Annotated in this window: 55 protein-coding genes (1 of these 55 running past the window's edge); 31 read left to right on the top strand and 24 right to left on the bottom strand. The window is 66.2% G+C overall.

The features are described from left to right. Both dxs and AC07X4_RS10705 read left to right on the top strand, forming a co-directional pair. On the top strand, positions 1-1,378 hold the 3' portion of the coding sequence (gene dxs / locus AC07X4_RS10710) for a 1-deoxy-D-xylulose-5-phosphate synthase (RefSeq protein ID WP_494740044.1). The gene continues 518 nt to the left of window position 1, outside the view; only the last 1,378 of its 1,896 coding nucleotides appear in the window; its start codon lies beyond the left edge, outside the window; its stop codon occupies positions 1,376-1,378. Positions 1,379-1,624: 246 nt separating this feature from the next. Then, the gene (locus AC07X4_RS10705; protein WP_015015263.1) at positions 1,625-2,707 is read left to right on the top strand and encodes a TRAP transporter substrate-binding protein; all 1,083 of its coding nucleotides are present in this window, start codon (positions 1,625-1,627) and stop codon (positions 2,705-2,707) included. Positions 2,708-3,243: 536 nt separating this feature from the next. Here the strand turns inward: AC07X4_RS10705 and AC07X4_RS10700 are convergent. The 3 genes from AC07X4_RS10700 to AC07X4_RS10690 all read right to left on the bottom strand — a co-directional run bounded on the left by AC07X4_RS10700 (position 3,244) and on the right by AC07X4_RS10690 (position 6,989). Continuing rightward, complete coding sequence (locus AC07X4_RS10700) at positions 3,244-5,031, bottom strand: TRAP transporter large permease (protein ID WP_494740043.1); 1,788 nt, start codon at positions 5,029-5,031, stop codon at positions 3,244-3,246. Between the two features lie 27 nt (positions 5,032-5,058). Continuing rightward, positions 5,059-5,679, bottom strand: a complete 621-nt coding sequence (locus AC07X4_RS10695) for a TRAP transporter small permease subunit (protein WP_056748212.1) — start codon at positions 5,677-5,679, stop codon at positions 5,059-5,061. Between the two features lie 182 nt (positions 5,680-5,861). Continuing rightward, positions 5,862-6,989, bottom strand: a complete 1,128-nt coding sequence (locus tag AC07X4_RS10690) for a substrate-binding domain-containing protein (RefSeq protein WP_260668191.1) — start codon at positions 6,987-6,989, stop codon at positions 5,862-5,864. Between the two features lie 63 nt (positions 6,990-7,052). On the opposite strand from AC07X4_RS10690, the gene AC07X4_RS10685 reads away from it, so the two are divergent. Genes AC07X4_RS10685 through AC07X4_RS10670 form a run of 4 tightly spaced genes read left to right on the top strand, consistent with a single transcriptional unit; the run spans position 7,053 to position 10,191 of the window. Next, positions 7,053-7,790, top strand: coding sequence for an ABC transporter permease (locus tag AC07X4_RS10685; protein ID WP_099730913.1), 738 nt, complete (start codon positions 7,053-7,055; stop codon positions 7,788-7,790). After that, on the top strand, positions 7,787-8,515 hold the full coding sequence (locus AC07X4_RS10680) for an ABC transporter ATP-binding protein (RefSeq protein ID WP_056066886.1): 729 nt from the start codon (positions 7,787-7,789) through the stop codon (positions 8,513-8,515). Before AC07X4_RS10685 ends, AC07X4_RS10680 begins: the two co-directional genes overlap by 4 nt. Then, positions 8,512-9,348 carry an ABC transporter substrate-binding protein gene (locus AC07X4_RS10675; RefSeq protein WP_494740042.1) on the top strand — a complete coding sequence of 279 codons (837 nt, stop codon included), beginning with the start codon at positions 8,512-8,514 and terminating at the stop codon, positions 9,346-9,348. Before AC07X4_RS10680 ends, AC07X4_RS10675 begins: the two co-directional genes overlap by 4 nt. 9 nt (positions 9,349-9,357) lie before the next feature. After that, the gene (locus AC07X4_RS10670) at positions 9,358-10,191 is read left to right on the top strand and encodes a molybdate ABC transporter substrate-binding protein (RefSeq protein WP_494740041.1); all 834 of its coding nucleotides are present in this window, start codon (positions 9,358-9,360) and stop codon (positions 10,189-10,191) included. A 100-nt stretch (positions 10,192-10,291) separates the two neighbouring features. Here the strand turns inward: AC07X4_RS10670 and AC07X4_RS10665 are convergent, their stop codons facing one another. Genes AC07X4_RS10665 through AC07X4_RS10640 form a run of 6 tightly spaced genes read right to left on the bottom strand, consistent with a single transcriptional unit; the run spans position 10,292 to position 16,247 of the window. Further along, entirely contained in the window at positions 10,292-11,989 is a 1,698-nt protein-coding gene (locus tag AC07X4_RS10665; RefSeq protein WP_494740040.1) for an ABC1 kinase family protein, read from the bottom strand. 15 nt (positions 11,990-12,004) lie between these two features. After that, complete coding sequence (locus AC07X4_RS10660; protein ID WP_260668187.1) at positions 12,005-12,490, bottom strand: DUF2269 family protein; 486 nt, start codon at positions 12,488-12,490, stop codon at positions 12,005-12,007. Beyond that, positions 12,487-12,885 (bottom strand): DoxX-like family protein, encoded by a 399-nt coding sequence (locus AC07X4_RS10655; RefSeq protein ID WP_494740039.1) that lies wholly within the window; start codon positions 12,883-12,885, stop codon positions 12,487-12,489. The genes AC07X4_RS10660 and AC07X4_RS10655 overlap by 4 nt, the downstream gene beginning before the upstream one ends. Continuing rightward, positions 12,882-13,406 (bottom strand): SRPBCC family protein, encoded by a 525-nt coding sequence (locus AC07X4_RS10650; RefSeq protein ID WP_260668185.1) that lies wholly within the window; start codon positions 13,404-13,406, stop codon positions 12,882-12,884. Before AC07X4_RS10650 ends, AC07X4_RS10655 begins: the two co-directional genes overlap by 4 nt. 4 nt (positions 13,407-13,410) lie before the next feature. After that, positions 13,411-14,535 carry a saccharopine dehydrogenase NADP-binding domain-containing protein gene (locus tag AC07X4_RS10645; protein ID WP_494740038.1) on the bottom strand — a complete coding sequence of 375 codons (1,125 nt, stop codon included), beginning with the start codon at positions 14,533-14,535 and terminating at the stop codon, positions 13,411-13,413. A gap of 5 nt (positions 14,536-14,540) precedes the next feature. Continuing rightward, positions 14,541-16,247, bottom strand: a complete 1,707-nt coding sequence (locus AC07X4_RS10640; protein WP_494740037.1) for an EAL domain-containing protein — start codon at positions 16,245-16,247, stop codon at positions 14,541-14,543. 180 nt (positions 16,248-16,427) lie between these two features. Between AC07X4_RS10640 and AC07X4_RS10635 the strand changes: the two genes are divergently transcribed. From AC07X4_RS10635 to arsB, 4 genes are read left to right on the top strand one after another with little or no spacing between them, the layout of a single operon-like run. Then, the gene (locus AC07X4_RS10635; protein ID WP_494740036.1) at positions 16,428-16,754 is read left to right on the top strand and encodes an ArsR/SmtB family transcription factor; all 327 of its coding nucleotides are present in this window, start codon (positions 16,428-16,430) and stop codon (positions 16,752-16,754) included. 33 nt (positions 16,755-16,787) lie between these two features. Continuing rightward, entirely contained in the window at positions 16,788-17,291 is a 504-nt protein-coding gene (locus tag AC07X4_RS10630) for an ArsI/CadI family heavy metal resistance metalloenzyme (RefSeq protein ID WP_494740035.1), read from the top strand. Between the two features lie 9 nt (positions 17,292-17,300). Further along, positions 17,301-17,807 carry an arsenate reductase ArsC gene (locus tag AC07X4_RS10625; RefSeq protein WP_260668181.1) on the top strand — a complete coding sequence of 169 codons (507 nt, stop codon included), beginning with the start codon at positions 17,301-17,303 and terminating at the stop codon, positions 17,805-17,807. After that, positions 17,804-18,868, top strand: coding sequence for an ACR3 family arsenite efflux transporter (gene arsB / locus AC07X4_RS10620; RefSeq protein WP_494740034.1), 1,065 nt, complete (start codon positions 17,804-17,806; stop codon positions 18,866-18,868). The genes AC07X4_RS10625 and arsB overlap by 4 nt, the downstream gene beginning before the upstream one ends. Before the next feature lie 27 nt (positions 18,869-18,895). Here the strand turns inward: arsB and AC07X4_RS10615 are convergent, their stop codons facing one another. Genes AC07X4_RS10615 through AC07X4_RS10605 form a run of 3 tightly spaced genes read right to left on the bottom strand, consistent with a single transcriptional unit; the run spans position 18,896 to position 20,231 of the window. Beyond that, entirely contained in the window at positions 18,896-19,123 is a 228-nt protein-coding gene (locus AC07X4_RS10615) for a DUF2798 domain-containing protein (protein WP_015015245.1), read from the bottom strand. Next, complete coding sequence (locus tag AC07X4_RS10610; RefSeq protein WP_494740033.1) at positions 19,120-19,719, bottom strand: flavodoxin family protein; 600 nt, start codon at positions 19,717-19,719, stop codon at positions 19,120-19,122. Before AC07X4_RS10610 ends, AC07X4_RS10615 begins: the two co-directional genes overlap by 4 nt. A 47-nt stretch (positions 19,720-19,766) precedes the next feature. Beyond that, the gene (locus tag AC07X4_RS10605; protein WP_494740048.1) at positions 19,767-20,231 is read right to left on the bottom strand and encodes a DUF2938 domain-containing protein; all 465 of its coding nucleotides are present in this window, start codon (positions 20,229-20,231) and stop codon (positions 19,767-19,769) included. A gap of 116 nt (positions 20,232-20,347) precedes the next feature. Here AC07X4_RS10605 and AC07X4_RS10600 point away from each other — a divergent pair, with 116 nt between their 5' ends. Beyond that, entirely contained in the window at positions 20,348-20,794 is a 447-nt protein-coding gene (locus AC07X4_RS10600) for a helix-turn-helix domain-containing protein (protein WP_494740032.1), read from the top strand. Between the two features lie 149 nt (positions 20,795-20,943). Here the strand turns inward: AC07X4_RS10600 and AC07X4_RS10595 are convergent, their stop codons facing one another. Beyond that, positions 20,944-22,092, bottom strand: coding sequence for a helix-turn-helix domain-containing protein (locus AC07X4_RS10595; protein WP_110960363.1), 1,149 nt, complete (start codon positions 22,090-22,092; stop codon positions 20,944-20,946). Positions 22,093-22,314: 222 nt separating this feature from the next. Between AC07X4_RS10595 and AC07X4_RS10590 the strand changes: the two genes are divergently transcribed. The 7 genes from AC07X4_RS10590 (at position 22,315) to AC07X4_RS10560 (ending at position 30,113) form a co-directional block, all read left to right on the top strand. After that, the gene (locus AC07X4_RS10590) at positions 22,315-22,785 is read left to right on the top strand and encodes a (2Fe-2S)-binding protein (RefSeq protein ID WP_494740031.1); all 471 of its coding nucleotides are present in this window, start codon (positions 22,315-22,317) and stop codon (positions 22,783-22,785) included. A 46-nt stretch (positions 22,786-22,831) separates the two neighbouring features. Beyond that, on the top strand, positions 22,832-25,219 hold the full coding sequence (locus AC07X4_RS10585; protein WP_494740030.1) for a xanthine dehydrogenase family protein molybdopterin-binding subunit: 2,388 nt from the start codon (positions 22,832-22,834) through the stop codon (positions 25,217-25,219). An 11-nt stretch (positions 25,220-25,230) separates the two neighbouring features. Further along, entirely contained in the window at positions 25,231-26,022 is a 792-nt protein-coding gene (locus AC07X4_RS10580; RefSeq protein WP_494740029.1) for an FAD binding domain-containing protein, read from the top strand. A 109-nt stretch (positions 26,023-26,131) separates the two neighbouring features. Beyond that, entirely contained in the window at positions 26,132-27,058 is a 927-nt protein-coding gene (locus AC07X4_RS10575; RefSeq protein WP_192419973.1) for an AAA family ATPase, read from the top strand. Between the two features lie 10 nt (positions 27,059-27,068). After that, a complete protein-coding gene (locus tag AC07X4_RS10570; protein WP_494740047.1) occupies positions 27,069-28,283 on the top strand; it encodes a vWA domain-containing protein in 1,215 nt (404 codons plus the stop codon). Between the two features lie 94 nt (positions 28,284-28,377). Further along, positions 28,378-29,010 carry an SRPBCC family protein gene (locus AC07X4_RS10565; RefSeq protein ID WP_121942289.1) on the top strand — a complete coding sequence of 211 codons (633 nt, stop codon included), beginning with the start codon at positions 28,378-28,380 and terminating at the stop codon, positions 29,008-29,010. 29 nt (positions 29,011-29,039) lie between these two features. Beyond that, a complete protein-coding gene (locus tag AC07X4_RS10560; protein WP_494740028.1) occupies positions 29,040-30,113 on the top strand; it encodes an XdhC family protein in 1,074 nt (357 codons plus the stop codon). Positions 30,114-30,126: 13 nt separating this feature from the next. Here AC07X4_RS10560 and AC07X4_RS10555 read toward each other — a convergent pair whose 3' ends face one another. From AC07X4_RS10555 to AC07X4_RS10535, 5 genes are all read right to left on the bottom strand, one after another. Continuing rightward, on the bottom strand, positions 30,127-30,636 hold the full coding sequence (locus AC07X4_RS10555) for a low molecular weight protein-tyrosine-phosphatase (protein WP_494740027.1): 510 nt from the start codon (positions 30,634-30,636) through the stop codon (positions 30,127-30,129). A gap of 15 nt (positions 30,637-30,651) precedes the next feature. Beyond that, positions 30,652-31,341: a glutathione S-transferase family protein gene (locus AC07X4_RS10550; RefSeq protein WP_494740026.1), complete on the bottom strand. Its 690-nt coding sequence runs from the start codon at positions 31,339-31,341 to the stop codon at positions 30,652-30,654. A 71-nt stretch (positions 31,342-31,412) separates the two neighbouring features. Further along, entirely contained in the window at positions 31,413-32,180 is a 768-nt protein-coding gene (locus AC07X4_RS10545) for an MHYT domain-containing protein (RefSeq protein WP_494740025.1), read from the bottom strand. Positions 32,181-32,433: 253 nt separating this feature from the next. Beyond that, the gene (locus AC07X4_RS10540) at positions 32,434-33,168 is read right to left on the bottom strand and encodes a response regulator (protein WP_494740024.1); all 735 of its coding nucleotides are present in this window, start codon (positions 33,166-33,168) and stop codon (positions 32,434-32,436) included. After that, complete coding sequence (locus AC07X4_RS10535; protein WP_494740023.1) at positions 33,165-33,806, bottom strand: excisionase family DNA-binding protein; 642 nt, start codon at positions 33,804-33,806, stop codon at positions 33,165-33,167. The genes AC07X4_RS10540 and AC07X4_RS10535 overlap by 4 nt, the downstream gene beginning before the upstream one ends. Positions 33,807-33,981: 175 nt before the next feature. Here AC07X4_RS10535 and AC07X4_RS10530 point away from each other — a divergent pair, with 175 nt between their 5' ends. From AC07X4_RS10530 to AC07X4_RS10515, 4 genes are all read left to right on the top strand, one after another. Next, on the top strand, positions 33,982-34,353 hold the full coding sequence (locus AC07X4_RS10530; RefSeq protein ID WP_056066973.1) for a response regulator transcription factor: 372 nt from the start codon (positions 33,982-33,984) through the stop codon (positions 34,351-34,353). Between the two features lie 80 nt (positions 34,354-34,433). Then, entirely contained in the window at positions 34,434-35,129 is a 696-nt protein-coding gene (locus AC07X4_RS10525; RefSeq protein WP_260668210.1) for an HD-GYP domain-containing protein, read from the top strand. Between the two features lie 70 nt (positions 35,130-35,199). Next, the gene (locus tag AC07X4_RS10520) at positions 35,200-36,012 is read left to right on the top strand and encodes an ABC transporter substrate-binding protein (RefSeq protein ID WP_494740022.1); all 813 of its coding nucleotides are present in this window, start codon (positions 35,200-35,202) and stop codon (positions 36,010-36,012) included. Between the two features lies 1 nt (position 36,013). Next, positions 36,014-38,551 carry a PAS domain S-box protein gene (locus AC07X4_RS10515; RefSeq protein ID WP_494740021.1) on the top strand — a complete coding sequence of 846 codons (2,538 nt, stop codon included), beginning with the start codon at positions 36,014-36,016 and terminating at the stop codon, positions 38,549-38,551. A gap of 87 nt (positions 38,552-38,638) precedes the next feature. Here the strand turns inward: AC07X4_RS10515 and AC07X4_RS10510 are convergent, their stop codons facing one another. From AC07X4_RS10510 to AC07X4_RS10485, 6 genes are all read right to left on the bottom strand, one after another. Continuing rightward, a complete protein-coding gene (locus tag AC07X4_RS10510; protein WP_008902830.1) occupies positions 38,639-38,809 on the bottom strand; it encodes a hypothetical protein in 171 nt (56 codons plus the stop codon). 116 nt (positions 38,810-38,925) lie between these two features. Beyond that, on the bottom strand, positions 38,926-39,813 hold the full coding sequence (locus AC07X4_RS10505; protein WP_146869604.1) for a transglutaminase-like domain-containing protein: 888 nt from the start codon (positions 39,811-39,813) through the stop codon (positions 38,926-38,928). A 333-nt stretch (positions 39,814-40,146) separates the two neighbouring features. Next, the gene (locus tag AC07X4_RS10500; protein WP_494740020.1) at positions 40,147-40,821 is read right to left on the bottom strand and encodes a histidine phosphatase family protein; all 675 of its coding nucleotides are present in this window, start codon (positions 40,819-40,821) and stop codon (positions 40,147-40,149) included. Further along, positions 40,793-41,761, bottom strand: a complete 969-nt coding sequence (locus AC07X4_RS10495; protein ID WP_436077815.1) for an MBL fold metallo-hydrolase — start codon at positions 41,759-41,761, stop codon at positions 40,793-40,795. The genes AC07X4_RS10500 and AC07X4_RS10495 overlap by 29 nt, the downstream gene beginning before the upstream one ends. Before the next feature lie 162 nt (positions 41,762-41,923). Next, a complete protein-coding gene (locus AC07X4_RS10490) occupies positions 41,924-42,292 on the bottom strand; it encodes a hypothetical protein (protein ID WP_494740019.1) in 369 nt (122 codons plus the stop codon). A gap of 45 nt (positions 42,293-42,337) precedes the next feature. Further along, positions 42,338-43,090, bottom strand: a complete 753-nt coding sequence (locus AC07X4_RS10485; protein WP_494740018.1) for an IclR family transcriptional regulator — start codon at positions 43,088-43,090, stop codon at positions 42,338-42,340. A gap of 89 nt (positions 43,091-43,179) precedes the next feature. Between AC07X4_RS10485 and AC07X4_RS10480 the strand changes: the two genes are divergently transcribed. The 9 genes from AC07X4_RS10480 to AC07X4_RS10440 form a co-directional block, all read left to right on the top strand. After that, positions 43,180-44,010, top strand: a complete 831-nt coding sequence (locus AC07X4_RS10480; RefSeq protein WP_056066996.1) for an SDR family oxidoreductase — start codon at positions 43,180-43,182, stop codon at positions 44,008-44,010. A 33-nt stretch (positions 44,011-44,043) separates the two neighbouring features. Beyond that, the gene (locus AC07X4_RS10475; protein ID WP_056066999.1) at positions 44,044-45,393 is read left to right on the top strand and encodes a flavin-containing monooxygenase; all 1,350 of its coding nucleotides are present in this window, start codon (positions 44,044-44,046) and stop codon (positions 45,391-45,393) included. A gap of 4 nt (positions 45,394-45,397) precedes the next feature. Next, the gene (locus AC07X4_RS10470) at positions 45,398-46,333 is read left to right on the top strand and encodes a bile acid:sodium symporter family protein (RefSeq protein WP_494740017.1); all 936 of its coding nucleotides are present in this window, start codon (positions 45,398-45,400) and stop codon (positions 46,331-46,333) included. Continuing rightward, positions 46,330-47,340, top strand: a complete 1,011-nt coding sequence (locus tag AC07X4_RS10465) for an SDR family oxidoreductase (RefSeq protein ID WP_494740016.1) — start codon at positions 46,330-46,332, stop codon at positions 47,338-47,340. The genes AC07X4_RS10470 and AC07X4_RS10465 overlap by 4 nt, the downstream gene beginning before the upstream one ends. Continuing rightward, the gene (locus AC07X4_RS10460) at positions 47,337-48,254 is read left to right on the top strand and encodes an EamA family transporter (RefSeq protein ID WP_494740015.1); all 918 of its coding nucleotides are present in this window, start codon (positions 47,337-47,339) and stop codon (positions 48,252-48,254) included. Before AC07X4_RS10465 ends, AC07X4_RS10460 begins: the two co-directional genes overlap by 4 nt. Before the next feature lie 30 nt (positions 48,255-48,284). Then, positions 48,285-48,905 (top strand): ABC transporter ATP-binding protein, encoded by a 621-nt coding sequence (locus AC07X4_RS10455; RefSeq protein WP_494740014.1) that lies wholly within the window; start codon positions 48,285-48,287, stop codon positions 48,903-48,905. Positions 48,906-49,048: 143 nt separating this feature from the next. Beyond that, positions 49,049-49,690, top strand: coding sequence for a LysE family translocator (locus tag AC07X4_RS10450; protein ID WP_436077819.1), 642 nt, complete (start codon positions 49,049-49,051; stop codon positions 49,688-49,690). Positions 49,691-49,840: 150 nt separating this feature from the next. Continuing rightward, the gene (locus AC07X4_RS10445; protein WP_494740013.1) at positions 49,841-51,616 is read left to right on the top strand and encodes an efflux RND transporter periplasmic adaptor subunit; all 1,776 of its coding nucleotides are present in this window, start codon (positions 49,841-49,843) and stop codon (positions 51,614-51,616) included. Between the two features lie 54 nt (positions 51,617-51,670). Then, positions 51,671-54,629 (top strand): efflux RND transporter permease subunit (locus tag AC07X4_RS10440; protein WP_494740012.1); only part of this gene is annotated, 2,959 nt, incomplete at its 3' end.

The raw sequence follows: 54,629 nt of genomic DNA, 5'->3' as shown, positions 1-54,629 counted from the left end.
GGTGGTGCTGAACGACAACGACATGAGCATCAGCCCGCCCGTGGGCGCGCTCAACCGCTATCTCGCGCAACTGATGAGTGGGCAGTTCTACGCCGCCGCCAAGAACGTGGGCAAGACCGTTTTGCGCCCCGTGCCGCCCCTGCTCGAATTTGCCAAGCGCTTCGAGCAACAGGCCAAGGGCATGGTGGTGCCCGCCACGCTGTTCGAGAAATTCGGCTTCAACTACATCGGCCCCATCGACGGGCACGACCTCGATTCGCTGATCCCTACGCTGGAGAACATCAAGAGCCTCAAGGGCCCACAGTTCCTGCACGTGGTCACCAAGAAGGGCCAGGGCTACAAGCTGGCCGAGGCCGACCCCGTGGCCTACCATGGCCCCGGAAAGTTCGATCCCTCCGTGGGCCTGACCAAGCCCGCCACGCCGCCCAAGCAGACCTTCACCCAGGTGTTCGGCCAGTGGCTGTGTGACATGGCGGCGCAGGACCCCCGCCTGGTGGGCATCACGCCCGCCATGCGCGAGGGCTCGGGCATGGTCGAGTTCGAAAAGCGCTTTCCGGACCGCTACTACGACGTGGGCATTGCCGAACAGCACGCTGTCACGTTCGCTGCGGGCATGGCCTGCGAGGGGGTGAAGCCCGTGGTGGCCATCTACTCCACGTTTTTGCAGCGTGGCTACGACCAGTTGATCCACGACGTGGCCTTGCAGAACCTGCCCGTGGTGTTTGCACTGGACCGTGCGGGCCTGGTGGGCGCCGACGGTGCCACGCACGCAGGCGCCTATGACATCCCATTCGTGCGCTGCATTCCGAACATGAGCATGGCCTGCCCCGCCGACGAGCGCGAATGCCGCCAGTTGCTCAGCAGTGCGTTTGAACAGGATCACCCCGTGGCTGTGCGTTACCCGCGTGGTAGCGGCGCGGGTGTGGCGCCGCTGGCTGCGCTCGATGGCCTGCCGTTCGGCAAAGGCGAGATCCGCCGCGAGCGCAAGGGTGATGCGGACGGCAAGGCGCCCCGCATTGCCATCCTGGCGTTTGGCACCTTGCTGTATCCCGCGCTCGAAGTTGGCGAGGCGATCGATGCCACCGTGGTCAACATGCGCTGGGCCAAGCCCATCGATGAGGCCTTGCTGCGCGAAGTGGCGGAGCGCCACGATGCGCTTGTGACGGTGGAAGAGGGTGCCATCATGGGTGGTGCGGGCAGTGCAGTGACCGAAGCGCTCAACGCCATGGGCATCGTGCGCCCCGTGTTGCAGCTCGGGCTGGCCGATGTCTTCATTGAGCATGGTGACCCGGTCAAGTTGCTGGCGTTGCAGGGACTGGATGCAGCCGGCATTCGCGCATCGATTGCAGCGCGGTTTTTGCCAGGCAGCGCGGGCTAAAAAGGCGGAGGGCTGCGGTCAGCGCAGCGCGTTGGCTCTTGGTTGCTGGGAGGGTCTTTGCACCGCTGTCGCGCAGATGCTTGCAGAACCCTGAAGGTGTGTGTTGGCGCCGGACTTTCGCGGGAAAACCCGCAAAAGTCCTGGGGGGCATGTTCCTACAATGGTCCCGGCTGAAACATGTCCTTGGTCGGCCGTGCACAACGCGTGCGCACCAAGTTTTGCAATCAATATATCGGAGAGAACCTCATGGATCGTCGTTCAATCATCAAGCATGCTGGCATTGCCGGTGTGCTGGCTGCAGGCGCTGCGCCCGCCGTCCACGCCCAGGCTGCCATTCGCTGGCGTCTGGCCTCCAGCTTCCCCAAGTCGCTGGACACCATTTATGGCGGCGCTGATGTGTTCTCCAAGGCCGTCAAGGCCATGTCGGGCGGCAAGTTTGAAATCTCCGTGCACGCTGGTGGCGAGCTGATGCCTCCCTTCGGCGTGGTGGACGGCGTGCAACAAGGCACCGTGGAAATGGCACACACCGTGCCTTACTACTTCTACGGCAAGAACCCCGCCTTCGCGCTGGGCTCGGCAGTGCCTTTCGGCTTCAATGCCCGCCAGATGAACGCCTGGATGTTGCACGGCAATGGCCGCAAGCTCATGAACGAGTTCTACGGCGGCTTCAACATGATCAGCTTTGCAGGTGGCAACACCGGCACGCAGATGGGTGGCTGGTTCCGCAAGGAAATCAAGTCGCCTGCCGACTTCAAGGGCATGAAGATGCGCCTGGGCGGCGGCCTGATCGGTGAAGTGATGCAGAAGCTGGGTGCAGTGCCCCAGAGCATCCCTGGCGGCGAAATCTACCAAGCCCTCGAAAAGGGCACGCTGGACGCTGCCGAGTGGGTGGGTCCTTACGACGACCAGAAGCTGGGCTTCAACAAGGTCGCTCCGTTCTACTACTACCCCGGCTGGTGGGAAGGCGGTCCTGAAGTGGACTTCTTCGTCAACCAGAAGGCGTTTGACGGCCTGTCGGCTGAGAACAAGGCCATCATCGAAGCCGCAACCAACGTGGCCCATGTGGACATGCTGGCCAAGTACGACGCGCTGAACCCCACGGCCCTGAAGCAGCTCGTGGCAGCCAAGACCAAGGTGCTGCCTTTCTCGCAAGCTGTGATGGACGCTTCGTTCAAGGCTTCGATGGAAGTGTTCGCCGAGAACGACGCCAAGAGCCCCGAATGGAAGAAGATTTACGCCGACATGCGTGCCTTCCAGCGCGACCAGATCCTCTGGTTCCGCTTTGCAGAAGCCCGCTACGACACCTTCATGTCTGCACAGAAGATCTGATAGCCCGGCTGCGGCGCAAGCCGCAGGGCATGTCGATCAGAAAACCCGCCTGGTTCGCCTGGCGGGTTTTTTTGCGTCTGGTGGATGGTATGGGGTGGGGTTCTCGGCCCCGCCGTACTGCGGGGCAGATGATGCCGCCGGGATGCCCGGCGATGTTCGGTCGGCTGGCGCTCAAGGTGTCGCCCTTGTTGATGTGATCGGCAGGTCTGCGTGATCCCTCGGTGCAAACGTTTCTGATGGGATACCAAGGGGGGTTGAGGCCATCGCTTCCCGTGGTGTGCAAAGTCCGTTTAGCGCCACAGGCAGACGCTTGCCAGCGGGTTAAGTGGCGCGAAGAAGCCAATGTCTCAACGCGTGGCGGTCGTTTTGCTGTGGGTCCTTGGGTTTTGGGGACGGCGACGTCGAGCCGTTCGTTGACGGTCCTGTCTTTGAGCACGCTCTGCACGCCATAGGTCCATGAAAAAAGCCCCGGCAGATGACATCTGCCGGGGCTATGGTTGCTTCAGGGGCTGGTCAACAGCCCTGTGCGGTTCGGATCACTTCTTCTCGTTGGCCATCGAGTCTTGCAGGGCCTTGAGCGGGTCGTCTGCAGCGGGGGCCGCAGTATCGCCAGGGGCAGCTCCAGCGCCTTCCATGCCTGCGGTGGGGTCGGTGGCCTCGGGGGCTCCGGCCGCGTCGGGTATGGTGGCTTCCATTTCCATGCGGACCTTGTCCAGGTCGTAGACCTCTTCTTTGTCCAGGCCGCTGGAGACGATGCCAGGGAAGGCGATGATCAGGCCCACCATCATCAACTGGATGATCAGGAACGGGATGGCACCCCAGTAGATCTGCGGCGTGGTCACCGGCGCAATCATCTTCTTGGTGACCTTGTCGAGGTACTCCTTCGCCGGGGCCACGCTGCGCAGGTAGAACAGCGCGAAGCCGAACGGTGGGTGCATGAACGAGGTCTGCATGTTCACGGCCAGCAGCACCCCGAACCAGATCAGGTCGATGCCCAGCTTGTTGGCCACCGGGGCCAGCAGAGGCACCACGATGAAGGACAGCTCAAAGAAGTCCAGGAAAAACGCCAGGAAGAACACCATGATGTTCACGACGATCAGGAAGCCCAGCTGGCCACCGGGCAGGCCGGTCAGCAGGTGTTCTACCCACAGCGGGCCGTCCACGCCCTGGAAGGTCAGGCCGAACATGGTCGCGCCCACCAGGATGAACACCACAAAACACGACAGCTTGGTGGTGGTGGTTACGGCCTGCTTGAGCAGCGAGAAGCTCAGACGGCCACGGATGATGGCCATGATGCCCGCGCCCAGTGCGCCCATGGCGCCGCCTTCGGTGGGGGTAGCAACGCCCAGGAAGATGGTGCCCAGCACCAGGAAGATCAGCAGCAGCGGGGGGATCAGCACGAACGTCACGCGTTCCGCAGCCTTGGACAGCAGGCCCAGGCGGGTGATCTTGTTGATGCTGGCGACCACGAAGGCCAGGGCCACGCCAAAGCACATGGCCACCACGATGGTTTCATCCAGCGCCACGCGTTCCACCGCCTCACCCGACCACCAGGTGTGCAGGGCGGGCATGTTCTTGGCCACATACATCGAGGCTGCCACGCAGATGCCGGTCAGCACCAGCAGGGAGGTCACACCGCTCTTGCCGTTGTCGTCGCGCAGCGTACGGGCTTCGGGCGGGATCGCAGGCACCCATTGGGGCTTGAAGATTGCCAGCAGGATGACGTACAGCGCATAGAAGCCGGTGAGCATCAGGCCGGGCAGGAAGGCGCCCTTGTACATGTCGCCCACGCTGCGGCCCATCTGGTCGGCAATGATGATCAGCACCAGCGACGGCGGAATGATCTGTGCCAGGGTTCCGGACGCGGCAATCACGCCCGCAGCCAGTCGGCGGTCATAGCCATAGCGCAGCATGATGGGCAGCGAGATCAGGCCCATCGATATCACCGACGCGGCCACCACGCCCGTGGTGGCTGCCAGCAGCGCTCCCACAAAGATCACGGCCAGCGCCAAGCCACCCCGGATGGGGCCAAACAGCTGGCCAATGGTGTCCAGCAGGTCTTCCGCCATCCCGCTTCGCTCCAATATGAGCCCCATGAGCGTGAAGAACGGAATGGCCAGCAGGGTGTCGTTCTGCATGATACCGAAGATGCGCAGCGGCACGGCTTGCAGCAGCGCTTCGGGAAGTACGTTCAATTCAATGCCGATGAAGGCGAAGAAAAGTCCACAGGCGCCCAGACTGAATGCGACCGGGAAGCCCACCAGCAAGAAGCAGATGAGCCCCGCGAACATGATGGGGGCGAGGTTATGGGTCAAAAATTCCATGGTGTGTGCTCCGCTTGGTAGGGCCGCTCAGTGAGCCTCGGCCTTGTTCTTGCCGTTGCCCTTGGCGGCTTCGGCCAGGTTGCGGATGGATTCAGCCAGTTCTTCCTCGGCCGTCTTTTCGACCTTCTTGACCGTCGGATCTTCGATCAGGCCTTGCAGGAAGCCCAGGCGCTTGATGAGTTCAGAAATGCCTTGCAGCCACAGCAGCGTGAAGCCCAGGGGCATCATCAGGTACACGGGCCAGCGGATCAGGCCACCTGCGTTGTTGGACATTTCGCCCGACGCCAGTGCGCGCGTGAAGAACGGAACCCCATACCAGAGCACAGCCAGGCACATGGGGGTGAGAAAGACGATGTAGCCGAACACGTCGATCCAGATCTGCGTGCGCTTGGAAAAGCGGCTCGAGATCACATCGACCTTCACGTGCTCGCCTTGCAGCAGCGTGTAGCCAGCTGCCAACAGGAACGACGCAGCGAACAGGTACCACTGCACTTCCAGGAAGGCGTTGGAGCTGATGTTGAACGCCTTGCGCACCACGGCGTTCACGCCGCTGATGACCGTGGAGGCCAGGATCAGCCAGACCACGTACTTGCCGACCTGGGTGTTAATCCAGTCGATCCCTCTTGATAACTTCAATAGAGCCTGCATGGTGTCTCCAATAAAAAGGCTGTGTGTGCGAGATGCCCGGGCCCCGCGCGGGTAGGCGCTGCGGCAGGGCACACTTTGACGACGGCGCGATTCTACGGAGCACTGTAGGCGGAGTCTGACAGCAGCGTGACGGTGTTATCCCGCAGCAGCTGCTCATTCTTCAGCTATCAAAACTGCAGCAATTAGGGTTTCTTCCTAGGCGTGGAAGCACGCTTTTTCCGCGCAAATTGCCACCACGGCAGCACGGTGCTCATGGCCTGCACCTCGCCGCAGTGCCAGGCGGTGTAACCCGGCAGCGTGGTCATGTGTGCCAGCCATTCAGGTGTTTGCAAGAGGGTGCGCAGTGCCAGCGTGGCGGGCTGGTCCAGGCTGGCTTTCAGGCATGCCAGGTGGTAGCGCTCGTGCACCAGGGGGACAAACTCCAGCCCGCGCGCGCGGGCCGCCAGCTCGATGCCCATGCCCACATCGGCAGCCCCTGCAGCCACGGCCTGGGCGATGGCGGTGTGGGAGGGCTCGTTGAGCGCGTAGCCCACGATGCTCTCTGGGTCCATGCTGGCCTGGGCCAGCAGGTCGTCCAGCAGCACCCGCGTGCCCGAGCCCAGCGGCCGGTTGATGAAGCGGGCGCCGGTGCGGGCCACATCGGCCAGGCTGTGCAGACCCAGCGGATTGCCGGGGGCCACGATGAGCCCTTGGGTGCGCTGTGCGAAGCCAATGATCTTGTGCAGCCCGGGCTGTAGCAGTGGCTGGTAGGTGCGCGCGGTGAGCGACTGCGCGGCCGCGTCGGCCACGGTGTGAAAACCCGCCAGGGTGCACCGCCCCTCGTTCAGCGCACGGATGGCGTCCACGCTGCCAGTGAACCGGATGTCGAGGTGCAGCGCCCCCACATCGGTCTGCGTGGCAGCATGGGCGCGCAGCGCAGCCAGTGCGTCGTCGTGGCTGGCATAGAGGGTGAGCACATGGGCGTTGGGGTCGAAGGCCACGGCAAACGCGCGCTCCAGGTCGGCGTGTAGCGCGGCAATCTGGGGCGCCAGGCGGGCCTGGGCCTGGCGTTCGGCCCATAGCAGCTTGCTGCCAAACTCGCTGAGTTGCGCTGACTGGCCCTTGCCCCAGATGATCAATTCGCCGCCCAGCTGGTCTTCCCAGCGTTTGAGGGCGCCCCAGACATGGCGGTAGGACAGGTCCAGCGCGCGCGCAGCGCCCGAGATGGAGCCACGCTCGGCTACGGCCTGCAACAGCTCGGGCAATGGATTGCGGATGAGCGCAGTGCCCGCGTCGCGGCTGAGTGTGTAGTGAAGTTGGACCCTATGCACGGGAGTTCATATCGCTGGATATTGGATGGGTGCCTACGATAGCCCAAACCGATCCCCTGGCCCATGTCCACCCTCACCGAAAGCGCGAGCACAGCGCTTGAACTCACCCTCTCGTCCGACCCTGTCCTCTGGACCATCGTGGGCCGCTCCTTGTCTGTCAGCGCCACCGCCTGTCTGATGGCCTGCGGGGTGGGCCTGGTGCTGGGCGCCTGGCTAGGCGTGGCCCGCTTCACTGGCCGTGGCGCCGTACTGGCGGTGCTCAACACCTTGCTGGCCGTGCCTTCGGTGGTGGTGGGGCTGGTGGTGTACCTGGTGCTCTCGCGCAGCGGGCCGCTGGGGTCGCTGGGCTGGCTGTTCAGCTTCAAGGCCATGGTGCTGGCGCAGGCTATCTTGGTGCTGCCGGTGGTCACCGCGCTCACGCGCCAGACGGTGGAAGACGCCGAGCGCGCGCATGGCGAGCAGCTGCGCTCCATGGGCGCCGGCCCGCTGCTGCGCAGCCTGCTGCTGGCGTGGGACGAGCGGTATGCGCTGCTCACCGTGCTGCTGGCATCGTTTGGCCGCGCGATCTCCGAGGTCGGCGCCGTGATGATCGTGGGTGGCAACATCGACGGCTTCACGCGCGTGATGACCACCGCCATCGCGCTGGAGACCAGCAAGGGCGACCTGCCGCTGGCACTGGCGCTGGGCATGATCCTGCTGGCCGTGGTGCTGGCGCTCAATGTGCTGATTGCGTTGCTGAGGCGCTGGCGCGAGCGGGTGGATGGCTCGGCCTCCAGCACGCCGGTGGGAGTGGCTGCATGAGCGGGCCTTTGCCAACCCCCTGGGTGGACCTGCGGCAGGTGACTGTGCGCTACGGCCGCGTGCAGGCGCTGGACCAGGTCACGCTGCGCATCGCACCCGGCGAGCGCGTGGCGCTGGTGGGCGCCAACGGCAGTGGCAAGAGCACCTTGCTGCGCGTGCTGCATGGCCTGGCCGACACGCATGGGGGCGGCCTGCAATGCGATGCGTCGCTGCGCCAGGCCATGCTGTTCCAGCGCCCGCACATGCTGCGCACCAGTGCCCAGAACAACGTGGCCCTGGCCCTGTGGCTGCGCGGCACCCGCTGGCGCGATGCGCGCCCGCTGGCCCTGACGGCCTTGCAGCGGGTGGGCCTGCAGGGCATTGCAGCGCAGAACGCGCGCACCCTGTCGGGCGGCCAGCAGCAGCGTGTGGCGCTGGCCCGTGCATGGGCCCTGCGGCCCGATGTGCTGCTGCTCGATGAGCCCACCGCCAGCCTCGACCCCCATGCCAAGCGCGAGGTCGAGGCCCTGATGGCCGACTTTGCGGCCAGCCATGGCGCTGCTGGTCCTGCGCACCCCGTGACCATGGTGTTCAGCAGCCACAACCTGGGCCAGGTCAAGCGCCTGGCCAGCCGCGTGATCTACATGGAGCACGGCCGTCTGGTGGCGGACTTGCCGGTGCATGACTTTTTCAATGGCCCATTGCCGGAGGCCGCCCGATTGTTTGTCAAAGGAGAGCTGGTATGACGGATTTCAAGACTTTTCGCGCGGGAGCGCTAGTGTCCAAAGCGCTGGCAGCTATTGTTTTGGTAGCGTCGGGTTCAGCGTTTGCGCAGAGCATCACCATGGCATCCACCACCTCCACCGAGCAGTCGGGCCTGTTTGGCTACCTGCTGCCAGAGTTCAAGAAGGCCAGCGGCCTGGACATCAAAGTGGTGGCGCTGGGCACGGGGCAGGCGCTCGATATGGCACGCCGGGGCGACGCGGACGTGCTATTCGTGCACGACCAGGTGGCCGAAGAAAAGTTTGTGGCCGATGGTTGGGGCGTGAAGCGCTACCCCGTGATGTACAACGACTTCATCCTCATCGGCCCCAAGAACGACCCGGTGGGCACCAAAGGCAAGGACATCGTGCAAGCGCTGCAGAAGCTCTCTGCCGCCAATGGCAACTTCATCTCGCGCGGCGACAAGAGCGGCACCCACGCGGCCGAGCTGCGCTACTGGAAGCTGGCCGGTGCCGAGGCTGCAAATACCTCAAAAAGCAGCGGCTACAAGGAATGTGGCTGCGGCATGGGGCCAGCGCTCAACATCGCGGCGTCAAGCGGCGCCTATGTGCTGGCCGACCGTGGCACCTGGCTCAACTTCAAGAACCGCGCGGACCTGGCCGTTCTGGTCGAGGGCGACACCAAGCTCTTCAACCAATACGGCGTGATGGTCGTGAACCCCGCCAAGCACCCGCATGTGAAGACACAAGACGCGCAGAAGTTTGTGGACTGGGTGGTGTCTCCCGCCGGCCAGCAGGCCATTGCGGGCTACAAGATCGGTGGCGAGCAGCTGTTCTTCCCGAACGCAGCGCAGTGAGCGGTCTCCATGGCAAACCGTTCACCCGCGGCGGTAGCCGCTGCCGCCGCCGGGCTGGCCTGGGCCGTGGCCGGTTGTGTGGCCGCGCCCGCCCAGGCGCCCATGGCTGACGCTGCCCCCGTGCAGGTGTATGCCGCTGGCAGCCTGCGCGAAGCGTTCACCGAGATCGCGCGCGACCAAGAGGCCCGCACCGGCCAGAAGGTGGCGCTGACCTTTGGCGCCTCGGGCCTGCTGCGCGAGCGCATCGAGAAGGGCGAGCCCGCACAGGTCTTTGCCTCGGCCGACACCGACCACCCACAGCACCTGGCGGCCCGGGGCGGCTGGCAGGCGCCCGTGGTGTTCACGCGCAACGCGCTGTGTGCGCTGACCAGCGAACAGATCAGCGCCACCCCCGACACCTTGCTGGCCACCTTGCTGCGCAGTGACGTGCGCGTGGGCACGTCCACGCCCAAGGCCGACCCGTCGGGCGACTACGCGTGGGCGCTGTTCCGCCAGGCCGACAAGGTTCAGCCGGGTGCGTATGCCCAGCTGGACGCCAAGGCCCTGAAACTCACCGGCGGTGCGGATTCGCCCAAGCCGCCTGCGGGCCGGGGCACCTATGCCTGGGTGATGGACCAGCGCCAGGCCGATGTGTTTTTGACCTACTGCACCAACGCAGTGGCCGCCCAGGCCGAGGTGCCGCGCCTGCGCGTGGTGCAGCTGCCGACCGCACTGCAGGTGGGCGCCGCCTACGGCCTGACTGTGCGTTCAGATGCGCCCGCTGCGGCCCAGGCATTTGCCAGTGCGCTGCGCCAACCGCCTGCTCAGGCGGTATTGCAACGGTTGGGGTTTGGGCTGCCCTGAACGCGGGCGGCCGTCTGGCTGCGAGTGTGTGCACGCGCCGCGTCTGTCTGCCTGGTGGGGTAGCGCGGCGTGTGCTTTTTAAACCGGTGGTATGCAGCGTTCAGTCATCATCGCGGTGGTGGCTGCTGCGCCAGATGGCCCGCACCAGCCACAGGCCACACACCACCGCACCAAAGAAACCGAGGAAGCCAAACGCTGGCAGGCCGAACAGCGTGGGCCCGCCTTTCACGGTCATCACGATGGACGAGCCGATGATCAGCGCCGCAATCACCAGCGCCATTGCCAAACGGTTGGCTGACCGGTCGATCTGGTCGCCCACACGCTTGAGGTGCGCCAGATCGATGCCCACCTGCAGGTGCCCGCGCCGCGCGTTGCGCAGCAGCCGCCCGATGTCGTCCGGCAACTGCTCCACCGTGGCCAGCGCGCGCCGCAAGGTGCTCCAGGCCCGCCCGGCCAGCACCTTGGGCTCGTAGCGTGCGCGCACCACCTGCTTGAGCAGCGGCAGGGCTTCGGTCGCCATGTGGAAGTCCGGGTCGAGGTTGCGGCCAATGCCTTCGAGCGAGATGAAGGCCTTGATCAGCAGCGCCAGATCGGACGGCAGGCCCAGGTGGTGTTCACGCAGGATGGCCGTCACGTCGGCCAGCATCTGTCCCAGGCTCAGCTGCGCCAGGGGCACGCCGTGGTACTGGTCCACAAAGGCCTCGATCTCGGTTTCGAGCTGGCCCAGGTTCAGGCCCTGCGCGTCGCCCGTCCAGTCCAGCAGCACATCGGCCACGGCCTGGGGCTGGTGCTCCACCAGGCCCAGCAGCAGCTGCAGCAACTCGTCGCGCCGGCGCTGCGACAGGCGGCCTACCATGCCAAAGTCGATGAAGGCAATGCGGTTGCCCGGCAGGTAGAACACGTTGCCCGGGTGCGGGTCGGCGTGGAAAACGCCGTCCTTGACGATCATCTGAAGTACCGCCTGCGCGCCGCGCTGCGCCAGCACCGTGCGGTCAAAACCGGCCTCGGGCGTCAGCGCGGCCAGGGCGCCGCCGGGTGTGCCGTCGATGAAGTCCTGCACGTTGATGCGCTCGCGCGTGTAGGCCCAGTGCACGCGCGGGATCACGATGTGAGGCAGTGCGGCCATGTTGGTGGCAATGCGTTCGGCCTGGCGGCATTCGCCGGCCAGGTCCAGCTCGCGGCGCAACGAGCGCGCGAACTCGCGCACCAGTTGCTGGGGCCGGTAGGGCTTGAGCGCTGGCAGCTCTGCCTCGGCCAGCGCGGCCAGGCGCTGCAGCAGGCGCAGGTCGGCCTGGATGGTGTCGGCGATGCCGGGGCGGCGGATCTTGACGATGACTTCGCTGCCGTCCTGCAGGCGTGCGCGGTGCACTTGCGCAATCGATGCGGCGGCCAGCGGCGTGGTGTCAAACCAGGCAAAAACGGCTTCGGGTTCGGCGCCCAGGTCTTCGCGCAGTTGCGGGCGCAGCGCATCGATGGGCACAGCGGGCACCTGGCTGTGCAGTTTCTCGAATTCTGCAATCCACTCCGGGCCAAACAGGTCGGCCCGGCCCGCGAGGATCTGGCCAAACTTGACGAACGCGGGGCCCAGCTCTTCGAGCGCCAGGCGCACCTGCACGGGCGGCTCCACGCGGGCCAGGTCTGCTGCGTGGGTCCAGTTCAGTGCCTGGCCCGCGCGCTCCAGCCGGTCGGCCAGGCCCAGGCGGCGCACGGTGTCGCCAAACCCGTGGCGCACCATCACGCCCAGGATTTCCTTCAGGCGCCCCAGGTCGCGGGCAGTGTCCAGGGTCTCGATCAGCATGGGGCGATGATAGGTTCAGAAGTTCAGGGCGGGTTTGTTCACCATCAGGTAGAACACCACGGCCATGGCCACAAAGGCCGGGTAGCCCAGCGCCTCCCACCAGCGGGCGTAGCGCCAGTACAGCGGGGGCAGCACGCCATCGCCCAGGGGCGCCTGTGCCGCCTCTACCGCCATATCGCGCATGCGCAGCTGCAGCCACACCACGGGCAGCCAGCAGGCCCCGGCCACCAGGTACAGCGCAATGGATACCGCGAGCCACGGCGTGCTCCAGGGCAGGCCTGCCATCGCAGCCATGGCGAGCCCCGTGGCGGGCTGGAGGAACACCGTGGGCGTGGTGAACCACCAGTCCGCCCGCACCACCAGGCGCGTGACCACCGCCTGTGCCTGCACATTGCCGCTGCGGTTGGTAAAGAACATGTAGAACGCAGAGCCCAGCCCGGTGCCCACCAGCAGCACGCTGGAGATGATGTGCAGCCATTTGAGGGTGAGGTACAGGCTCATGGCTTTTGCAATGAAGTGGCCTCGTCTTGCAGCAGCACCCACAGGATGGCGGCAATCGGCAGGTTTTTGGTCAGAGGTCCGAAGGGGTGCAGCCACCATGCAGGGTGTATGGCCGTGGCCAGCAGTGTCATGGCCAGCATCACCATCAGGGCCGCTCCATACGCCTTGCGGCCGGGGCGGAGCGCCAGCCACAGCCCCAGCACCGCATCGGCAGCCGCCCCGGCCAGGATGATGGCGGTGGGCAGCCACGATGTGTTGCCCTCGGTCCACGCTGTGGGCAGGCCCGCCAGCAGCTCGCGGCTTTGGCCGTGCAGCTCCCACACGCTGACCACGGCGGTGGCCAGCCAGACGATCACGAGGCTGGCGCGCAGCAGTTGGGCTGACGCGCGGTTCATGGGCTGGCCTTCTGCGCGGCAGAGGGCGCAGGGCCCTGCGCCTGTTGCCAAGCTGCAATGTCGGCAGCACGGACCGCCAGGAACTGCGCCAGGCGCTGGAACCGCCGGCGCGTCTTGCGGACAAAGACCCAGTCCACCACAGGCTCCATGACCGCCCGGAAGGCTGCCGGGCCTACTTGAAAGGTATAGGTGTAGATCAGCAGGGACTGGTGGGGGCCTTGCTCCTGGTGGCGCATGGAGGCTGCCCACTGGGTGAAGGGAAACGACCGGCCGACCATGGCCGCAGCCGCGACCACAGGGCGGTCATAGCTGACGAACTGCGTGCGCATGGACAGCGCCCGCAACGCGCCGGCGCCCAGGTTCTCGGTGGTGGCGCCCACACTGGGGCAAGGCGCACCGCTTTCCACGCTGGTGCGGCGCACCAGCGAATCCCACTGGCACCGCCACTCGTGGTAGTGGAAGGCATCAAAAACAATGTCGGCACGCGCTGGCATGGGGAAGGTCAATTTCCGGTGGGCCATGGGCTCATTCCTCCACCACATCGGTCACCATGCCCCACTTCGCAAACTCGGGCGCAAAGACCTCCAGGGGCAGCAGGCTGGTGCTGGTGTGCGCCCCGGCGGGCAGCGGCTGCCCGGCTGCGAGCTGGCGGGCCAGCAGGATGGCGGCCATGCAGGGAATCTCGGGGCCATGGTCGTTATCGGCCGCAATGTGCCATGCGCGGCGCCGGGGCTGGCCTTGCGCATCCGCGCCCGCCACACGCACCACCATGCCGCCCAGCGGCGTGCCCAGAAAGTCCAGCGCGCCGCCTGCGTGGTGCATCAGCCAGGCCAGCTTTTCGGGGTGGGCCAGTACGCCCCAGCGGCGCAGCGCGGCCAGGGTCGCAAAGGCTCTTTGCGCCAAGCCGACCTCCAGGGCCGCGCGGAAGGTGACGCGATCGTGGGCCCGGTAGTGGGTGGGAAAGATCTCCAGGTCCGGGATGTCGCAGACCGCCCCCAGGCGAGGGCGCAGCCGCTGGAACTGGACGGGGCTGGGCCGCGCCCAGCCGCTGTGCGGCTGCCACCGGCCACCGTCCCACACGTCAATGGACAGGCCGCAGTAGCTCAGCACCGCCGCCAGCGTGGCCTGGCCCCGGGGCGCCCGTTGCGCAGGGGCAATGCAGATGTCGATGCTGTCAATGCGCTGCCAGCCCGCGCACAGGTGGTCGATGACGGCGGAGGACAGCGCGGGCACCGTGCTGGCACCCGCGATGGCCGTACGCCCGGCGGCAGTGAAGGTAGCCTGCATGGCGGCGGGAAAGTCGCACACAAACCGGCGGCCGTCGGCCAGGTCGATGTAGTGCGCGCCCGCCTCGGCCGCCGCCTGGGCCACGTTGTAGGCCTGTGCCTGAAAAGGGCCCGCCGTATGGATCACCAGACCCACACCCCACTCGCGCAAGGTGGCGGCCAGGCCGGGCGCCTGGTGGTCCAGCGCCACGCCCTGGGCACCGTGGCCGAGCGCGGCGGCCAGGGCCTTCGCTTGCAATGCGTCCCGGCCTGCCACCAGCAGGGCCATGTTGTGGCGTGTGGCCTCGTCGCTCACCAGCGCGCGGCAGATGCGCGCCCCAAAGTTGCCGTAGCCGCCCAGGACCAGGGTTTTGAATGCAGCCATGGCGGTCATGCGCCCGAGGCCCAATGCATGCTGGGCTGCGTGGGCACAAAGGAGGTATCGCTGCCCCCGCCACTGCCCGGCGTGTGCAGCAAGGCCTGCAGGGCGGCACGCTGCGACTGCAGTTGCGTGCGGTGCCAGGTGGGTACGTCAGGCGCTGCAATGGGGCGGCTGACCAGGTAGCCCTGGATGTGGTGTAGCCCGGCGGCGGCCAGGGCCCGCAGCTCCTCCGGCGTCTCTACCCCCTCGACCACCACCGACAGGCCCAGGTCCCGCGCCAGCGCGCAGATGTGCCGCAGCAGCTTCTGGCGTCGGCGGTCTTGCGGCAATTGGCGCACGAACAGGCGGTCGCACTTGATGCCCGCAATAGGGAGCTCCGCCAGCATGCCCAGCGACGAATAACCGGCGCCAAAGTCGTCCATCAGCACGGCCACGCCCAGGGCGCTCAGCGCGCTGATGGCCGCCACCATCTGGGGGCCCAGCGCAATGACGGCATGCTCGGTCATTTCGAGCTTCAGGGTGCGCGGGGGCAGGCCGCGCTGCGCCAGCTGCAGGCCCAGCCAGGGCGCAAAGCTCTCGTGCATCAGCGTGACCGGTGCCACATTGACGCTGATCGACACTGCGTCCATCCCCTGCGCTCGCCAGTGGCACAGATGGTCGAGCGCATTGCACACAATCATGCGGTCCACCTCCGCCGTCTTGCCCTGCAGCTCGCACACCAGCAAGAAGGTTTCAGGGTTGATGCGGCCCAGGGTGGTGTCGGTCAGGCGCAGCAGTGCCTCCAGCTGCACCCCGCTGCGCTGGGTGTGGATGATGGGCTGGAAATGCAGGGCCAGGTTGTCGGGATGCAGCAGGCGGTCCAGGTGGTCGGCAATCAGCGACTGTTGGATATCGCTGTGGGCGTTGTGGGCCAATGCCGAGGTGCGCATCATCGACAACCCGCGCCGCAGCAGCTGCTGTCGCCCCGCGTCCGAGCGCAGGTTGCTCAGATGCTCCATGGCCACCGCCATCGCAAACACCAGCATCACAACGAGCAAGGCAGCGCCATCGGACGCCGCATCGTGGTTGCCCTGGTGCATGGGAAAGGTGTTGACCAACAGCCAGTGCAGTACCAGGATCGCGCTGCCGCACAGCAGCTTGTCTGCCCAGTTCTGGGCCCGATAGCGGGGGGTGAGCACGCTCAGCTTGGCGGCGCGATGGCGGATGGCGCAGTAGCACGAAATGCCGGTGGCAATGCCCAGCGATAGCACAGTGGCCGGCAGGTTGATCTGCCCGAAACTCTGCACGTGGCTGCTGGTGATGGTGAAGTGCCCTGCCAGCGTGCCCATCGCCAGCCACAAGCTGGCCAGCGCAATGCGGCGTTTGCTGGCGCCGGTGCTGAGGGTGGGGATGGTGAGCCGCGCACTCACCACCATGATGACCAGGCCGCTGAGCGCGGGCACCAGCTCCAGCACATGGTGCGACAGCTCGTTGTACAGGAACAGGCCCACCACATCCAGCGCCCACACGATGGAGCCAATGCACAGGGCTGCGTGCGATGCACTGATGCGGCGGCTGGACGGGTCCACGGAATACGCGGTGTGCTCCACCAACTGCTGGCACACGTGCACGACCAGTGCCGCAAAGACCCAGAACAGCAGGCTCTGCAGCAGTGGCGGAAACCCCACCACAAACACCTGCATGGCGCCCTGCCAGATTGAAACCAAATCGTCCACGTGCTCCCGCCCTTTTTTGTATGCGGGTCATCATACGACCGTGGGGCGGGGCCGACGCGTAACAGCCTGTGGCGGGTGCGTGCTCCCGGGCGATCGGCTGCCATCTGGGAAGGGCGTGGGTTTCCAGTGATTTTTTGGATACCATTTCCAATAATTCAATAATCGTTGTATTATCGATCTATGCAAGAAACCGATGTTGTCCGTGCCCTCGCAGCCCTGGCCCAGGAGGTCCGCTTGCGGGTCTTTCGTGCGCTGGTGGTGGCGGGCCCTGCGGGGCTGACCCCCGGTGATCTGGCCGCCCAGCTGGAGGTGGCGCCCAACACCCTGTCCTTTCACCTCAAGGAGCTGTCGCATGCCGGGCTCATCAGTCAGGAGCGACAGGGCCGCAACCTGATCTACCGCGCCGGGTTCGACACCATGAATGCGCTGCTGGCCTACCTCACTGAAAACTGCTGCGAAGGCCAGGGCTGCGCGCCTGCCGACGCGGCCGCGTCCTGCCATTGCTGACCGTCTCTGTCCACTACCCCCAAGGAGAACCCCATGAAACGCTTCCACGCCCATGTGCATGTCGATGATCTGGCCCAAAGCATCGCCTTCTATTCCAAGCTGTTTGCTGCCGCCCCCGCGCGGGTGGAGGCGGACTATGCCAAGTGGATGCTGGAGGACCCGCGCGTCAACTTCGCCATCTCCACGCGCGGCGCCAAGCCAGGCCTGGACCACTTTGGCATGCAGACCGACGACGCTCAGGAGCTGGCCGAACTGAAGGCGCGTGCCGAGGCCGCCGACATGGCCTTGCTCGACGAGGGCAACACCACCTGCTGCTACGCCCGCAGCGAAAAGCACTGGGTGACCGACCCGCAGGGCATTGCATGGGAGCACTTTCACACCCTGGGCGACATCCCCGTCTTCAACGAGGCCACACCGTCTTCATCTGCGGGCGCCTGCTGCGCGCCAGCGGCGGTGGCAGCCCCTGCGCCTGCGGCCCTTCGGGCGGCGTGCTGCGGCCCGGCCACTGCCACAACCGCCAAAACCAGCTGCTGCTGAGAGCGCCGCATGACCGCTTTGAACGTTCTTTTTCTTTGCACCCACAACTCGGCCCGCAGCATCCTGGCCGAGGCCTTGCTCAACGACATGGCCCCAGGCCGGTTCCACGCGTACTCGGCGGGCAGCAGCCCGCGCGACAACCAGCAACCCAATCCGCTGGGCCTGGAGGTGCTGCGTGCCGCTGGCATCTCGACCGAAGGCCTGCGCAGCAAAAGCTGGGACGAGTTTGCCGCCCCGGGCGCACCCATGATGGACCTCATCATCACCGTCTGCGACAACGCGGCCGGCGAGGTCTGCCCCATCTGGCCCGGCCACCCGGCCACTGCGCACTGGGGCTACGCCGACCCGTCCGCAGGGGACGGCACGGACGATGAAAAGCGCGAGGCTTTCCGCAAGACCTTGCATGCCATCCACCAGCGGTTGGAGCTGCTCATCAACCTGCCTGCCGACAAGCTCGAAAAGACCCTGCTGCAGCACACCGCGCGCGAACTGTCGCGTGCCGCCGCCACGCCATGACGGTGCAGTGCAACCCGGCCGGAGCCGCCGTCCCGGCCCCCATGAGCGTGTTCGAGCGCTACCTCTCCGTGTGGGTGCTGTTGTGCATCGTGGTGGGCATTGCGCTCGGGCAATTCGTCCCCTCAGTGTTTCAGGCGGTGGGCCGCATGGAGATCGCCAAGGTCAACCTGCCCGTGGGTCTGCTGATCTGGGTGATGGTGATCCCCATGCTGGTGAAGGTGGACTTCGGCGCGTTGGGCGAAGTGCGCAAGCATGCCCGGGGCATCGGCGTGACGCTGGTGGTGAACTGGCTGGTCAAGCCGTTTTCGATGGCGCTGCTGGGCTGGCTGTTCATCCGCCATTGGTTTGCGCCGTACCTGCCTGCGGACCAGCTGGACAGCTACATCGCAGGCCTCATCCTGCTGGCGGCTGCGCCTTGCACGGCCATGGTGTTCGTGTGGAGCCGCCTCACGGGCGGCGACCCGCTGTTCACGCTGTCGCAGGTGGCGCTGAACGACAGCATCATGGTGGTTGCATTTGCGCCGCTGGTGGCGTTCTTGCTGGGCATCTCGGCCATCACTGTGCCGTGGGACACCTTGCTGACCTCGGTGGTGCTCTACATCGTGATCCCGGTGGTGTTGGCCCAATGGCTGCGCCGGTCGCTGCTGGCCAAGGGGCAGGCGGTGTTCGATGCCGTCATGGCGCGCATGGGGCCCTGGTCCATCGCCGCATTGCTGGCCACGCTGGTGCTGCTGTTTGCGTTCCAGGGCCAGGCCATCCTGCAGCAGCCACTGGTGATTGCGCTGCTGGCCGTGCCCATCCTGATCCAGGTGTTTTTCAACGCGGGGCTGGCCTACTGGCTCAACCGCGCGGTGGGGGAGAAGCACAGCGTGGCCTGCCCATCGGCACTGATCGGCGCCTCCAACTTTTTCGAGCTGGCGGTGGCGGCTGCCATCAGCCTGTTCGGCTTTCACTCGGGCGCCGCGCTGGCCACTGTGGTGGGCGTGCTGATCGAGGTGCCGGTGATGCTGCTGGTGGTGCACATCGTCAACCGCAGCAAGGGCTGGTACGAGCGGGCGTGAGCGGCGCGGTACACCGAGCCTGTGGGGTCAGCCCCTGGCCGTGAGCAGCGCCACCGCCTTGCGGGCCAGTGGCGCTGCCAGCATTACCGCCGGAAAGGCAAACAGCCACCCGGTCAGCCACGCGCCCGCCCAGAGGCTCACAAAGTCCTGCTGCGGCTGCAGCGCGCGAAAGGTGGAGATGCCCGACACCAGCAGCGACATCACACCCGACAAGATCAAGCTGAACAGCACCGGTCCATAGCGGGCGGGGATCATGCTGCAACCTCCTCGCCAGGCTGGCGTGCGCCCACACCGCTCAGGCGTTGCAGCGTCTCGGCAAAGTGCTGGCCAAACATGCGGGCGGTCTTGGTGTCGCCGGGTACAAAGGCATCGGCGGCCGCCCCGTGGCCTGCCTGCGCCATCAGGCCCGACCAGGAGCCGAGGCGGTTGGCCGCCTCGTCATACGGCACCCCGGCGTGTTGCTCGGGCAGGATGGGGTTGCCCACCCACACCATGCCGTGCTGCATGGCAAACACCCAAATCGACATCAGCGTGGACTGCTTGTCGCCCGCCGGCAGCGACGACACGGTAAAGCCCGCCGCCAGCTTGTTCTTGAGCTGCTGCGTCTTCCACAGGCGGCCCGTGGCATCCATGAAGGTCTTGAACGGCCCGGAAACCCCGCCCAGGTAGGTGGGCGAACCCAGGATGACGCCGTCGTAGCGCAGCAAGTGGTCGGGTGCCTGCGCCAGGTCTTCGGCGCGGACCAGTTCGGCGAGCACGCCCGGCACGGAGCGTGCGCCTTCCAGCACGTGGTGGGCAATGTGTGCGGTGTGGCCGTGGGCGCTGTGATAAACGATGGCAATGTGTTGCATGGTGTGGGTTCCTTGGGAGTGATTTCGGGGAGGAGGCGCGGGGCAGGTCAGCGTGAAATCAGTGCGATGACCAGCGCGGAGAGATACAGGCCCAGGCCAAACACGGTGTGGTTGGCCAAACTGCGCAGGCAGTTCTTGAGCGGGGTCGGCGTGCGCGATGCCGCAAAGCCAGAGCCCATGGCGGGCTGCATCACCAAAAGCGGCGCCGCCACGGTGCCCATGCCCACGGCCAGCGCGGGCCACAGGGTAGGGCTGCGGACCCAGGCAGCGCCCAGCAGGGACAGCAGCACCCCCGCAAAGGCCACGCCCACGGCGTAGTGCGTGAGCCAGCCCCAGGCCAGTTCGCCCCGGACCGGGGCTGCCTTGGCGATGGCGGCGTGGGCGATCTGGCCGCGCACCAGGTGGCCCACCCAGCGGCCGATGAAGGCGAAGTTGAGCGTGGGCACCCCCAGCCTTTTGAGCAGCAACAGCCAGGCATCCATGACAGCGGTGGCGCCGATGCCCAGGAGCATGGCGAGGGGAATGTCTTGCAGTGAGAGAGTCATCAAAACACCTCGGAAAGTTGACGGGAGAAGGTTTTGAACGGAATATAGAAGTTCAAGTCAACTTGAGGTCAAGAGGTTTTTTCATGGACATTGCCGAAGTCGCCAAACGCTCCGGGCTGCGGGCGTCCACGCTGCGGTATTACGAAGAGAAGGGGCTGATCCAGTCGGTAGGGCAACCGGGGGAGCGCCGCCGGTTTGCGCCCGGCGTGATGGACCAGCTGGCGTTGATTGCGCTGGGGCAGTCGGCCGGGTTCTCGCTGGACGACATCCGGTCAATGTTCTTGCCCAGCGGCGAGCCGAACATCGACCGGCAGCTGCTATCAGCCAAGGCCGACGAGCTTGACACCATGGTCAAGCGCCTCAAGGCCATGAGCAACGGCCTGCGGCACGCGGCCGCCTGCCCGGCCGAGAGCCACGCCCAGTGCCCGTCCTTCCAGCGGCTGCTGAAAGCCGCCGCTGACGGAGCGCTGGAGCGTCAGCAGCGGCGCAGCGCGCAGCCGATGGTGGGGCTGCGCCGGCCGCGTGCCTGAGCGGCCCAACGCGCCCTGGTTTGCGGGTGACTTGATTGCTATCTATTTGATAGCTATTCAGGCATATTGCACTAGCGCTATCGGCTCAAAAGGCTTGAAGAGAAGTCGCCGGACGCCTGCACGGCGGTGTGGGCGGCGGCGCGGGCCCGTCACCCGCCTTTGGGGGCGCCCAGCTTGCGGTACACCGTGGCGCGGCTGATGCCCAGCGCGCGCGCCGCCTCGGCCACGTTGCCGCGCGCTTCCTGCACCGCGCGGCGGATCATGGCCACTTCGGCCTCGCGCAGCGGGGCGGGCGCGGATGCAATGCCTGGCACCGCCGCTGTGTGGGTGTCGCCCACGGTGCGGGCGTGCGCAGGCAACTGCGCCAGCGCGTGCAGCCGCAGGCCCGACCACAGCGGCAAATCCAGCGGCTCCCTACGCTTTTGGCGGGCCGCGTCGAACAGCATGGTCCAGGGCATGGCCAGCAGGTCGCTGCAGTGGGTGCGGGCACCGGGCAGGCCGGGGGCGCGCAGGGGCTGCGGCACCAGCTGGCGGGCCATGCTGTTGGCACCCACCACGCAGCCGTCGGCGTCCAGCGTCAGCAGGCCGTCGCCTTCACCGCCCAGCGGGCAGCCCGGCCAGTTCACGCGCAGCAGCAGGGCATGGGGCAGTTGCAGCAGCAGTGCGTCTTCCATGGCGCGGGCCGACCGGGCCACCAGGTGGCGCAGCTCGGGCCGTTCGGGCACATCCACACCCGTCAGGTCCAGCATGCCCATGCAGCGGCCCTGGGGGTCGAACAGCGGGGCTCCGGCGCAGCTGTAGCTGGCGTTATCGTCAAAAAAATGCTCGCCCCGGTGCAACCACACAGGCTGCAGCTCTTCCAGTGCGGCGCCGATGGCGGTGGTGCCCACGGCTGCTTCCGATAAATCAATGCCCACGCGGCCAATGGCGCTGGCGCGCGGGTCGCTCCGGTCGCAATGGCCTTGCACATCGACCACGATGCCGCGTGCGTCGGTGAGCATGGCGAAGTAGCGCATGCCCGCAATGGCCCGGGTCAGCTGCTCCAGCACCGGCCGGGCCGCGCGCAGCAGGTGGTGGTTCTGCTCCTGGCTGTGGCGCAGCGCCGTGGCGCTGACGGCGTCAAACGCCACGCGCCGTGTGGGCTCCAGGCCCCGCGCCAGGCAGCGTTGCCAGGATCGCGCAATCCACGGCTCCACCTCGGCGCGCACGGGCGCTGCACCGTCGGACAGCAGGCTCTGGCGCGCCTGCGCAATCAGCGCGTGGCGGTCAGCAGCGGGGTGGGGCGCGGAGATCAGCATGGTGAACAGGCTCCTGGAGGTCCGCATGATGCGCCGGTGTGCAGTGCAGCATGTTTCATTTTGAGAATATCCAGCCAGGGGCCCCGGAAATCTAGGGTTGTCCCTAGGGATGGGGCGTGGGGCGCGGCAGAAGATGCGCGAGCGATGAGCGTGATCCCGATCCCCTCCGCGAGATCGTGGGCGCGCTCCTATCCAGCCAAAACCACTCCAGGAGACAGCCAGATGCAAGTCCAGTTCACGGTCAACGGGCGCGCTGCCAGTGTTGACGTCCCCCCCAATACCCTGCTTGTCCATGCGCTGCGAGAGCACCTGCTGCTCACTGGCACCCACGTGGGTTGCGACACCAGCCAGTGCGGGGCGTGTACGGTGCATGTGAATGGACGGGCCGTCAAATCCTGCGCGATGCTGGCAGTACAGGCGCAGGGAGCGGAGGTGACGACCATTGAGGGCATGGCGACTGCTGACGGCACCATGCACCCCATGCAGGCGGCGTTCAAGGAGTGCCATGGCCTGCAGTGCGGCTTTTGCACACCCGGCATGGTGATGAGTGCGGTGGACCTGTGCAAGAACCACCCCAACGCCAGCGAAGGCGAGATCCGCGAACTGCTCGAAGGCAACATCTGCCGCTGCACTGGCTACCAGAACATCGTGCGCGCGGTGCAGGTCGGCCAGAAGGCCATGGGCGGCGCCTGAGCGCGCCCGCCGTCCCCACGCCAGAACAATCCAAGGAGACAAGACCATGGGTGCATCCGACTTTTCCAAGCTGCCGCACATCGGCGAATCGCTCAAGCGCAAGGAAGACTACCGCTTCCTGACCGGCGCGGGCCAGTACACCGACGACGTGGTGCTGGCCGCGCAGAGCCATGCGGTGTTCGTGCGCTCACCGCACGCCCACGCCAAGATCAACAGCATCAACATTGACGCTGCCAAGGCCGCGCCCGGCGTGCTGGGCGTGTTCACCGGTGCCGACGTGGCCGCCGACAACATCAACGGCCTGCCCTGCGGCTGGCTCATCACCAGCACTGACGGCCAGCCCATGAAGGAGCCGCCACACCCCATCCTGGCGCAGGGCAAGGTGCGCTATGTGGGCGACCACGTGGCCATGGTGGTGGCGCTGACCCAGCAGCAGGCACGCGATGCGGCCGAGCTGGTGGAGGTGGACTACGACGTGCTGCCCGCCGTGGTGAATGTGGCCGACGCCGCATCAGGCGCCGTGGCAGGTGCGGCGCTGCACGACATCGCGCCTGACAACCACTGCTTCAAGTGGGCCATCGGCGACAAGGGCGCCGTGGACGCCGCGTTTGCCAACGCAGCGCATGTCACCCAGCTCGATCTGATCAACAACCGCCTGATCCCCAACGCCATGGAGCCCCGTGCGGCCATCGGCAGCTACAACCGCGCGAGCGACGAATACACGCTGTACGTCAGCAACCAGAACCCGCACGTCGAGCGCCTGCTGATGACGGCCTTTGTGATGGGCCTGCCCGAGCACAAGGTGCGCGTGATTGCGCCCGATGTGGGCGGCGGCTTTGGCTCCAAGATCTATCTGTACGCCGAAGACGTGTGCCTGACCTGGGCGTCCAAAAAGCTCAACCGCAACATCAAGTGGGTGGCCGACCGCAGTGAGGCGTTCTTGAGCGATGCCCACGGCCGCGACCACGTGAGCCACGCCGAGATGGCGTTGGACAAGGACGGCAAGTTCCTGGCGCTGCGTGTGCACACCCACGCCAACCTGGGCGCCTACCTCAGCACCTTTGCCAGCGCGGTGCCCACCATCCTGTACGCCACGCTGCTGGCGGGGCAGTACAGCACGCCGCAGGTGTATGTGGAGGTGGACTCGTGGTTCACCAACACCGCACCGGTGGACGCCTACCGGGGCGCAGGCCGCCCTGAGGCCACCTACCTGCTGGAGCGCCTGGTCACCCGCTGCGCGTGGGAGATGGGACTGCCGCAGGACGAGATCCGCCGCCGCAACTTCATCAAGGCCTTCCCGTACCAGACGCCGGTGGCGCTGCAGTACGACACCGGCGACTTCCAGGCCTGCATGGATGGGGCGAACAAGCTGGCCGACGTGACGGGCTTCGAGCAGCGCAAGGCCGCCAGCGCGGACAAGGGGCTGCTGCGGGGCATTGGGTATTCGTCGTACATCGAGGCCTGCGGCATCGCGCCGTCCAACATCGCCGGCGCCCTGGGCGCACGCGCAGGGCTGTTCGAATGCGGCGAGGTGCGTGTGCACCCCACCGGCAGCGTGACGGTGTTCACCGGCTCGCACAGCCACGGTCAGGGGCATGAGACCACTTTTGCGCAGGTGGTGGCCGCGCGCCTGGGCATCCCGGTGGAGAACGTGGACATCGTGCACGGCGATACGGGCCGCGTGCCGTTCGGCATGGGCACGTATGGCTCACGCTCCATCAGCGTGGGCGGCGCGGCCATCATGAAGGCGCTGGACAAGATCGAGGCCAAGGCCAAAAAGATTGCTGCGCACCTGATGGAAGCGAGCGATGCCGACATCGACTTTGCGAATGGCGAATTCACGGTGCGTGGCACCGACAAGAAGATCCCGTTCGGCCAGGTGTCGCTGGCAGCCTATGTGCCGCACAACTACCCGCTGGACGTGCTGGAGCCGGGCCTGAACGAAACCGCGTTCTACGACCCGACCAACTTCACCTTCCCGGCAGGCACTTACATCTGCGAGGTCGAGGTGGACCCCGCCACCGGGCACACACGGGTGGACAAGTTCACGGCGGTGGACGACTTCGGCACCATCATCAACCCCATGATCGTCGAAGGGCAGGTGCATGGCGGACTGGTGCAGGGCATTGGCCAGGCGCTGCTGGAGAACTGCGTGTACGACCGCGAAACGGGCCAGCTGCTCACCGGCAGTTTCATGGACTACGCCATGCCACGCGCCGATGACTTCCCCGAGTTCAAACTGGGCCATGTGTGCACGCCCTGCACCCACAACCCGCTGGGCACCAAGGGCTGCGGCGAGGCCGGGGCCATTGGCTCGCCACCGGCGGTGATCAACGCCGTGCTGGATGCGCTGCGACACCTGGGTGTGAAGGACTTTGACATGCCCGCGTCGCCGCACCGCGTCTGGGAAGCGATTCAACACGCCAAGGCATAAGGAGATCCACCATGTACGCATTCACGTTTGAAGCGCCTTCCTCCACCGCCGCTGCCGCGCAGCTCATCGCCCAGGGCGGCAAACTGCTCGCGGGCGGGCAAAGCCTGCTGCCGTCCATGCGGCTGCGCCTGGCCAACCCTGAAAAGATCGTGGACCTGAACAGCATTGCCGAACTGGCGGGCATCCGCCGCGAGGGCAACGCGCTGGTCATCGGTGCCATGACGCGCCATGCCGACGTGGCATCCAGTGCGGATGTGAAATCCGCCATCCCTGCGCTGGCCGACCTGGCCGCCCACATTGGCGACCGCCAGGTGCGTGCACGCGGCACGCTGGGCGGCTCGGTGGCCAACAACGACCCTGCCGCCTGCTACCCCAGTGCGGTGCTGGGCCTGGGCGCCACGGTCATCACCAACCGCCGCGAGATCAAGGCCGACGATTTCTTTGTGGGCATGTACACCACGGCGCTGGATGAGGGCGAGATCATCACCGCCATCCGCTTCCCGATCCCGAAACGCGCTGCGTACATGAAGTTCAAGCAGGCGGCATCGCGCTTCTCGCTGGTTGGGGTGTTTGTGGCGCAGACCGACAGCGGCGTGCGCGTGGCCGTGACCGGTGCGGCCAGCAGCGTGTTCCGCCATGCGGGGCTGGAGGCGGCGCTCAACCAGAGCTTCACCCCGCAGTCAGCTGCCAGCGTGAAGATCGACGCGAACGATCTGAACGCCGACATCCACGCCAGCGCTGCCTACCGCGCCAACCTCATCAGCGTGCAAACGCAGCGCGCTGTGCAGCAGATGCTGGGATGACGTGAAGGCAATCCCGCCACCGTGGTGCGGCACCCGGTGGCGGGTTTTTGAGTGAAATTGGCTACAAGCGCTAGAGGAATATGCGCTGGCAGCTATGAATTGGATAGCAATGAACTCGTTGAACGCCGCGCCGGTTCCGGCTTCCATCGACGCCCTGGTGCAGGCCCTGCAAAGCGTGGGCTATTTTGCCGACCGTCGCCTGGCCACGGCGGTGTTTCTGGCGCTCAAGCTGCAGCGGCCTTTGTTGCTGGAGGGCGAGCCTGGCGTGGGCAAGACGGCGCTGGCCAAAGCCCTCTCGGAAGTGCTGTCGCGCAGCCTCATTCGCCTGCAGTGCTACGACGGCCTGGAGCAGCGCGAGGCGTTGTATGAGTGGAACTACGCCGCCCAGCTCCTGCACATGCGGGCAGCGGAAGGGCAGGGCAGTGCCGACATGGCGCAGGTGGAGCGCGAGGTCTACCAAGACCGCTACCTCATCCGCCGCCCCTTGCTTCAGGCGTTGCAGGCACCAGCGCCGGGCGCCGTGCTGCTGATCGATGAGGTGGACCGCGCGGACGAACCGTTCGAGGCCTTCTTGCTGGAGTACCTGGGCGAGTACCAGGTGAGCATCCCCGAGATCGGCACAGTGCGCGCCACGGCCACGCCGGTCACGCTGCTCACCAGCAACCGCACGCGCGATCTGCACGACGCCGTCAAGCGCCGCTGCCTGTACCACTGGCTTGACTACCCCGAGCGCGAGCGCGAGCTGGCCATCGTGCGCGCGCAGGTGCCTGGTGCCAGCGAGGCGCTGGCCGTGCAGGTGGCAGAGTTTGTGGGGCGGCTGCGCAGCCAGCCGTTTGCCAACGCCTTCCAGCGCGCACCGGGCATTGCCGAGAGCGTGGAATGGGCCAAGGCGCTGGTGGCGCTCGACACCATCGTGGTGGACCCCGAGGTGGTGTCCGATACCGCAGGCATCCTGTTCAAGCAGCGCGAGGATGTGGCGGCGCTCACCCGCGACATGGCGGTGCAGTTGCTGCAACCCGCCGATGCCGATGCATGAGAACCGGCCGATGGCCGAGGGCGCGATGTTCTCCCAACTCGGCGATGCCCGCACCGGCAAGCTGGCCGACAACCTGAGCGGCTTTGGCCGCACGCTGCGCCGCGCTGGCGTGCGGGTGGATGCGGCCCGCATGGCGCTGGCCCAGCAGGCGGTGATGCTGGTGGGTCTGCAGCGCGAGGACTTCGGTGCTGCGCTGGAGGCCGTGCTGGTCAGCCGCGAGCAAGACCGTGTGGTGTTCCGCGAGCTGTTCGATGCCTACTTTCGCAATCCCAACGTCGCACAAAAGCTGCTGGCGCAGATGCTGCCCAGCGCAGAATCCAAGGCCGAGCCCGTCAAACGCCGCCCGCGCGTGAGCGAGGCACTGGCGCCCGTGCGTGCCGCGCGCAACGCACCGCCCGCACGCGAAGAGGACAAGATCGAATTCGATGCCGCCATGACGGCCAGTGACCTGCAGCGCCTGCGGCAGGCGGACTTCAACCAGCTCTCGGCCAGCGAATACATCCTGGTGGAGCGCCTGGCACGCGACGTGCCTTTGCCTTTGCCGCGCTTTGCGGCCCGCCGCACCCGGCCGGGTGTGCGCGGCAGCCGCCCGCACTGGCCCGGCGCCATGCACCATGCGGCGCGCAGTGGGGGCGAGGTGCTGCACATCCCCTTGCTGCAGCGCCGCCAGCAACCGCTGCCGCTGCTGGTGCTGGTGGACGTGTCGGGCTCGATGGAGCGCTACGCGCGTTTGTTGCTGGCCTTCTTGCACGCCGCCACCGCGCCGCGCCACACCGGTGCCACCGTGCGCCGGGACGTGTTTGCGTTTGGCACTGGCTTGACCGACCTCACGCCCGCCTTCCGCCTCGCCGACACCGACGCCATGCTGGAGACGGCCAGCCATGCCATCACCGACTTTGCGGGCGGCACCCGCATGGGCGACAGCCTGGGCCAGTTGCGCCTGCAGCACGCGCGGCGCCTGGTGGGGCGGCGCACGCTGGTGCTGCTGATCAGCGATGGGCTGGACACGGGCGCCCCCGAGGTGTTGGAGCGCGAGCTGGCCTGGCTGCGTCGCCACTGTGGCCGCCTGCTGTGGCTCAACCCGTTGCTGCGCTACGAGGGGTATGCCCCCACGGCGCGCGGTGCGTCGGCCCTGCACCGCCAGGCCCACGGCATGGTGGCCGTGCACAACCTGAGCCACCTGAAGGACCTGGCCGCCAGCCTGGCAAGCGTGTTGCGGCAATGAGGGCGCGGCACCGCACCGCATCGAGCCCAGCCATGCAGCGGACCGATTGAATTCCCACAACATCCACACCCATTGAAGACCGAGAGGACCCACCATGGAAATGCAAGCCAGCCGAACCCTTGCCGTCAGCCAGCAACAGGCCTGGGAGGCGCTCAATGACCCTGAGGTGCTCAAGCTGTGCATTCCCGGCTGCGACAAGGTCGAGCCCACGGCCGAGAACCAGTATTCGGTGGCCATGGCGCTCAAGATCGGGCCCGTGTCGGCCAAGTTCGCCGGCAAGATCACGCTGTCCGACATCGTGCCGCCCGAGAGCTACAACATCGCCTTCGATGGCTCCGGCGGCGTGGCGGGCTTTGGCAAGGGCAATGCCCAGGTCAAGTTGGTGCCGTTGCCTGCCGATGCGGCGGGGCAGGCCAGCTGCGAGCTGCATTACACCGTGCATGCCTCAGTGGGCGGCAAGATCGCCCAGCTGGGCCAGCGCCTCATCGACGGCGCCGCCAAGAGCATGGCCGAAGACTTCTTCAAGCGGTTTGACGACGAGATGCAGCGGCGTTTTCCGCGCGCTGAAGCACCCCCGGCAGATGCAGCAGCCAGTGCCGATGCCGTCACTCAGCCAGGCACCGTGGAAGGAGGGAGTGCCACCCAGGGCGGCGGTATCCCTGCGTGGATGTGGGGTGTTGGCGTGGCGGCCCTCGTACTGCTGGCCTGGTGGTTCAATCGGGGCTGAGTGCTATGGGTACCGGAAGGAAGTGAGTCATGGAAAATTTGGACGTCGTCGTGCTGCGCACGCTGCAGGGCTGGCGTGCCGCAGGGCGCCGTGCGCTGCTGGCCACGGTGGTGCGCACCTGGGGCTCGTCGCCCCGGCCGGTGGGTTCGATCATGGCGCTGTGCGAAGACGGCGCGGTGGTGGGTTCGGTGTCAGGCGGGTGCATTGAGGACGACCTGATCGACCGCCATACCCGCGCCTATGCCCAGGCGGGCGCTGCGGCAGACGGTGCCGAGCACCGCATCCCCAGCGGGCCGCCATCGTTTGTCAAATACGGTATCAGCGCCGACGAAGCCCACCGCTTTGGCCTGCCCTGCGGTGGCACGCTGGAGCTGCTGCTGGAATACGACCCAGATCCCGCGCTGCTGGCCGATTTGATTGCCCAGCTGGCCGCCGGGCGCCTGGTGCAGCGCACCGTGCGCCTGTCCGATGGCGCCGTGACCCTGGCGCCCACGCAGGCACCCGAGGATCTGAAGTTGGATGCACAGCAGCTCACCAACACCTTCGGGCCCGAGTACCGCATGCTGCTGATCGGGGCAGGGCAGCTCACCGAGTACCTGGCCACCATGGCCTTGTTCAACGGCTTTGCCGTGACGGTGTGCGACCCGCGCGAGGAGTATCGGGGCAGCTGGAGCGTGTCGGGTGCCACCGTGGTGAGTGACATGCCCGACGATGTGGTGCTGGCCTTCAAGCCTGACCGCCGCACCTGCGTGGTGGCCCTCACGCACGACCCCAAGCTGGACGACCTCGCGCTGCTGGAGGCTTTGAGCACCGAGGCGTTCTACGTGGGCGGCATCGGATCGCGCCGCAACAACGAGGCGCGGCGCGCCCGCATGATCGAGCACTTTGACCAGACCGAAGCCAGTCTGCAGCGCCTGCGCGGGCCCATTGGCATCTACATCGGCAGCAAGACACCGCCCGAAATTGCGGTGAGCGTGATGGCCGAGATCCTGGCCGTCAAGAACGGCGTGACCCTGCCGCGCGACATGGAAGTGGCCCAGGCCAAGAACGACCGCGAGCAGGCGCACAACGACCCCGGCGCCCTGGTATGCGGAGTGCGGTAGCCACGCAGGCAGGTCAGTGCCGGGCTTTGGGTTCCTGCTCCTGCGCCTGCAGTTGCCGCTGCACGTGCCTGAGCAGCCCTTCGCAGGCGTCTTCCACCAGGTCCAGCACCTCCTCAAACCCCTGGCTGCCGCCGTAGTACGGGTCAGGTACCACCGGGCTGTCGAACTGCAGACAGAACTCCGTCATGCGCCGCAGCTTGTGCGCGTGTGCGGGCGGGCATTGGTCTTGCGCCAGGGCCAGGTTGTCCCAGTCCATGGCCAGGATCAGGTCGTAGCGGGCAAAGTCGGCATCAATGAGTTGCCGTGCCCGCAGGTCCGAAAGGTCATAACCGCGCTGCGCTGCGTGGCGCTGGGTGCGGGTGTCGGGCGGCTCGCCGGGATGGTAGTTGTGCGTGCCGGCCGAGTCCACCACCACGCTGTGCGCCAGGCCGCTGTGGGTGATTTTGTGGCGGAACACGCCGTGGGCTGTGGGGCTGCGGCAGATGTTGCCCATGCACACGAAGAGAATCGCGTAGCGAGACATGGTGGTGGCGTGCGTTCAGGCCTCGATCACCACCGGGCCGCCCTTGGCGATGCCCCGTTGGTAGGCCGGGCGTGCGTGCATGCGTTCCAGGTAGGCCTGCAGGTGCGGGCAGCGGCTTGCGTCGTTGGCACGTGACATCAGCGCCTCCACCGCAAAGCTCATCTGAAAGTCCGCCATGGTCAGGTGCTCCCCCGCAAACCAGCGATGGGTGCCCAGGTGCTCTTCAATGAACGCCAGCGCCGTGTCCACGTTGGGGTCGATGAGCTTTTGCTGCACCGTGCCGCACAGGGCGCGCGCAATGGGCTTCACGAAGAACGGCATGGGCTGCGTGGGGATGGTCTTGAACACCAGCTTCATCACCAGCCAGTTCATCAGCGAGCCCTCGGCATAGTGCATCCAGAAGCGGCACTGGCGGTGTTCGGCGGTGCGGGGTGCTGGCTGCAGGTGGGCCAGGTCGCCACGGGCCTGTTCGCCATAGGTTTCCACCAAGTATTCGATGATGGCACCCGACTCGGCAATCACTTCGTAGCCATCGGTGATGACTGGCGACTTGCCCAGGGGGTGAATGGCCTTGAGCGCAGGCGGGGCCAGCTTGGTGGCCTTGTCGCGCGGGTAGATCTTGAGCTCGTAGGGCACGCCCAGCTCTTCCAGCAGCCAGAGAATGCGTTGCGAGCGCGAGGTTTCGAGGTGGTGCAGGGTGATCATGGTCGCCATCTTATTGAAGAGTGGGCCGAATGCACCCTGGTGCAGCCCTTGTTTTGCGGTTGCTGTCTGGTTCAGGCCGCACGGCGGCGCTGCTGGCCGATGGAGCGTTGCATCCATTGCACATACAGATCCACCGAAATCAGCACGGCCATGGCAAATGCGCAGGCGGCCACGATGGGGCCGAGGCCCAGTGAGCTGACCAGCCCGACGCCCTGCACGGTGGCAAAACGGTTGGGGGTGGTGCAGACGAACTCGGCCGCGCCCATGCCGGTGTAGTGCATGGCGCACACGGCGGCGGCCATGAGCAGGGCGGCCCCCACGCGGCTGCCCAGGCGGCGGGTGTTGAAGGCCAGCCACAGGGCGGCCGTGCCTGCTGCCACCGCAATCAGCACCGACAGCGCCACGGTGCGCAGGTCCCAGTGGATGTAGCCGCCAATCTTCATGCCGTACATGCCCAGGTAGTGCATGCCCGCCACACCCAGGCCCAGCAGCAGTCCTGCGCCCAGAATCCGTGCCAGCTCCCGGGGGGCCTTGGACACCACGATGAGTGCAGCCGAGGTGCAGGCCACGGCCGCCAGCAGAGACACCGCGCTTTCCACGATGCCGTAGCTGCTGGCCACGTCCAGCCGCAGCGCCACCATGCCCACAAAGTGCATGGACCACACCCCGATGCCGCCCAGCGCCACACCGGCCGTCAACGTGGCTGCGCGGTTGAGCGAGCCGTCCTTGTGGCGGATGCGGCGCGTGACCATCAGCGCGATCAGTGAACCAATGAATGCCAGGGCAAACGAGATGGCGACAAGGTGGGGGCGGTATTCGGAAACGACGGTGGGGTCCATGGAGAGCTGCCTGAGACGGGGGTGGAGGAGAGCTTCACACCGCATCTGAGGCGATTGAAACCAATTGTTTCTATATTAGACCAATTGGTTATTTTTTGCTCTGAATGGTTATGTTTCAGAAAGAAGGGTCCACCCCGGCTTGCTCATGGGTCTTCACGTTCGCCTTCCGGAGAAGGCGATGGGGTGGGTCAATCGCCCGCCATCGGGGCTCTCAAGGCAAGGGTGTTCAGCCAGCCAGGCTGCTGGCGTTGGATCAGAGCTGCAGCAGGAAAGCGCGCAGCATGCGCCAATGTTCCTGGCATGCCTCTGCGGCAGACTGGGCGGCTGCGTTTTCCAGCTGGCGGGCGCGCACACTCTGGGTCGGGTGGCCCAGGGTGAGCAGCACGGTGGCCAGGCTGTGTGCCAGGCGCCGCAGCGCCGGCCAGTCTTGCGCTGCGCTGGCCGCGTCACCTTGCCGCACGTCGGTAGGGAACTGCTGCAGGCAACTGGCGTGGTAGGCCTTGAACAGAAACTCGTCGCCCGCAAAGTGGGTGGCAATGGCCTTAGCCTCATCGTCGGCCGCTTCATCGGCAGGCGGGGCTGTTGTGACTGGCGCATTGGCAGGGGTATCCGCCACCAGCGCCAGCGCATCGGTTACACAGGCCTCCAGCTCTGCCACCGATGCAGGTTTGGACAGCATGCGCCACACCTTCATGGCCTGGAGTTGCTCGCGCACTGGCGGCGTCAGGCCCGCGCTGAATACCGCCACCGGAATTCGGCTTTCGTGCACAGGCTCTTGCAGCAGCCGCTGTACCAGGTCAATGCCGGACTCGCCCGGCAGCATGAGGTCCGTGATGATGAGTTCCACGCCCCCCGCATGCAGCGCCTGCATGGCGTCAGGCACGTTGGCGCAGGTCACCAGCTCGATGGGAAGTTCCTCGAGCGCCATCTGCACAAAGCGTGCGATGGAGCTGTCGTCTTCCACGAGCAGGACCTTGGGCCTGCTCATGCGGGTACCTGTGCCTGCGGAATGCACGCGGCCAGAGCGCTGGGTAACTCGGCCACCAGCCGGGGCTTGTGGATCACCTTCACACCCTGCAAGGCAAATGCATACGGCTCGCGCTGTTGCTCGTCGAGCGAGGTGACCACGATGAGGTGGCTGCGCGCAAATTGGGGGTGCGAGCGCAGCGTGGTGATCAGGGTGGCGCCGTCGATGCCTGGCAGCAGGATGTCCACGATCAGCACCTCGGGCTGAATCTGCCCATAGAGCGCAAGGCCGGTGATGCCATCGTTCGCCACCTGCAGCTGCACTCCTGGCAGGTGCTGCTGCACGATGAGGCCCACGAGGTTCTGGAAATGGATGGAGTCCTCGATCAGCAGGATTTGTGGTGCACGCCCTTTGGCTGGTCCCACCGGTGCGGCCAGGGGCGCGCGGGCGGCGACTGGAGCGCCGACGGCGGGTGCCTGGGCAGCGCCACCGGCGCCATGGGCGGTCATCCAGCGTTCCACCGATGCACGCGAGATGCGGCGGTGCCCGCCAGGGGTCTTCCAGGCCTCAAGTTCGTTGCGGTCCACCATCAGCTGGACCGACCGCACGGCCATGCCCAGCATCTTGGCGACTTCCAGCGTGGTGTAGTGGTCGGCCATGGCGTGCTCCGCGAGGGAATTGTCAGATTGCATAGATCGCACATTTTCTCCTAATTTTTACTCGACTTGCATTTGATAAAAATGATTGATATGATTCAATCAATGGCAAGAAATCACGTTAAAACGTGTTTTTTTGTATTCCAAGCCTATTCCCGGCCCCACAAAGGCTACCGCCATGAAAAAGATCCTGATCGTCGAAGACCACATCGATATCCGCAAACTGCTCAAGATGACGCTGGAGTTTGATGACTTTGAGATCCACGAAGCCGCTACGGGCGATGCGGGCTGGCTGCTGGCCAGTGAGTTGCAGCCGGACATCGTGCTGCTGGATGTGATGATGCCGGGCACCCTTAACGGCCTGGATGTTTGCCGCCGCATCAAGTCCGACCCGGACATGCGCCACACCAAGGTGATCATGCTGACGGCCCGGGTGCAGTCGGACGACAGGGCGGCAGGCTTCGCGGCGGGAGCCGACGATTACCTGATGAAGCCCTTCAGCACTCTGCAGGTTCTGGAAACCATCTACCGCATGGAGGCAGCGCTGTGACCTCCGTGCCTCGACCCGAGCACGAACTGCTGGCGCAGCCCATCGATGCACGTTGCTTTGATGAGGCTGCTGCAGCTCAGATGGAGAGTTTTGTGCGCGACTTCGGGCGCATGTATCGAGAGCGGAATGAAGCCCTGCGCGAGGTCACCCGCGCGCACCACGCCGCACTGTTGCACCTGTCGGCTGCGGCCGACCTCAAGGACGATGACACCGGCGTACACATCGTGCGCATTGGATACCTGGCCGAGGCCCTGGCCCTGGCTCTGGGGCAGACGGTGGGCTACGCACGCATGCTGCGCAAGGCCGCGCCCATGCACGATATCGGCAAGATCGGCACCCCCGACAGCGTGCTCAAGAAGCCCGGCAAGCTCACCCCAGAAGAGCGCCAGACCATGAACTGCCACGCCGCGATGGGTGCCGAGATCCTGGGGCGTTCGCACATTCCAGTGTTTCGCATGGCGGCCGAGGTGGCGCTCACGCACCACGAGCGCTATGACGGCCAAGGCTACCCGGCGGGCCTGTCGGGCGAGGCGATTCCTTTGTCGGGCCGCATCACCGCCGTGGTGGATTTTTTTGACGCGCTGACCATGGATCGGGTGTACCGCCCCGCCTTCGCGGTCCCGGTGGCGCTGGAGATGCTGGCGGCCGAGCGCGGCCGTGCTTTCGACCCGGTGATCGTGGACACGTTTTTGGCGCATGCTGAAGCCATGGATGCGCTACGTTGCAAGATCACGCAGGAATGTCCCTCTTTTGATGCACTGATCGACGCGCCCTGATCCCCTTTTTCTGACCGCTCAGCGGCAGGCCACTGCGGGCACGGTGGTGTTATTGATCCAAGGATTCTCAATGATGATGACAATGATGCAGTGGCTGAAACCGTGGGCGTTGACCGTCACCCGCGTGGCTCTGGCCGCGTGTGCGACCAGCGCGCTGGCGGGGCCTGTGGCCGAGCGGGTCCAGAGCCAGTCGGTGTTGCGTGTGTGTGTCTGGCCGGACTACTACGGCGTGACCTACAGGCACCCGCGTACACAGCAACTCGGGGGTATCGACATCGACCTGTCTGCCGAGCTGGCGCGCGACCTCAAGGCCAGGGTCGAATATGTGGACTCTTCTTTTCCGACCCTCATTGACGACCTGAACCAGGAACGTTGCGATGTGGCCATGTTTGCCATCGGCATGCTGCCCCAGCGGATGGAAAAGCTGGCTTTTACCCAGCCCTACATGCGCAGCGACATTTACGGCATCACCACTAAATCCAATACGGTCATCAAGCAGTGGGCCGACATTGACAAGCCGGGTGTGTTGGTGGGGGTGCAGGCAGGCACGTTCATGGAACCCATCATGGCCCAGCGCCTCAAGCAGGCCACGCTGGTGCGCATCCAGCTGCCCACCACCCGCGAGCGCGAACTGACTGCCGGGCGCATTGACGTGTTCATGACCGACTATCCCTACAGCCGGCGCATGATGGACAACGCCGACTGGGCCCGGCTCATCGAGTCTCCCGAACCATTTTCGGTGCTGCCCTATGGCTATGCAGTCAAGCGCGGCGATGCCGCCTGGCTGGCTACGGTGGATGCCTTTGTGGCGCGCATCAAGGCCGACGGCCGCCTGCAGCGCGCGGCCTCTCAAAATGGCCTGAACGCCATCGTGGTGCGCTGATATGGCCGACCTCCAGGCGCTCCCTTCGGTCTGGACCAGGCTGCGCACGTGGGTGTCGCAGACCAGCCATCTGGTCCTCATCACCGGAGGGCTGTCGGCATTGGCGGCACTGGTGGCCGTCGGCGCGTTGGCCGTGAACGACTTTCGCACGGTGCGTACCAGCCACCAGAACCATGCCGCCATGCTGGCTCGGGTGCTGGAGGATCAGGCCACGCGCACCATGCAGACGGCCGAACTGGCGCTGGAGTCGCTGGCCACGTCTCCAGCCCTCACGACGGTGGCCTCGGAACCCCGGCGTATGCAGGACGCCCTGGGCCAGGCGCTGGCGGCGCTTTCATTTCTTCGGGGGTTGGCCGTGGTGGACGCTGGTGGGCGAGTGGTCGCCAGCACCCAGCCCGGCGATGCCGAGAGTTTTGTGGACCTGGCCAAGCTCGGCCCTCTGGTGGCCGTGGGGCGGACGGTTCAGGGCGGCCTCACACCGGGCCGTAGCCTGCAAAGTGTGCGGCTGGGAGGCGCAGCGGCGGCGGCTCCTGCGGGTGTCGCTTTTATTCCTGTGATGCACGGCTACAAGAACGAAGCAGGGCAGGCGCTGGTGCTGGTGGCTTTGGTCAATCCCGACTCGCTGTCCAACTTTCAGCACCTGACGCTGGAGTCCGAGGTTTTTGACTCGGTGGTGACCTCGTACAGCGGCCAGGTGTTGGCCACTTCGGGGGCCGCAGCTGCTCTGGCAGGTACGCGGGTGAACAACATCCCCGTCTTCAGCCAGTTCCTGCCCCGGCAGGAGCACGCCACCTACCTGGGTGTGGGTGTGCTGGGCGAGCGGCAGATCGTCAGTTTTCGGGCCTCTGCCGCCATGCCGCTGGTGGTGGTGGTCGAGACCTCGTACCGAACAGCCGTGCAGAGCTGGCTGGCGGATGCCCGCGCGCTGATCGGTATTGGCCTGGCCCTGGTGGCCCTGGTGCTGGGCCTGACCTTTGCCGTGTGGCGTGGCCTGCGCACCCGTGAGCGGGCGCGGCTGGCCATTGACGCTGCACAGGCCCGCATTGCCCGCAACGAGCGGGATCTGTCGGTGCTGATGCGCAGCGTGCAAGAGCTGATTTTCCGCACCGATGCGCAGGGCGTGATCACCTATGTGAATGCCCATTGGACTGTGATGACGGGCACGGCGCCTGACCGTGCCATTGGCAAACGTCTGCACGACCTGGTCGAGCCACAAAGCCGCAATGATGTGGCGCGGGCCATCGACCCCCGGTCGCCGGATGGAGTGCGGGTATGCCAGGTGGTGTCCCGCTCTGCCGAGGGCAAGGAGATGATGTTCCAGGTGGCAGTGGTGCCTCTGGTGGCTGCAGGGCGTGTGATTGGTTTTGCGGGCAGCGCGGTGGACGAAACCAAGCGCTGGATGGCCCAACAACAGCTACAGGCCCAAATTGCGTTTCAGGATCTGCTGCTGGAGACCAATCCGCTGCCCATCTCTGTGACTGACGCCCAGAACCGCTTTGTGCGCGTGAACAAGGCCTGGGAGGAATACAAAGGCCGTACTCGCACCGCCGTGTTGGGCAAGGCCTTTGACGAGTGCCTGCCGCCAGACGAGGCAAACGTACATAAGTCGGCCAACAAGCAGCTGCTGCGCTGGGGGGGGCGAGCCCTGGTCGAGACCCAGGTGCGCCATGGCGACGGATCGCGCCGCGACACGCGCCTGGCCAAGGCGGCCATTGCCGATGAGCACGGCCAAGTCACCGGTGTGCTCACCATCCTGATGGATGTGAGCGAGTTCCGTGAGGCCGAGCGCGCCACCCGGGAGGCGCGTGACGCGGCCGAGGAGGCATCCCGCACCAAGTCGGAGTTTGTGGCCAACATGAGCCACGAGCTGCGCACGCCGCTGCAGTCCATTCTGGGCTTTGCCGAACTGGGCATGCTGCGTGGTCGCGCGCAGCCCAAGCTGGCGGGCATGTTTGAAGACATCCATTCCGCTGGCCAGCGCATGCTCACGCTGGTGAACGACCTGCTGGAAGTGTCCAAGCTGGAAAGCACAGTGGGAACGTTCCACATGGAGCGCATCGACCTGCGCGGCGTAGTGCGTCCGGTGATCCGCGAGCTGGAGCCTTTGCTGGAACGCAGCCACCTGATGATGGATTTTCGAATGCCTGACCTTCCGCTGGTGGCCAAGGCCGACCCGTTGCGGTTTCAGCAGGTGATCCGCAACGTGGTGGCCAACGCCATCAAGTTTTCGCCGCCTGGCAGCACGATCACCCTGGAGGGCTACGCGGACCCGCAGGGCCAGACGCATCTGGTGGTGCGGGATGAGGGCCCGGGCATCCCTCCTTCAGAGCTGCAGAGCATTTTTGAGGCCTTTGTGCAGTCCAGTAAGACCAAGGATGGATCTGGGGGCACGGGCCTGGGCCTTGCCATCTGCCGCAAGATCGTCGAGGCCATGGGCGGGCGGATCTTTGCCGAGAACGTTCCGGCCAGCGGTGCAGCGTTTCACATCATCCTGCCCGCCAGAGGCCACGTGGAAACCATGCCGGCCCCGTTGCAATAAACGGCTGTATCGCCCAAAAAAAAGCCCTCAGACGAGGGCTTTTTTTGTGGGTGCTGGCGGGGCGCCGCAGCGCCCCCGGAGGGCTGATCAGCCGCCCTTGCGCGAGCGCTTGCCAGGGTTCTTCTTGCTGCGCGTGGCGACACCACGCTCCAGGCTCACACGCTGACCACGGCCAGGGGTGTTCAGCGTCACGCCGGGCATTGGCTTGGGTTGGGGGGTGCGCTTGCGGTCTGCTTCGGTGACGATCTTGTTGCCCATGGTAGGTCTCTGAGAAAGTGGAGAAAGGGGCATATTAGGCCACAGCCGCAATCAGGGATGGCCAACAGACCTTTCTGCCGCCCCCGCCAGAGGCGCCAGACGGAAGGTCAAGCTCCCTATTGCGCGACGAAACGCGCCCCGTACGAGGTCCCCTGGTCGGTGGACAGCGCCTCGGCGCAGTGGTGCGGCAGCACCCACCCCTGGGCAGGGTCCTCCACCGCGCGGGTGTGGATGGTGGGGGGCTGTGCCCGCACTCCGCCAAAGATGGTGGCAAACGCCACGTCGGCGGCATCTCGGCCGGTGCCAAACCGCAGCAGCCCCATGGGGATGGCCGTGCCCGAAGGGTCGAACAGATACCAGCGGTCGCCCAGATACACCTCCACGTAGGCATGAAAGTCCGGCGGGCCCAGCGCTGGGTCGGCACCGTAGTCGGTGCCAGTGGTGAAGCGGGCCGGAATGTTCACGGCGCGGCACAGTGCAATCATCAGGTGGGCGAAATCCCGGCACACCCCGACCTGTTCCACCAGCGTGTCGACGGCCGAAGTGTTGGAGTTGGAGGTGTTGGACGTGAACGCCACATGCCGATTCACCCAGTCACGGATAGCCTGCACGCGGCTGTGGCCCTGCCACAAGGCGCCGAACTCGTTCAGTGCCAGCCGCAGCAGGCGGTCAGACTGGCAATATCGGCTGGGGTAGATGTAGCCCATCACATGCGGCGGCAAGTGCCGCACAGGCACCTCGGCCAGTTGGGTGGGGTCGGCACGGTGGTGGCGGATGTCCACCGTAGCGCTGTAGGTCAGCTCCAGCATGCCGGGCTCGCCATGCAGCCGGAGATAGCGGTTACCCGTCGCAGGGTCTGTGTGGATCTGGTGGGGAATGTCCTGGCTGAGCACCAGGCGCTCGTTGTGGACTATCTGGTGGGGTGTTTGTGCGGCGTGGATGTTGAACACGAAATCGGCGCCGTAGCTGTCGATCTCGTAGCGCAGGTCAATCTGCAGGTCCATGCGAACACCACGCTGGCTGCCTGGTATTGCCTGCGCCAAGGGCGCGCCGGTATTCGCGGGCCATCGCGCTGGCTCGTTGGACGCGGTGGTAAGGCGGGGGGCGCTGGAGAGGAAGGCCATAGCAGCTCTCAGCGATGGGGCCTGCAGGCTGCGGGTTCACCCAGTGTGTGGGACGGTGTCATCGGCGGCTCCTGGGTGTGCGCCGCGCCGGGGTATCTGGCAGGGCTGGGAATCTTCAGGATACGCCCCAGGGCATCGCCAGCGTGTAGTCCGATGGCCCGTGCACCACGGTGCACGGGAGCGCGATCTGCCGCCAGCATCAGCAGGCGCTGGTCAGGTTGATCCGGTGACCGAGAGTTTCGCCAGCACCTGCACGTCGCCACCTCGGGGGGCTCGCAAGATCAGCGCATCGCCCGAGCTGGTGCTGTCGCGTGCCAGATCGGACTGCACAAACATGTGGCTGAACCACACCTCAAACCGGCCATTGTGCGCAGACGCTGCGGCCAGCGCCTGGCGCAGTTCGCGCAGGTGGCTCTCACCCGTGGTCTCGGAGTAGCCCCTGGGCGAACCCAGAGCCGTCCACACCTGTGGTGCACCGAAAGCCAGGGTGGCACTGTCTATGCACCGGCACCAGGGGCTTGACAGCACCTTCTCCGGACGCAATTGCCGCGTCTGGAACCACTCGCCAATGCGCCGGGCCTGGGCCCGGCCTTCATCGTTCAGGTTGCGCTGGGTGCTGCAGTCGCCCAGGCGGAAACCCGGGGGATCGAAGGTGCCGGGGGCCAGCGCGTGGCGAAACAACGCCACCACTCCGCCCTGGCGCAGCAAGACCTCGGCACCCGCTTCCTGGGCTGCCCAGGTCTGCAGGGCTGTGAGGGCCAGTCCGCTACCCAGTGCTCCTGCCGCGCCCCTGCCCAGCAAGGTGCGCCGTGTGACGCGCGTACCTTGCGTCGCAGCCTGATCCCCGGCTGCTTCGGCCTCAGGCAGCTGGCTGGAAGGCATAGCCATTGCCCGCTGCTGCTACGCGGCCAAACGCAGGGAAGGGGAAGTGGAAGCCGCCCAGCATGGCGCTGCTGGTGGTGATGCGCTGGAACACCTCGCGGCGGACCTTGCGCGCAGCCTCTGCGTCCATGTCAAAGGTCACGGCCCAGTCGGGGTTGCGCGCGAACAATGCGGGCACGTTGGTCAGGTCTGCCACATAGAAGAAGTTCTGGCCTGCCGACTTCAATTCGAACAGCGTGTGGCCCGGCGTATGGCCGTAGGCGGCCACCGACTGGATGCCTGGTGCAACCTCGGTGCCCGCTTCAAACCGCACCAGCGTATCGGCTGGCATGGTGGCAAAGGTGCGGCGCACATTGTCAAACGCACCCTTCATGCCGGCGGGGGCGGCGGCCATGCGTGCGTCGTCCATCCAGAAGGCATGTTCGGCTGCAGGCACCATCACCTTGGCTTTCGGAAACACCAGCTCACCCGCCTTGTTGCGGATTCCATTGATGTGGTCGCCGTGGTAATGGCTGACGAGCACGGTATCGATGTCGGAGGCCTGCATGCCAGCAGCGCGCAGACTGTCCAGCAGCTTGCCGGTGGTGGCACCACCAAACTCGCCCAGGCCGGTATCGATCAGGATCTTGCGCGCGCCCGCCACCACCAGGAAGGGGGTGTACGGCACATCGATGTAGTCGGTGGGCAGGCCTTGCGATGCGAGCAGCGCACGCACTTCGGCCAGCGGTGCGTTCTTCACAAATTCTTCCCCCAAAGGGCGGCGAGTGATGCCATCGTTCAGTGCGATCACCTCCACGTCTCCCACCTTCATGCGACGGAAACCAGGGCTGGGCAAGGTGGGCGTGCCGAAATTGGGTGCGTTCTGCGCCCACACGGGCACGAACGAGCCCGCAGCGTAAACGGTGGTGGCCAGGCTTGCGCCCAGGAAGTGACGGCGTGACAGCATGAAACTCTCCAGTCTCGGGTTGAACTAATGAGTCGCAACTGTAGCGCTGGACCTCAGGAATGCGTGGGCTGGCGCACTAACCTGTTTGCAACGTGGGGCTTTTGGTCGCTAATTGGGGTTAACCCTTTGGGTTGACCGGGTTGGAGGCCATGAAGAGGAGGCTCATTCCATATCGAAGGCTTCGCGCAAAGCGGTACAGAAGTCGCTGCTGCCACTGAGGGTGAGGGTCAGCGTGGTGCGCGGCTGCGCGGCACTGCCTGTGGTCATGTGCAGTTGCCCCGTCGCATCGTCAAAGGACAAGGTCAAGGGGCTCTGCACCTCTTGCACGCCGTGCAGGTCGTAGTGCCACGCGCCGCCGTCTTCCAGCGGTGCGCAGGCGCCGGGCCAGTGTGCATGCGCCCAGGCCAGCACGGCAGCGATCTCGTTCTGCAAGGCTGGCAGTTGCGCGGGCAAGACGCTGGCCATGGCATCCAGGGTGCCGTTGCCGTCAGCGTCTTCGCTGTAGTCAAAGTCGAGGTAGTTCAGTGGCATGGTGAGAGCAGATGGTGAATGCGTCAGGGGTTGTTGCGCGATGGCTCAAGCCCAGGTTCGGCCCAGGGCCTGCGCGGCTTCTCCCAGCCGGGGCACCAGTTGCAGCGCCCGCCCCAGCGGCAGGCGGGCAGAGGGTGCCTGCAGTGCCACGGCGCTGCGCACTTGGCGCCGCCCGCCGGCCAACACGGGCACGGCCACACAGACGAGGCCGTCCACAAACTCCTCGGCGTCCGTGGCATAGCCTTGCCGCAGGATCTGCTCCAGTTCGGCTTCCAGGGCGGCGCGGTCGGTCAGGGTGGTGGCCGTGTGGCGGGTGAGGGGCAGGCCGTCCAGGATGGCGGCCCGGCGTGCGGACGACAGGTGGGCCAGAAACAGCTTGCCGCTGGCCGAACAGTGGATGGGCACGCGGGTGCCGGGCCGCAGTTCCATGCGCAGCGGAAAGGCTGACTCCACCCGGTCCAGGTAGATCACTTCTGCGCCGCTCAACGCCGTGAGGTTGCAGCTTTCTCCAATGTCCGCCACCAGTTGCCGCAGCACGGCGTGGCGCACTCCATGCTGGGTGCCCGCGCTCAGCGTGCTTTCGGCCAGGCGCAGCAGACGTGGTGCGGGGGTGTAGCGCCGCCCGTCTGGCTCGCGCGCCAGCAGGCCACCGGCCTCCAGCTGGCCCAGCATGCGGTGCACGCTGGGCTTGGGCCAGCCGGTGGCCTCGATGGCATCGCCCAGGCTGAAGGGCTGGCCCTGGGCGCACATCGTTTCCAGCAGTTCAAACAAGCGCAGGCTGGGCGGTGTGTTGGTCATAAATCTCGGAATTCGAGACGAATTCATAAAACATTTCGGGATTATTCAGCATTGTGGCTAAGCTGCAAACCCAATTCACCGGGAGTTTCATGACCGCCTTTTTCCAGAACGTAGTGCTCACCGGCGCCTGTGGCGGGCTGGGCCAGGCGCTGGCGCGCGAGCTGATTGGCCAGGGCGCTGCCGTGGCGCTGGTGGGCCTGAACCGGCCCGTGCTGGAGACCCTGGCCGCACTGGCACCAGAGCGCTGTGCTGTCTATACGCCCGATGTGGCCGACGTTACCGCCATGCAGGCCATGGCCGCCGACTGGATGGGCCGCCGGGGAACGCCTGACCTCGTCATCGCCAATGCCGGGGTGGCTGGGGGTTTTGACACCGCCCAGGCCGACGACCTGGCCGTGATGCGGCGCATGCTGGAGATCAACCTGCTGGGCGCCGCCACCACCTTCCAACCTTTTGTGTCGGCCCTGCGCGCGCAGCGGCGCGGCGCGCTGGTGGGGGTGGCCAGCATTGCGGGCTGGCGGGGCATGCCGGGCAATGGCGCGTACTGCGCCAGCAAGGGCGGGCTCATCCGTTACCTGGAGAGTCTGCGTGCCGAGCTGCGCGGCGATTCCATCGTGGTGAGCACGGTCAGCCCTGGCTACCTGCGCACCGCGCTCACGGCAGGCAACCGTTTTGCCATGCCCGGCCTGATGGAGCCCGAGGACGCCGCGCGTGCCCTGCTGGCCGCTGTGGCCCGGGGGCGCACCCACATCGTGCTGCCCGCGCGCATCGGTTGGCTGGCGCGCCTGTTGAACCTGTTGCCTGACGCTCTGCACGACCGGCTGCTGCTGGGCCAGCCGCGCAAGCCGCGCGTGGGCGAGGCGGGGGCCACCGCCATTCCGGGGTTGCCAGTGCGCGCAGACAAGAACATCGACACCTGAGAGAGAAAAAAGCGAATGACGACAACAACAACGATGACGGAGACAAGCCCTTCGACGCCGCTCGCACAGGACATGCGCGGCCACATCGCCCTCATCGGCGCCGGCCCCAGCGGGCTGGCCGCGGCGCGCAATCTGCAGAAGCTGGGCGTGCCTTTCCAGGGCTTTGAAGCACACACCGATGTGGGTGGTTTGTGGAACATCGACAACCCGCGCAGCACGGTCTACGAATCGGCGCACCTGATCTCCAGCAAGCACACCACCGAGTTCACCGAGTTCCCCATGCGCCCCGAAGTGGCCGACTATCCGAGCCACCGGGACATGCGCCAGTATTTCTTCGACTTTGCAGAGCACTTTGGCCTGCGCCAGCACTTCTGGTTTGGCACGCGCGTGCTCCGGGTCGAACCGGTGGGGGAGGGCACTGCGCCGCTGTGGCGCGTGACGTGGACGCAGCACGGTGGGCCCGCGCAAACGGCAGAGCTCAAGGGCGTGGTGATTGCCAACGGCACGCTGGCCGAACCCAGCATGCCGCGCTTTGAGGGGCACTTTGACGGGGAGCTGCTGCACACCAGCGCCTACAAGAGCGCCGAGCTGTTCAAAGGCAAGCGCGTGCTGGTAGTGGGCGCGGGCAACTCGGGCTGCGACATTGCGGTGGATGCGGTGCACTACGCGCGCAGCGTGGACATCTCGGTGCGGCGCGGCTACTACTTCGTGCCCAAATATGTGTTCGGCAAGCCCGCAGACACGCTGGGCGGCAAGTTCAAGATGCCGCCCTGGCTCAAGCAGAAGGTGGACAGCGTGGTGCTGCAATGGTTCACTGGCGACCCTGCGCGCTTTGGCCTGCCCAAGCCCGACTACAAGATGTACGAGTCACACCCGGTGGTCAACTCGCTGGTGCTGCACCACCTGGGCCATGGCGATATTCACGTCAAGCCCGACATCGCGCGTTTTGAAGGCCATACGGTGCACTTCAAGGACGGCAGCGCGCAGGACTATGACCTGGTGCTCTGTGCCACGGGCTACAAGCTGCACTACCCCTTCATCGACCACAGCCTGCTCAACTGGCAGGGCATGGCGCCGCAGCTCTACCTCAACATCCTGTCACCCCGTTTCGACAACCTGGCCGTGATGGGCATGATCGAGGCCAGTGGTATCGGCTGGCAGGGCCGCTATGAGCAGGCGGAGCTGGTGGCGCGCTTTTTCAAGGCGCAGGCCGAGGGATCGCCGCGCGCCGAGGCGCTACGACAGGCCAAGGCCGGGCCGCCGCCCGATCTGTCGGGTGGCTTCAAGTACCTCCAGCTCGAACGCATGGCGTATTACGTGCACAAGGACACCTACCGCAACGCGGTGCGCGCTGCCGCCGCAGCCCTCGCCAGAAAGGACTGACGCCATGCTGCCTGTGGACGAAATACGCCTCAACTTCAACCCCACGTCGCTGGTGGTGCTCAATGTGGTGCTGGGTTTTCTCATGTTCGGCATTGCGCTGGATACGCGCGTGGCGGACTTCAAGCGCGTGCTGCGCATGCCCGGTGCCATGGCGGTGGGCATTGCCGCGCAATTCATCGTGCTGCCTGCGGTGACCTTTGTGCTCACGCTGCTGCTCAAGCCCGGGCCCAGCATTGCGCTGGGCATGATCCTGGTCGCCTGCTGTCCGCCCGGCAATGTGAGCAACATCCTCACCCACCGCGCAGGAGGCAATGTGGCGCTGTCGGTGTCGATGACGGCCATCTCCAACGCGCTGGCCATCGTGCTCATGCCGCTCAACTTTGCCTTTTGGGGCGGCATGCACCCCACGGCGGCGCCGCTGCTGCGCAGCATTGCGCTCGACCCGCTGGAGATGGCGGGGCACATCGTGGTCATCATCGGGCTGCCCTTTGTGCTGGGCATCCTGTGCGCAGAAAAGCTGCCGGGCTTCACGCAGCGCGTGAACAAGCCCGTGCGCATCCTCAGCTTTCTGTGCCTCATCGGTTTCATCGTGGGCGCGGTGGCGGGAAACTGGCGTTACTTTCTGGACTACGTGGGCCTGGTGCTGCTGGCCGTGGCACTGCACGATGCGCTGGCCTTCGGCACCGGCTACGCCTGCGCGCGGCTCAGCGGCTTGCCGGACTACGACCGGCGCGCGGTGAGCATCGAGGTGGGTATCCGCAACGCAGGGCTGGGTCTGGTGCTGATCTTCAGCTTCTTTGGCGGGCTAGGCGGTATGGCCGTGGTGGCGGGCGTGTGGGGCTTCTGGGACATCATCGCGGGGCTGGCGCTGGCAGGCTGGTGGGGGCGCAGGCCCGCCGAACTACCGGCGGCCGATGCCCGCAAGGAGCAGCGCACATGACCGGCATGGGGTGGATAAGCCGCCGCATTCTGGTCACAGGCGCCGACGGTTTTCTGGGCCGCAGCGTGGTGGCTGCACTGGCGCGTGAAGGGGGCGGGACCATTGTGGCGACCGACGTGCGCGATGTGCCCGCCGAGCGTCGCCTGCCCGGTGTGACCTACCGGGTCCAAGACGTGCGCGACCCCGGTCTGGCGCAGACGCTGGCAGACACCGCCATCGACAGCGTGGTGCACCTCGCTTCCATCGTCACCCCCGGAAAGGGTTCCAGCCGCGAGTTTGAGTATTCGGTGGACGTGCTGGGCAGCCAGAACGTGCTGGATGCCTGTGTGGCCACCGGCGTGAAGCAGTTGGTCGTCAGCTCCAGTGGCGCGGCGTACGGCTACCATGCCGACAACCCCGCGTGGTTGCGCGAGACGGACGCGCTGCGGGGCAACGAGGTCTTTGCCTATTCGCACCACAAGCGGCTGGTGGAAGAGATGCTGGCGCAATACCGCACGCAGCACCCGGCGCTGGCGCAGACGGTGCTGCGCATCGGCACCATCCTGGGAGAGCGGGTGGACAACCAGATCACCGCCTTGTTTGAAAAGCCGCGCCTGCTTGCCATCCGGGGCAGCGAGAGCCCGTTTGTGTTCATCTGGGACGAAGACGTGACTGGTGCCATCCTGCATGCGCTGCGCACGCAGCGGGCTGGCTGTTTCAACCTGGCGGGCGACGGTGCCTTGCCCTTGCGCGAGATCGCCCAGCGCTTGGGCAAGCCCGTGCTGGAGCTACCTGCAGGGCTGCTGCGCACCGCGCTGGCCGTGGGCTCCGCGCTCGGCGTGAGCCGCTACGGCCCCGAGCAGCTCGACTTTCTGCGCTACCGGCCCGTGTTGCTGAACACTGCACTCAAGGAGGTGCTGGGCTATGTGCCGGGCAAGACCAGCGCGCAGGCGTTTGAGGCCTTCGTCGCTGCCCGGGCGCGGCAGGGCCGCCCCGTAGCTGCGGGCGTGTCCGTGGCGTCCGCATGAGTACGCCAGCGGCCTTGAGCCGTGGCGACCTGCTGCGCGCCCTGGCCGTGGTGGTCATCTGGGGGCTGAACTTTGTGGTGATGAAGCTCGGCCTGCAGGGCCTGAGTCCCATGCTGCTGGGCGCGCTGCGCTTTACGGCGGCATCGCTGCCCTTCTTGTTGTTCGTACCGCGTCCGGCCTTGCCCTGGCACTTTGTGGTGGGCTACGGGATGGCGCAGGGGTTGGGGCAATTCGGCTTTCTGTTTCTGGGGCTGCAGCTGGGTATGACGGCGGGCATGGCGTCGGTGGTGATGCAGACCCAGGCGTTCTTCACTTTGCTGCTGGCCGCGCCGTTGCTGGGTGAGCGTGCCAAGCCCTGGCAGTGGGGGGGCTTGTTGCTGGCGTTCGGCGGCTTGATGACCATCGGCCTCGCGCATGGCGAGGGGCCGGGCCAGATGACGCTGGCGGGGTTTGTGCTCACCCTCGGCGCCGCATTCATGTGGGCGGTGTCCAATCTGGTGGCGCGGCGCGCGGCACAGGCCGGGGTGTATGCGCCGTTTCCCTTCATCGTGTGGAGCAGCGTGGTGCCCATCGGGCCGTTCTTTGTGCTGGCGCTATGGAGTGAAGGCTCCACCGCCGTGTGGGCACAGCTGCAGTCTTTGAATGGCACCGGCTTGCTGGCCGTGGCCTACCTGGCCTTCTTGGCCACGCTGCTGGCCTACACGCTGTGGACACAGCTGCTGCAACGCCATGCGGCAGGGCGGGTCACGCCGTTTTCGCTGCTGGTGCCGGTGGTGGGGCTGTGGGCGGCTTATGCCTTTCTGGGTGAAACCCCGGCGCCTCTGCAGTGGTTGGGCGCAGCCGCAGTGCTCTGCGGGCTGGTGGTGAACCAGGTGGGAGGCTTGTGGTGGGCCCGGCGTGCTGCAGCTTCCTAGAATGTTCGCTTTCCGCATCGAGGAGACAGGGTGGCTGAGAGCGTGTTTTTGTGGGTGAAGGGGTTGCGGTTTGCGTACCCGGAGTGTGCGGTGCTGGACAACCTGTCGCTGGCCTGGCCCCCGGGTCTGGCTCTGGTGCGGGGTGATGAAAGCACCGGCAAGACCACGTTGCTGCGTCTGCTGGCTGGCGAGCTGACGGCGCAGGCTGGCAGCATCACGCTGCAAGGGGTGGACCTGAACCAGGCCGCCAAGGCCTCGGCACCACGGGTCTTCTGGGCGGACCCGCGATCCAGCGAGTGGGACCCTCTCACTGCCAGGGGTTGGCTCGACAGCCTGCCCGCACGCTACCCCCAATGGGATGTGGCAGCCTTGGTGGAGCACCTCGACGGGTTCAGCCTGCACGAGCATCTGGACAAGCCTTTCTACGCCCTGTCCACCGGCAGCAAGCGCAAGGTGCTCATGGCAGGGGCCTTGGCCTCGAATGCACCACTGACCTTGATCGACGAGCCCGTGGGGGGCCTGGACAAGCCCTCCATTCGCTACCTGGGGCAGGCCCTGGCATCCCAAGCGGCCAGACCAGACCGCCTGACCGTGGTGGCGCATTACGAAGCCCTGTCCGATGTGACCTGGGGCTCGGTGCTGGATCTGTAAGAACCTGTTCAAAGGCGTTGTGAGGTGGTAGAGGGCGCCTTGGGGGCATGTGCCCTGGGGTCGGCCGTGTAGGCAGGGTCTGCCGTAGACTGCGGTGCTGACCGTTCCCCCTCACACACGCCTCACCCTGCAAGGACTGTCCCATGGATGCGCTGCTATTTGTTCCGGTTGCCATCGCCATCTCGCTCACCCCGGGGCCCAACAACTTCTGTGGCCTCAACAACGGCATCCGCGCAGGCGTGGGCCCCGCGATGATCGCTACGGTGGGCCGGGCAGCGGCGTTCGCGATCTTTCTGACGGTGTCTGCGGTGGGGCTGGGGGCGATGCTGCTGGCGTCCGAAGCGGCGTTCACGGCGGTGAAGTGGGTGGGCGCTGCCTACCTGTTCTGGCTGGGCTGGAAGGCCTGGCACAGCCGCGAGTTCAGCGGCCTGGCGCTGGAGGATGCACCTGGCAGTGGCCAGGCGTCGGGTCAACCGGCCCAGTTCCATCTGCGTGCTCTCATTGCGCAGGAGTTTTTGCTGGGCATCACCAACCCCAAGGCGATCATCCTTTTCGCGGCGATCTTTCCGCAGTTCATCGACCCCGCGCAGCCCGCAGCGCGCCAGTTTCTGGTGCTGGGCTCCATCTATCTGGGCAGCGAATTCGTCTCGACGGCCGTGTACGCCAGCTTCGGGCGCCAGATCCGCCGCTTCATCCGCACCTCGCGCGGTGTGGCCCGCCTGAACAAGGCCACCGGCGGTTTCTTCATGGGTGCTGGCGGCCTTCTGCTGGCCACCAACCGCTGATTGCTGCCCCCTGGCGGGGCTGAGCCGATACATCGGTAAACCCCGCCCAAAGCGCGCGTAAATCCCCGGTAAAGGGGACCCGCCGGGCGGCAGCCCCGGGGGGTGCGCTGGCTACCATACCCGTTCGCTCATTCCTCGTTGCGCCCCACCATGCCCCTGAACCGTTCGTTGACCCGTCCACAGAGGCCCGCAAGATTGCAGTCCGGCAAGCTGCGCTGGATCTCCGCGTTGTTACTGGCCTCCGTGGCGCTGGCTGCGGTGGGAGGTGGTGCCTGGTGGTGGAAGCAGCGCCAGGATGCAGCGGCCGCTGCCAGCGCTGGTGGTGCCGCCACGGGCCCCAACGCGGCGCGCAAGCCCGGCAGTGGGCCCGGGCGCTTTGGTGGCGGCAACGTACAGCCCGTGTCGGTAGGCACTGTGCAGCGGGGTGATGTGCGGGTGGTGGTGAGTGCCATCGGCACCATGAGTGCCCGCGCCACCGCCGTGGTGCGCGCCAAGGTCGGCGGCGAGCTGACGTCGGTGCGCTTCAAGGAAGGTGACGAGGTGCGTGCAGGCCAGGTGCTGGCCGAGATCGATGCGCGCAGCTACCAGGCGGCGCTGTCGCAGGCACAGGGCACGCTGCAGCGTGACCAGGCGCTGCTCAAGAATGCGCAGCTCGACCTCAAGCGTTATCAAGACCTGCTGGCGCGCGACTCCATCGCCAGCCAGCAGGTAGACACCCAGGCCGCACTGGTGCGGCAGCTGGAAGGCACCGTGGCCTCGGACCAGGCGCAGGTGGACGCCGCGCGCCTGCAACTGAGCTACACCCAGGTCACCGCACCATTTGCCGGCCGCCTTGGCTTGCGCCAGGCGGACCGGGGCAACGTGGTGGGGCCGAGCGACGCGAACGGCATCGTCACCATCAACCAGGTGCGGCCCATCGACGCAGCGTTCTCCGTGCCCGAGGCGCACCTGCCCCAGATGCGTCGCCGCATGGCCGCAGGCGAAGAGCTGAGCGTGGAGCTGTGGGACCGCGACAGCCGCCGCCAGCAGGCCAAGGGCCGTGTGGTGGCGCTGGACAACGCCATTGACAGCGCCACCGGCACCATCAAGGTCAAGGCCGCTTTTGCGAATGAAGACGGCGCCCTGTACCCCAACCAGTTCGTCAACGTGCGCCTGCAGGTCAACCTGCTCCAGGGCGTGCTGACCGTACCGGCCACGGCCGTGCAGAACAACTATGTCTACCTGGTGCAGGAAGACAGCACCGTGACCCAGCGCCGCATCCGCGTGGGCGTGACCGACGGCGACCGGGTGAGCGTCGAAGGCGAGCTGCGCGAGGGCGAGCAGGTGGTCACGGACGGCATCGACCGCCTGCGCGAAGGCGCCAAGGTCGCCGTCATCGATGCCGGTGCCGTCACCCGCGCCGACCAGGCAGCCCAGGACCAGGCCGCGCAGCGCCGCGCCTTCATGGCATCCCTGCCCCCCGATGTACGTGAAAAGCTGCAGAAGATGAGCCCCGAAGAGCGTCGCGCCTTCTTGCGCGAGCGGCGAGCGCAGATGGGCGCGAGCGGCGCAGCGGCTCCAGCGTCGGCGGCGTCTGCTGCAGCCTCTTCGGTGTCGGGTGTGGGTGCTCCCGCCGCTGCCCCGGCGTCCGCCCCGCAGGCCTCTGCAGCGCCACAACAGCAGCGCAGCGAAGCACCACCCAGAGCAGCTGCACCGCAAGTATCCCCAGGCGCTGCACCGCCTGCCGCCCCCGCAGCGCCTGCAGACCGTAGCTCCGAACCCCCACGGGGCATCCCTCCGCAGGTGAAGGCACTGCTGGACCAGATGCCCGCCGACGAGCGCGCCCGCGTGATGGCAATGCCGCAGGAGGAGCGCCGTGCCTACATCCGCGAGCGGCTGCAACAGCAGCCGCCGTCCCAGGGTGGCGCAGCCAGCCCGGCGCGCTGAGCGCAGCGGCACCCCGGTTTCTCCCCTGCCTGTTTTGCCAGCGCACCCGCCGCCATGAACCTGTCGCGCCTTTTCATCCTGCGCCCCATCGCCACCGCGCTGCTGATGGTGGCGATCCTGATCGCGGGGCTGATGGCCTACCGGCTGCTGCCCACCTCGGCCCTGCCCGAGGTGGACTACCCCACCATCCAGGTCACCACGCTGTACCCGGGCGCGAGCCCGGACGTGATGACCTCCAACGTCACGGCCCCGCTGGAGCGGCAGTTCGGCCAGATGCCGGGGCTGTCGCAAATGTCGTCCACCAGCTCGGGCGGGGCTTCGGTGATCACGCTGCGTTTTGCGCTCGACATGGCGCTGGACGTGGCCGAGCAGCAGGTGCAGGCGGCCATCAACGCGGGCAGCAACCTGCTGCCCGGCGACCTGCCCATGCCGCCGCTGTACAGCAAGGTCAACCCCGCCGATGCGCCCATTCTCACGCTGGCCATCACCTCGCCCTCGCTGCCTGTGATCCGCGTGAACGACTTGGTGGAAAACCGCCTGGCACCCAAGCTCTCGCAGGTGCAGGGCGTGGGCCTGGTGGCGATTGCGGGCGGTCGCCGCCCGGCTGTGCGCATCCAGGCCAACCCCACGGCACTGGCGCAGCTGGGCCTCACGCTGGAAGACGTGCGCACCTCCATTGCGGCCGCCAACGTCAAGCAGGCCAAGGGCGGCTTTGACGGCCCGGCCCGTGCATCCACCATCGATGCCAACGACCAGCTGCAGTCGGCGGCCGAATACCGCGACCTCATCATCGCCTTCAAGAATGGCGCCCCCGTGCGCCTGAAGGACGTGGCCGAAACGGTGGACGATGCCGAGAACACCCGCCTCGCCGCCTGGGCGGGCACGGCAGACACCGGGGCCAAACCCGGTGTGATCCTCAACATCCGCCGCCAGCCCGGCGCCAACGTGATCGACACGGTGGACCGCATCAAGGCCCTGCTGCCGCAGCTGCAAAGCACCTTGCCCGCGTCGCTGGATGTGCAGGTGCTGACGGACCGCACGGTGACGGTGCGTGCCTCGGTGCGCGACATGCAGGTGGAGCTGGGCCTGGCTGTGCTGCTGGTGGTGGCGGTGATCTTTGTCTTCCTGCGCAGCCCCTCGGCCACGCTGATCCCGAGCGTGGCTGTGCCGCTGTCGCTCATCGGCACCTGTGGGGTGATGTACCTCGCGGGGTTTTCCATCAACAACCTCACGCTGATGGCGCTGACCATCTCCACCGGCTTTGTGGTGGACGATGCCATCGTGATGATCGAGAACATTGCCCGCTATGTGGAAGAGGGCGAGGCACCGCTCGCGGCTGCGCTCAAGGGCTCGCAGCAGATCGGCTTCACCATCATCTCGCTCACCATCTCGCTGATCGCCGTGTTGATCCCGCTGCTGTTCATGGGCGATGTGGTGGGCCGGCTGTTTCACGAGTTCGCGATCACGCTGGCTGTGTCCATCCTGATCTCGGCTGTGGTGTCGCTCACGCTCACCCCCATGCTGTGCGCGCGCCTGCTGCGCCACACGCCCGAGGAGAGTCACGGCCGCCTTTACCGCGCCACGGGACATTTTTTTGATCGCACCATCGCAGGCTATGGCCGCATGCTGGGCTGGGTACTGAACCACCGGGGCACCACCTGGCTGGTGTTTGCGGCCACGCTGGCGCTCACCGTGGTGCTGTATCTGTTCATCCCCAAGGGCTTCTTTCCAGTGCAGGACACTGGCACGCTGCAGGCCACTACCGAGGCGGACCAGTCGATCTCGTTTGCCGGCATGGCCGAGCGCCAGCAGGCCGTGGCTGAGCGCCTTCTGCAAGACCCCGCCGTGCGCAGCGTCTCGTCGTTCATCGGCGTCGATGGCGCCAACACCACGCTCAACACCGGCCGCCTGCTGATCGACCTGCAGCCGCATGCACAGCGCGACAAGGCCGGTGTGGTGCAGCAGCGCCTGGCCGAGCGCGTACAGAACCTGCCGGGCATCCGTCTGTTCATCCAGCCTGTGCAGGAGCTGACCATCGAAGACCGGGTGGCGCGCACGCAGTACCAGTGGCTGCTGTCGTCGCCCGACATGCAGCAGCTCACCACCAGCACCACCGAGTTGCTGCGCCGCCTGCGCGCCCTGCCCGAGCTGACCGATGTGGCCAGCGACCTGCAGGACCAGGGCCGCCAAGCCTATGTGCAGATCGACCGCGCCCAGGCCAGTCGCCTGGGCGTGACGGTGGCGGGCATTGACGCGGCGCTGTACAACGCCTTTGGCCAGCGGCTGATCTCGACCATCTTCACCCAGTCCAACCAGTACCGCGTGGTGCTGGAGGTGGCGCCGCAGTTCAAGGTGGGGCCCGAGGCGCTGCAGAGCATCTATGTGCCCTCCAGCGCCGGAGCGCCGGTGCCGCTGTCGTCGGTGGCGCGCATCGAGGAGCGCAACATGCCGCTGGTGGTCAACCACGTGGGCCAGCTGCCGGCTGCGACGATTTCGTTCAACACCGCGCCGGGCGTGTCGCTGGGCAACGCCGTGGCCGCCATCGAGCGCGAGAAGGCCGCCGTGCAGGCCGAGGGGTTGTTGCCGCTGTCGGTGGAGACGAGCTTTCAGGGCGCGGCGCTGGCGTTTCAGGCGTCGTTGTCGAACACGCTGCTGCTGATCCTGGCGGCGGTGGTCACCATGTACATCGTGCTGGGCGTGCTGTATGAGAGCACGGTGCACCCGGTCACGATCTTGTCCACGCTGCCCTCGGCCGGGGTGGGGGCGTTGCTGGCGTTGATGGCAGCGCGGCTGGACCTGGACATCATTGCCATCATCGGCATCGTGCTGCTGATCGGCATCGTGAAGAAGAACGCGATCATGATGATCGACTTTGCGCTGGAGGCGCAGCGGGACGAAGGCCTGAGTGCGCGCGATGCGATCTACCAGGCGTGTCTGTTGCGGTTCCGGCCCATCTTGATGACGACGTTGGCGGCCTTGCTGGGGGCGTTGCCGATGATGTTGGGGACGGGGG

Source organism: Acidovorax sp. GW460-11-11-14-LB4 (genome assembly GCF_059423685.1).
Note: the sequence above shows the minus strand (reverse complement) of the source record. Positions and strands in the feature narration are given on the sequence as shown.

What these genes read in the sequence shown, in the direction of transcription:
- AC07X4_RS10480 (WP_056066996.1), top strand. Translation starts at nt 43,180, where the DNA reads ATGACCGCCTTTTTCCAGAACGTAGTGCTCACCGGCGCCTGTGGCGGG.
- AC07X4_RS10600 (WP_494740032.1), top strand. Translation starts at nt 20,348, where the DNA reads ATGGACATTGCCGAAGTCGCCAAACGCTCCGGGCTGCGGGCGTCCACG.
- AC07X4_RS10630 (WP_494740035.1), top strand. Translation starts at nt 16,788, where the DNA reads ATGAAACGCTTCCACGCCCATGTGCATGTCGATGATCTGGCCCAAAGC.
- AC07X4_RS10530 (WP_056066973.1), top strand. Translation starts at nt 33,982, where the DNA reads ATGAAAAAGATCCTGATCGTCGAAGACCACATCGATATCCGCAAACTG.
- AC07X4_RS10695 (WP_056748212.1), bottom strand. Translation starts at nt 5,679, where the DNA reads ATGCAGGCTCTATTGAAGTTATCAAGAGGGATCGACTGGATTAACACC.
- AC07X4_RS10580 (WP_494740029.1), top strand. Translation starts at nt 25,231, where the DNA reads ATGTACGCATTCACGTTTGAAGCGCCTTCCTCCACCGCCGCTGCCGCG.
- AC07X4_RS10700 (WP_494740043.1), bottom strand. Translation starts at nt 5,031, where the DNA reads ATGGAATTTTTGACCCATAACCTCGCCCCCATCATGTTCGCGGGGCTC.
- AC07X4_RS10585 (WP_494740030.1), top strand. Translation starts at nt 22,832, where the DNA reads ATGGGTGCATCCGACTTTTCCAAGCTGCCGCACATCGGCGAATCGCTC.
- AC07X4_RS10595 (WP_110960363.1), bottom strand. Translation starts at nt 22,092, where the DNA reads ATGCTGATCTCCGCGCCCCACCCCGCTGCTGACCGCCACGCGCTGATT.
- AC07X4_RS10450 (WP_436077819.1), top strand. Translation starts at nt 49,049, where the DNA reads ATGGATGCGCTGCTATTTGTTCCGGTTGCCATCGCCATCTCGCTCACC.
- AC07X4_RS10685 (WP_099730913.1), top strand. Translation starts at nt 7,053, where the DNA reads ATGTCCACCCTCACCGAAAGCGCGAGCACAGCGCTTGAACTCACCCTC.
- AC07X4_RS10655 (WP_494740039.1), bottom strand. Translation starts at nt 12,885, where the DNA reads ATGAACCGCGCGTCAGCCCAACTGCTGCGCGCCAGCCTCGTGATCGTC.
- arsB (WP_494740034.1), top strand. Translation starts at nt 17,804, where the DNA reads ATGACGGTGCAGTGCAACCCGGCCGGAGCCGCCGTCCCGGCCCCCATG.
- AC07X4_RS10495 (WP_436077815.1), bottom strand. Translation starts at nt 41,761, where the DNA reads ATGCTGTCACGCCGTCACTTCCTGGGCGCAAGCCTGGCCACCACCGTT.
- AC07X4_RS10485 (WP_494740018.1), bottom strand. Translation starts at nt 43,090, where the DNA reads ATGACCAACACACCGCCCAGCCTGCGCTTGTTTGAACTGCTGGAAACG.
- AC07X4_RS10525 (WP_260668210.1), top strand. Translation starts at nt 34,434, where the DNA reads ATGGAGAGTTTTGTGCGCGACTTCGGGCGCATGTATCGAGAGCGGAAT.
- AC07X4_RS10570 (WP_494740047.1), top strand. Translation starts at nt 27,069, where the DNA reads ATGGCCGAGGGCGCGATGTTCTCCCAACTCGGCGATGCCCGCACCGGC.
- AC07X4_RS10670 (WP_494740041.1), top strand. Translation starts at nt 9,358, where the DNA reads ATGGCAAACCGTTCACCCGCGGCGGTAGCCGCTGCCGCCGCCGGGCTG.
- AC07X4_RS10680 (WP_056066886.1), top strand. Translation starts at nt 7,787, where the DNA reads ATGAGCGGGCCTTTGCCAACCCCCTGGGTGGACCTGCGGCAGGTGACT.
- AC07X4_RS10510 (WP_008902830.1), bottom strand. Translation starts at nt 38,809, where the DNA reads ATGGGCAACAAGATCGTCACCGAAGCAGACCGCAAGCGCACCCCCCAA.
- AC07X4_RS10575 (WP_192419973.1), top strand. Translation starts at nt 26,132, where the DNA reads ATGAACTCGTTGAACGCCGCGCCGGTTCCGGCTTCCATCGACGCCCTG.
- AC07X4_RS10460 (WP_494740015.1), top strand. Translation starts at nt 47,337, where the DNA reads ATGAGTACGCCAGCGGCCTTGAGCCGTGGCGACCTGCTGCGCGCCCTG.
- AC07X4_RS10520 (WP_494740022.1), top strand. Translation starts at nt 35,200, where the DNA reads ATGATGATGACAATGATGCAGTGGCTGAAACCGTGGGCGTTGACCGTC.
- AC07X4_RS10515 (WP_494740021.1), top strand. Translation starts at nt 36,014, where the DNA reads ATGGCCGACCTCCAGGCGCTCCCTTCGGTCTGGACCAGGCTGCGCACG.
- AC07X4_RS10675 (WP_494740042.1), top strand. Translation starts at nt 8,512, where the DNA reads ATGACGGATTTCAAGACTTTTCGCGCGGGAGCGCTAGTGTCCAAAGCG.
- AC07X4_RS10650 (WP_260668185.1), bottom strand. Translation starts at nt 13,406, where the DNA reads ATGGCCCACCGGAAATTGACCTTCCCCATGCCAGCGCGTGCCGACATT.
- AC07X4_RS10660 (WP_260668187.1), bottom strand. Translation starts at nt 12,490, where the DNA reads ATGAGCCTGTACCTCACCCTCAAATGGCTGCACATCATCTCCAGCGTG.
- AC07X4_RS10535 (WP_494740023.1), bottom strand. Translation starts at nt 33,806, where the DNA reads ATGGCCGACCACTACACCACGCTGGAAGTCGCCAAGATGCTGGGCATG.
- AC07X4_RS10610 (WP_494740033.1), bottom strand. Translation starts at nt 19,719, where the DNA reads ATGCAACACATTGCCATCGTTTATCACAGCGCCCACGGCCACACCGCA.
- AC07X4_RS10465 (WP_494740016.1), top strand. Translation starts at nt 46,330, where the DNA reads ATGACCGGCATGGGGTGGATAAGCCGCCGCATTCTGGTCACAGGCGCC.
- AC07X4_RS10625 (WP_260668181.1), top strand. Translation starts at nt 17,301, where the DNA reads ATGACCGCTTTGAACGTTCTTTTTCTTTGCACCCACAACTCGGCCCGC.
- AC07X4_RS10590 (WP_494740031.1), top strand. Translation starts at nt 22,315, where the DNA reads ATGCAAGTCCAGTTCACGGTCAACGGGCGCGCTGCCAGTGTTGACGTC.
- AC07X4_RS10470 (WP_494740017.1), top strand. Translation starts at nt 45,398, where the DNA reads ATGCTGCCTGTGGACGAAATACGCCTCAACTTCAACCCCACGTCGCTG.
- AC07X4_RS10635 (WP_494740036.1), top strand. Translation starts at nt 16,428, where the DNA reads ATGCAAGAAACCGATGTTGTCCGTGCCCTCGCAGCCCTGGCCCAGGAG.
- AC07X4_RS10445 (WP_494740013.1), top strand. Translation starts at nt 49,841, where the DNA reads ATGCCCCTGAACCGTTCGTTGACCCGTCCACAGAGGCCCGCAAGATTG.
- AC07X4_RS10555 (WP_494740027.1), bottom strand. Translation starts at nt 30,636, where the DNA reads ATGTCTCGCTACGCGATTCTCTTCGTGTGCATGGGCAACATCTGCCGC.
- AC07X4_RS10500 (WP_494740020.1), bottom strand. Translation starts at nt 40,821, where the DNA reads ATGGCTATGCCTTCCAGCCAGCTGCCTGAGGCCGAAGCAGCCGGGGAT.
- AC07X4_RS10540 (WP_494740024.1), bottom strand. Translation starts at nt 33,168, where the DNA reads ATGAGCAGGCCCAAGGTCCTGCTCGTGGAAGACGACAGCTCCATCGCA.
- AC07X4_RS10705 (WP_015015263.1), top strand. Translation starts at nt 1,625, where the DNA reads ATGGATCGTCGTTCAATCATCAAGCATGCTGGCATTGCCGGTGTGCTG.
- AC07X4_RS10545 (WP_494740025.1), bottom strand. Translation starts at nt 32,180, where the DNA reads ATGGACCCCACCGTCGTTTCCGAATACCGCCCCCACCTTGTCGCCATC.
- AC07X4_RS10605 (WP_494740048.1), bottom strand. Translation starts at nt 20,231, where the DNA reads ATGCTCCTGGGCATCGGCGCCACCGCTGTCATGGATGCCTGGCTGTTG.
- AC07X4_RS10645 (WP_494740038.1), bottom strand. Translation starts at nt 14,535, where the DNA reads ATGGCTGCATTCAAAACCCTGGTCCTGGGCGGCTACGGCAACTTTGGG.
- AC07X4_RS10505 (WP_146869604.1), bottom strand. Translation starts at nt 39,813, where the DNA reads ATGGACCTGCAGATTGACCTGCGCTACGAGATCGACAGCTACGGCGCC.
- AC07X4_RS10560 (WP_494740028.1), top strand. Translation starts at nt 29,040, where the DNA reads ATGGAAAATTTGGACGTCGTCGTGCTGCGCACGCTGCAGGGCTGGCGT.
- AC07X4_RS10475 (WP_056066999.1), top strand. Translation starts at nt 44,044, where the DNA reads ATGACGGAGACAAGCCCTTCGACGCCGCTCGCACAGGACATGCGCGGC.
- AC07X4_RS10550 (WP_494740026.1), bottom strand. Translation starts at nt 31,341, where the DNA reads ATGATCACCCTGCACCACCTCGAAACCTCGCGCTCGCAACGCATTCTC.
- AC07X4_RS10490 (WP_494740019.1), bottom strand. Translation starts at nt 42,292, where the DNA reads ATGCCACTGAACTACCTCGACTTTGACTACAGCGAAGACGCTGACGGC.
- AC07X4_RS10565 (WP_121942289.1), top strand. Translation starts at nt 28,378, where the DNA reads ATGGAAATGCAAGCCAGCCGAACCCTTGCCGTCAGCCAGCAACAGGCC.
- AC07X4_RS10615 (WP_015015245.1), bottom strand. Translation starts at nt 19,123, where the DNA reads ATGATCCCCGCCCGCTATGGACCGGTGCTGTTCAGCTTGATCTTGTCG.
- AC07X4_RS10665 (WP_494740040.1), bottom strand. Translation starts at nt 11,989, where the DNA reads ATGCTGATCGAGACCCTGGACACTGCCCGCGACCTGGGGCGCCTGAAG.